This is a genomic window from Pedobacter terrae (assembly GCF_900100705.1).
GTDB lineage: Bacteria > Bacteroidota > Bacteroidia > Sphingobacteriales > Sphingobacteriaceae > Pedobacter > Pedobacter terrae.
Window position 1 is genome coordinate 57,672 of record NZ_FNCH01000013.1, and the last position, 57,671, is coordinate 115,342.

A 57,671-nucleotide genomic window follows, 5' to 3' on the forward strand; every position below is an offset into this window, starting at 1 on the left:
TTTCCGTTCTACCAATAGAGAGTGTACTTATCTTAGTATTCTGTCCGGTTGTGGCATAATATAATGGGGTGTAAATTCTATTTTCTTCTTGTCCAAAATCACCACCAGCACTTGTTTTAAAGGTAAAGTGTTTAGCAAATTTTAGTTCAGCATAAACATTTCCAGTAACCCTGTATTTTGAAGTGATGCTGTTATTAAAATCTATTGTGGCTTGAGGATTTACATTGCTTCCATTACCAAGTTGAAAGTTATTTGGATCTCCATAACTGCCATCTGCATTGAAAACAGGTACAACAGGAGCAGCTGTATATAAAGCACGGTAGATTGATGCCGGAGCATTGTTTGATTTGCTTGAACTTCCGGTAACATTATATCCGACTTTTAAATTTTTTAAAACTTGGAAGTCGTTAGATAGACGGGCGGTATACCTTTTATAATTGTTATTGGTAATAATCCCATCCTGATTAACGTAACCTAATGAAAAATTGTAACTAGATTTTTCGCTGGCCCCATTAACAGAAACCTGATGGTTATTAATCATAGCTGTACGTAAAACCTGATCGTACCAATCTGTTCCTGCTCCTAAATTTGTACTTGCGAACAATGGATTAGCTGCACCATTAATTTTATATGCTTCATTTACAGCTGTAGCATATTCGCTTGCATCTGTCATTTTAACCTGGTTAGTTACGCTTTGTAGACCAACTGTACCATTGTAATTGATAGTCGCATTTCCATTTTTCCCCTTAACAGTAGTAACCAATACTACACCGTTAGCAGCTCTAACTCCATATATAGATTGACTTGAAGCATCTTTAAGTATGTTGATGCTGGCGATATCTGCAGGATTTAAAAAGGTAATGTCATCATACCAAACACCATCAACCACATATAATGGTCCGGTATTACCGTAAATAGTTCCTGTTCCACGAATAGTAATTTGAGGTGCAGAACCTGGAGTGGCATTATTACTTATTGAAACCCCGGCAACTTTACCTTGTAAAGCACTTATTGGATTGGTAGAAGGTTGTTTGTTGATATCTTCTCCTTTTACTGAAGCCACAGCTCCAGTAACATCAATTTTTCTTTGTGTACCGTAACCTACAACCACAACCTGCTCTAATTGTTGTGTTGATGAAGCCAATGATACGTTAATAGTTGTTTGATTGTTTACAGCCTGCTCAAGTGCTGTATAGCCTACGAAGTTAAATACTAGTGTGGCGTTGGCCGGCGCGCTTATGGAGTAGCCACCGTTCACATCTGTTTGCGTACCTGTTTGTGTGCCTTTAACTAATATAGTTACGCCTGGTAATGGGGTTTTATCACCACCATCAATTACCTTACCTTTTACAGTAATGTTTTGCGCTAATGCTACGTTAATTGTTAGCAAACAAAGTGCAGCGAGAACAGAAATTCTTGTAAAGATTCTTTTCATGCTTTATTATAAATTTTAGTTTAATTGTTAGTTAAATGTGAGGTTGTTTTCGTTGATGTGCAAGTGTTTTTACCTCTACATTAATACATCATAATGCTTCACGGTATATCTCACATCATTAAACCAAATGCGATTTTAGCCTAAAAACGCATTTTTTTGGATTTTAACATCATATTAACATCTATACAAGTGTATAAATCACACTAAGTATTTTGTGGGGTTGTAAAAATGATTGTGAGAGGTAATGATGTAGTGCTAATTCTGTAATATCAAATAGAATCAGACAATATTTCCAATTTTGTAGATTTTAATAGCATAACTTTTATTTATTTTTTAGTTAAAAAATGAAAAAAGTTGAGTCTGTATGGACACTTAAAGCTCCATTAAAAATTCTGTAAGATTTTTATCGTGCGGTACTTCGAGTTTTTTGCGTAGGCGGTATCGGCGTATTTCTACCCCTCTCAAACTGATGTTTAACAGTGATGACATTTCCTTACTGCTCATGTTCATCCGCAGGTAAGCACAGAGTTTTAAATCATTCGGAACCAGATCAGGATGCTGCGCCTTTAATTTTTTAAAAAAACTTTCATGCGCTTCGTTAAAACTATTTTCAAACAGGTGCCAGTCACGTTCATCATTCATCCCATCGTTTATTACTTTCTGTATCTTGCGGGTCTGCTCATCTGAAAGTTTCTTGCCATTTTCGTCTTTCAGCTTGGTGATGTCGTCAGCCAGTTTTTGGAGCAACTCATTTTTGTAAACCAAGGTCATTGCTGAATTGGCCAACTCCCTGTTTTTCGATGCCAGTTCTGCCTGCAGTTTCTCTGTTTGTAATTTAATAATCTGCTTTTCGCTGATTTCGGCTTCCTGCCTAAACTTTTCCTGTTGCTCGGCTTTTAAGCGATCTGTAATTTTTTGACTATCGCGCTGTAGTTTCCTTTCATATATCTTTTTACACAGGATTAAAACAACTACAAACAGAATAGTGTATAATAAAATGGCCCAATTGTTCAGGTACCATGGGCGTAGAATGGTAAAGGTATACACGGTTTCGCTACTAACTGTATTGTCGTCGATTTTTGCCCTCACTTTAAAAGTATAGGTGCCTGCGCTTAAATTGGTGAAATCTTTCTCTGTAGCATAAGTCCAGTCAGACCAGGCGTGGGAGTAACCTTCCAGATAAAACTGATATCTAACTTTAGCCTGCCTATAATAAGGTAAGGCGTAAGAAATCCGGATGTTATTTCTGCTGTTATGAATTTCTGTTGCTTCCTCATTATTTCCGGCTTCGCTGATCAGCGAGAATTTATCGGTGATGTCTTCAACACGCCTGATTAAAACAGCGGGTAGTTTTTTCTTTTCCTGATTGAGTTGGGCAGTGGAATTATAGATTACAAAACCATCATCAACACTGATCAGGTAGATCGAATTGCTGATGCGGCTGATATTTTCATAGTATTGTACCATCCGGCCATCTAAAATGCTGAATTGATTGGAATCGATTTCTACCTTTCCTGGCTCGCTAAAGTTAACCAGTGCGGTTTTACCATGATTAATAAACCAATATTTTTTACTGCCTGCAGGGATAATTTTGTTGGAGGTTTCGAAAGAACCCAGGCTTTTATTCAGTACTTCGTATTTGGTAAATTTATTGCTCAGGTCATCATAGGTATAAAAACCCGCATCAGATGAAAAAACAATTTTATTCTCCAGGTTGAAAATGTTAATGTTATAATTACCGGGTAAACCATTCTTCTCATCGAAGTATTTAGTACTGGTTACTCTGGTATAATCATGACTAAGGCTCAGTTTAAATAAGCCTTTATAGGCATGGCCAACCCAGATATCGCCTCTGTTATCTTGTTCAACATATCTTGAAGGCGCTGTAAAACCAGCTATTTTGCCTGAAAACTTCAATCCTGCACTTGGCGACTTGGTAAATAAAGATAAGCCTGTGTAAGTTCCCTGAATAAGGTAATTTGGATTGGAGTTTAATTTTTTGATGGTCCAGCCACCTGCCAACCTTGATATCCATTCTATTTTATCGCCAAAAACTTTAAACGTGCCACTGTTATGGCCGCATATTAGCTCGTTATCGATGATGGTCAGTTCCCAAACCTGACCCTGCGAATTAGGAATTAAACGGAAATTGAAAGGCAGAAGATTATCTGGCGACCACTCGCTGTAAAACAACCCCTGATTGGTGCCGAGGTAAATTTTATTATTGAAAATAATACTGGAATAAACCGTTCCAAACTGACCTGTTTTATCGAAATAAAAATATAAGGGCGAATTAAGTTCTATCCGGTCTATGCCGTTATCAAGCCCCGTCCAAAGGTTTTGCTCGTTATCTGCATATAAGCTTAGAACTGTATTATTTTGTAAACCGCTTGATTTATTGATCCGCTGCACAATTTTACCATTTTCATCTATGATGATCAAACCGTTTAGAATGGTGCCATATGCGAAGTACTTGCCCAACAAACTTACACCGTTGTTGAGCTGGTAGGTTTTTAGGTAATTATTTGCAGGTGTATTTAAAGGTGTAAAATTTCTACCATCGTACGTAAACAACCCCTGTTTACTGGTTCCAATGATCAGGCCGGTATTCTTATAAGGAAGAATAGATAATATACCCTCTTTGCCTAACTTTTCGCTGTTAGGGATGTAAACTAATTTACTGCCACTCAGTTCAAACAATCCTTTTTCCAGTACTTCGATAAAATACCTGTTGTTTACCTTGTGCAAGAAAAGAAATGAAGATGGTGATTTTATCACCTCTATTTTGTTGTTTTTATAAATAAATATTTTGGAAAAAGACTGGAAGATTACTCTGTCAGGATCTACATAGATTTTCCATACCTCATCATCAATTTTTATGTTTTTCGGCAACAAATTGGTAAGAGAATGGTAACTTAATTTATTGTTTTTAATTGCCCAGTAACCAAACTCGCCAAAGCTACCGGTATAAATTTTTCCTTTGTTATCGGTAGCAACAGCTCTAACAATCTGTCGGTTAGGCATCTGGTATTTCTGCCAGTAACGGCCATCAAAAGTTAATAACCCTTCAGCATTGCCAAAGTACATTACACCATTTTTATCTTTAGCTATACTCCAGTTCTGGTTTCCTGAGGAATAAGTAGCTTTTGGGTAATTTTCGATGTACGGAACGCCTATACTTTTAATTTCTGATGCATCGCTGGTTATAGCAAAGCAGGATAATAGTAGTAAAAGCCTGAAGTAGTTTAGCATAAAGTGTTATTGGGTAAACCCGTTATAGCACAAAGTAATGAAAAATTGTTTAAAATGGGCGAGAGGCGATAGATGTTAAGGATTCAAGCATGAAAAAGATCGAAATTTCAATAGCCCCTAAAATTGCCGACATTTCGAGCGGTAATTTATCGCATTAAATCAATATAAGTAATAGAAAATTTAAGGAAGTAGCCGCACCAAGTTTTCTTCATTTCGAGCGGAGTGCAACGAAGTCGAGAAATCTGTCTCAACAGATCTCTCCCCGCCTGTACGGGCAGGCGGGCATTTCACTGCGTTCCAGTCGAGAGGACGACCTTGCTACTAATTTCTTTACGCTTTCACTGCCACCGGCTGCGGTACCTTCACATAATAACCTGTACCATCGTAAGGGCGTTTGCGCGGATTGGTGGTACATGCTACCGAGCAGCAGCCCTGAAGTTGTTCGCCACAGGCATCACATTGGGTAATATGCTCGTTGCATTCTGGATTAGCGCAGTTGATCATTTTCGGCGTAGTTACTCCACAATTGTAGCAAACTGAAACTACCGTTGGGTTAACCTGGTTTACATCTACAGCTATGCGGTTATCAAATACATAACATTTGCCTTCAAAATCTTTTCCGCCAGCTTCCTTACCATATTTAATAATACCACCGTGCAATTGATAAACATCGTTAAAGCCGTGGTGCAACAATAGGGCCGATGCTTTTTCACATTTAATCCCACCCGTGCAATAAGTTAGTATTTTTTTGTCTTTATATTGGGCAAGCTCGTTAATCTGTTCCGGGAAATCACGAAAATTCTCGATATCAAGTGTCAGTGCATTTTTAAATTTACCAAGATTATGTTCGTAATTAGAGCGCACATCAAGAATGATTACATCCTCATCATCTTTCATTTTCATGAAATCGACCGGTTCTAAATGTTTACCCGTTTGTTTGTTAGGATCAATGATTGTAGTATCCCTTAAACCCGAGTGCACAATTTCGGATTTGTAACGGCAATGCATTTTCAGGAACGAAAGCTCTTCTACATCGTCAATCTTAAACTCTGTTTTGGCAAACCTTTCATCAGCATGGATGGCTTTCATATAAGCTTCGCAGGCTTCTGGAGTGCCCGACACGGTGCCGTTTAAACCTTCGTCTGCAACAATAATCCGGCCAACCAGGCCCAGAGATTTACAAAATTTAAGATGATCGGCAGCAAATTGTTCTGCCTCTGCTATGTAGCTATAGCAATAGTAAAGTAGTGTTTGATATTTTTTCATAACGCTGTTGATACCGTCGCAAACGGCGTTTAAAGCGGTGCAAAGATAAGGGAATTATGTAAAATGTAAAAATGGAAAATGTAAGATAGATAATGTGTCAAGCGCCATCATCCATTTTACATCAAACGTATTCCATTCTAGAAGCCATACGAAATCCTAAAACCTTGGGTTAACTTACGCCCACCATCATACGCAAAGCCATAACTGGCACGCAATACCAGGCGTTGGATGCCGAAATAGAATTCTTTGTAATTTCGTTTTTCGGGAGAAGATAAATAACCACCTCCGATAAATTCTTCAAGTTTCGCTTTACGCAACAATGGAATTTTATTCATAAAGAATCCAGCGAAATTATGTTCCAAATGGGCTTCAAAATATTGTTGGTTTGTACTGAACTGATAAAAATCTAAATATTGAAACTTCCTTAAATTGGGAGGAAAAATGGTTGAAATGTTACCAGCGAAATGTTTAAAATCGGGGTAGTACATGTTTTTGTTGTTCAGGAACTTGCCCACGCCAGCCAAAAACGAGGTATATCCCCACAATCCCATTCCAATTCTATCCTGCGATACTTCCAGTTTTACAAAGTCGTAGTCGATATCGCTATTCAGTACACCATTAAAGCCTTTTTTATACAATAACGTAACTTTTGGAAACTTCGATTCGGTATAAAACTTGCCATCCGGACGAGTAATGTACTGCTGTCCGAAAGTATAGGTCAAACTTGCCGTGGCACTGAAAGAATTATAGGTCGGGAAAAGCGGCGTATCCTCTGTTGGATTGAAGGGGTTATTTGAAGTGAATTCGCGGTCTTTCGCATCTATAAATTTAAATGTAGAGTTATTGGTGAGGCTTTTGTTCCTGCTATAATCTACAGCCAGACTTCCCTGCAGCCCCGAGGTCAGTTCGCGGGTGGTATTAATATTTATAAAACTCTTTTCGTAAAACTTGGCAAAGTTTTTCTCGTAAAATAATGAGTTAATGGTATTACCCAGCTGTGTCATAGAGCCCAGATTGTTCAGATCGAATATCCCGTTTCCGAATGACGCACCTATACTGGCGCGTTTAAGCGGGTTGTAATAATAACTTCCAGTTAAACTTCCGGTAAGCTTCTGGTTAGCAAAACCGTACCTCAACTCAGGTCTAATGGAATAAGATCTCCTGTTCTCAAAATCCTTCCGGTAGGTAACACCATATTTTATGGCAAACCCCTCTACTGTATTGTAAAATATAGCTTTTAATACAGGGTCGAAGCTCCAGTATTCCTTATCGTACCGATCATTGATGCTTACTCCCCTAAGCAAAAGCTTGCCTATGCCGAATTTATTGTTCTCTCTTTCAAGAGAATCGAGATATTTCTTCGATTCTTTTAGCTTCGCTATGCTGTCTTTTTTGACATAGTTGATTTTTTCATCTTCCGTTAATGGGATAGGCCTGTTGTTTCTCCAATAAATGGAATCTTTTTTATTTACCATTTCGGTAACCCTTAAGATTTCTCCATTGAAAAAGTTTTTAGGGAATTTAGGATCGAGGTTATAATTGCTATAAATTCCAACATAATATCCGGCTATTTTAAACCCGAGCACATTGCCCCCAAATTTAAAATTAATGGCAGTAGGCATATATACCTCATTAACTTTAGTAAACTGCTGGCTGATGTGTAGCGTATCGATAAAGTTAATTCCAGCGTTTTTAGTGAGATAAACGTCGGTATTATAAATTCTCCAACTATCATCAATAATATAGATAATTCCTCTAAATACAGGATCGTTTTCACGACGGGGAATCACTTCTATTTTATGGATAGTTTCCCCGTTTTCATTGCTTTCGCCTAATAATTTATATTTATAATAAAAAAGGGCATTATCTGCAATTGGTGAAATATATCCTCTCGCACTTAATTTGTTCTCGAGTAGATAATTATCATAAAAATCGATGATCAGATCCGATGCCTTGTTAAAACTGAATGTATTGTTCCTGCCGGCAACTTTTGATGAGATCATTTCTTCATGTACCTCATTAGGCCTTCTGAAATTAAATTTGCTCTGCGATTCCGAAAGGTAAATAATACCTCTCCGGTTGGTGTCCAGTTCTAAGATTTTCTGTATATCCTGCCCGAAGAATTTTTTAGGTGCCCCCTTTAACCGTTGCACGCCTTTAATATATACATCACAGCTAAATGCCTTCACTTCATTCAAGTGTGCTTTTCTTTCCCGAATAGCATTGCGGATAATGGCATAGGCCGGATCTTCCGCATTGGCCGTGATCGTCACATTTTCTAAAGTATAGCTTTCTGATGTTAAGGTAACATTTAGCGATTCATCTGCGGATAAATTGATAATATGATCTTGCTGTTTATAGCCAACAGCCCTAAAACTTAAAGTGTGCTGACCATTTTTTAACTTAAGGGCATATTTTCCATCAATATTTGCCGATGTTCCTTTGGTCGTGTTTTTTAAAGAAATTGTTGCGAAAGGAATAGGTTGTCCGCTGTTATCTTTAACAATTCCGGTAAGGGTAGATTGTTGAGCTAAAATAATATTGGTAATGCTGCAAAAAAACAGGAGCGATAAAATTCTTATCATATGTTGGGTTAGTAAGCTATAAATATCGAATAACTTTAACACTATACATATAGCTTGGTGTTAAAGTTTGTTAAGATCGAAAAAAAATAATCTTGATAAATGGTTTTCAAATATTCATCCCGGTAATGCTGATCTGATCAATTAGATATTTGTGCGTAAAATACAGGGATAAAATTGCCTTTTTAGGTCGGAAAAGACTTTTTTTTATAACTTTGAACTCAAATCAACCATATTAAAAGGGCCATGTATAAAACATTACAACCTGTTCTCCAAAAGGAGCTTGAAGAAATCGAAAACGCTGGATTATTTAAACGCGAACGGATCATCGTTACCCCTCAGGGTGCCGACATTAAAGTAAGCGGCGGTACTGAAGTGGTTAACTTTTGTGCAAATAATTATTTAGGGCTTTCTTCTCATCCTAAAGTGATTGAAGCAGCTAAAAAAGCAATCGATGATCATGGCTATGGAATGTCATCGGTACGTTTTATCTGCGGCACACAAGATGTGCACAAGGAACTTGAAGCAAAAATTTCTAAATTTTTAGGTACTGAGGATACTATTTTATATGCTGCCGCTTTTGATGCAAACGGCGGCGTTTTTGAACCATTATTTAATGCAGAAGATGCTATTATTTCTGATGAGTTAAATCACGCATCAATTATAGATGGGGTTAGATTGTGTAAGGCACAGCGTTTCCGTTATAAAAATGCCGATATGGAAGATTTGGAGAAACAGTTAATTGCGGCCAAAGATTGCAGACACAGGATTATTGTTACTGATGGTGCTTTCTCTATGGACGGATCTGTAGCTCCATTGGATAAGATTGCAGATTTAGCCGATAAATATGAAGCATTGATCATGATTGATGAGTCGCACTGTACTGGTTTTATCGGTAAAAATGGCCGCGGAACACATGAGCATTTTAATGTGATGGACCGGATCGATATTATTACAGGTACTTTGGGTAAAGCTTTAGGCGGTGCGTCTGGTGGATTTACTTCGGGTAAGAAAGAAATTATTGACATGTTACGTCAACGTTCACGTCCTTATCTGTTCTCTAATACTTTGGCGCCGGCAATTGCAGGTGCATCTATTGCGGTACTGGATATGTTGAGCGAAACCACATCGCTAAGAGATCAATTAGAAAAGAATACCAAATATTTCCGCGAAAAAATGACGGAGGCAGGTTTTGACATTAAACCTGGGTTCCATCCAATTGTTCCGGTAATGTTATACGATGCCAAAATTGCACAGCAATTCGCGGCTAAAATGTTAGAAGAAGGAATTTATGTAATCGGGTTCTTTTATCCGGTAGTACCTCAGGGCAAAGCCAGAATCCGCGTGCAGTTATCTGCCGCGCATGAGCAACACCATTTAGATAAGGCCATAGCCGCATTTACTAAAGTAGGAAAAGCACTAGGAGTAATTTAAAACCAGTAATTTTATATAAACAACAAAAGCCGCGCAAAGCGGCTTTTGTTGTTTATGGGTTCATTTTCTTTATAATAGCATTGTAAACAGATTATTTGAACTCATTGGTCCTAAAATTATTGGATAATTTGCTGTATATTTGAAGCCATGTTACAGGACAAAATAACACAATATACCGAGAAAATTAATGCTTTCGTAACTGAAAAAGCAGACGAGTTAGAGCAATTCCGCATTAAATATTTAGGTAGCAAAGGCATCATAAAAGAGATTTTCGACGAATTCAAGTCTGTTTCTGTTGAAGAAAAAAGATCTTTGGGTAAGGTTTTAAACGAGTTTAAACAATTAGCTGAATCAAAATACCTTACGCTAAAAGAGGCAACGGAAAACACCGATATCAAAACTGAAAATTCTCAATTGGATTTAACTTTGCCAGGTGAAGGTTTCGAAATTGGTTCACGCCATCCTTTGGCCCTGGTGCGTAGAGAAATTGTAGAGATTTTTGCCAAACTAGGTTTTACTGTAGCAGAAGGTCCTGAAATTGAAGACGATTGGCATAATTTCTCGGCCCTAAACTTCCCTGAAGAACATCCTGCAAGAGATATGCAGGATACTTTCTTTATTAAAAAAGGAGGCGAGAAAGGCGATATCGCTTTACGTACGCATACTTCTTCGGTACAAGTGCGCATGATGGAGCAAGGCCAGCCGCCATTTAGGGCAATTATGCCAGGCCGCGTTTACCGTAACGAAGCCATTTCTGCCCGTGCACACTGCTTTTTTCATCAGATAGAAGGTTTGTATGTGGATGAAAATGTTTCATTTGCTGATTTAAAGCAGACTTTATTTTATTTTGTGCAGGAATTATATGGAGAAGGTACAAAAGTGCGTTTCCGTCCATCATATTTTCCTTTTACCGAACCATCCGCAGAGATGGATATTTCCTGTACCATTTGTAAAGGTGCTGGTTGCCAGCTCTGTAAATATAGTGGTTGGGTAGAAATTTTAGGTTGTGGTATGGTAGATCCGAATGTTTTGGAAAACTGTGGCATTGATTCAAAAAAATACAGTGGTTTTGCATTTGGAATGGGGATAGAACGTATCGCCAATCTAAAGTATGAAATTAAAGATCTGCGCTTATTTTCAGAGAATGATGCACGTTTCTTAAAGCAATTTAAATCTGCTTTAATTTAATGATGAAATATCTATATAGTATATTGTTTATACTCCTGATGGTCACGGGTTGCGGTAAAGATGGAGGTTACATCCCAGATGTACCTGTAAATTACAATGTAACCATAACGGAATTTAGCCTGAAAGCCATTAATAATACAGTTTTGGTGGTTCCAGATAAGGGAGTCGGTGGATTGCTTATTGTTAAAACTGATTTTGGATATGTTTGTTTTGATCGATGCAGCACCGTAAACCCGGAAAAGATTTGTAGGGTAGCGCCCGATGATAGTGGTGTTACTGCAACCGACCCTTGCTCAGGAGCTAAATTTTTACTGTATGATGGTAGTCCGCAAAAAGCACCCGCACAAAGGAGTTTAAAAGCATACAATGTTTCTCTGCAAGGCAACACACTAATACATGTAAGCAATTAAAATGGAAGCTGAAAAAATAAAAGAAACAGTAAAAAAGGCTGCCAAAGAATTATTTAGAAAATACGGTTATCATAAAACCAGTGTAAATGAAATTGCTAAAAAAGCCCGCATAGCCAAAGCAACCATTTACAAATATTTTGAGAGTAAAGAGCAGGTTCTGGATAGTATTCTGATGGACTACCTGGATCAGAACCTTTATGAGATATTAAATAATAAAGTAAGTTACGCTTCTGAAGAAGAACACTTAAAAGCACTGGTAATGAAAACAAGCCGATTGTCATTTACGGCATGTAATGAATTTATCGGATGGGATTTTGTGCGCGAAAATGCAAACTCTCAGGAGTTTTTAAAACATTTATCAGATCAGTTGGAAGCTTTATTGTTGGCCGCTTACCTGCAATTGGATAACTTTAAAAATAATCCGGCAAGAAGGGAAGGATTGGCATTTTTGCTAAAAGCCAGTAAAAGTATCGTGTTTTCATTCGCATTTACTTCAGTTAGCGATTCTGACGTTCGTAAAAACTTTGTGAGTTTTCAGAAAGAAATATTGCCATTTTTGGTAAAAGCTGCACTGTAAACATGCATCGTCATCTCATGCTGAATTTATTTTACAAGGAAGAAATATTATTTTCAATTGCCTTGTAGCTACTTCGTGGTCAGCATCTTTGATAGAGGATAGACCCTGAAATAAATCCAATAGTTATCGGATCAGGGATATGACAACCAGAAATTCTATTTATCTGTGTGTATCTGTGGTTGAAAATTCGACTTATTGATTATAATAATCTTTCATTTTAAATTTCTGAACCGTTCTTTTCATCTTGCCGTCAACCATTTTTTGAGTAATCACAGTAACCATATCGGCAATGCTCGAATCTTCAATTACCGATGACTCTTCGTACAGTACGTTTTTAGCATCGAATTTATAATTGATGGTTTTATCAAAACAACAGCCATCTTTTTGATGAATAGCAATTTGCTTTGTTTTTTTATCAAAATCAAACATGCCCAGGTTCTCACTGGCCAGTTTGGTAAGTTCCCCGCTCTTTACAAATTTGTTTTCTTTTGAGCTTAAATAAATCTCATATGATGGGCTCGCATAGGCGCCATTATTCCCGTTTCTGATGGCAAGATCTTCCATACCGTCGAAATTAAAATCGCCGAAAATTAAAGGTGTTTGATATTTGCCAAGTTCCAGCCATCCGAGTTTAGCATTTTGAGATTCGGTTAAGCCGAAATCCAGGTCTTCAGAATGAAAAGTGTCTATCTCCCTGTTTGTAATCTTATCGTAAACAATAATCGTGGCTTTCCCGCCACAAGCATTTCCTTCACATTTATCCACAAAAATTTTAGCCTTGTATTGGTCAGAACTGTTGTTTGCCAGGAATTTAAATTGTGCTTCCGAAGTACCGGTAATAAGTAAAATACCACAAAAGATGATTAAACTTTTCATTAAAAATTTTTTAGTAAAATTACGTCAATATCGTCCACCAAAAAGTTAAAAAAGGTTAACGTTTTCTTTTTCGTGTTTTGATATAGCTTTGTACTGCAGATTTTGTGGTAAGCCAATCTCTGCCCTCTTTATAAGCATCAATTTTGCCTTGCCTCGCCAATAAGCTCACATATTCCTGGCCATATGGCACATCAGGTTCTGAAACGATATTGGATATGGGTTCGTAATCTCCATAATGGTTTCCGGGCAATGCATTAATGTAAATATTTAACGAACGCTCTAAAGCCTGCAACATTAATAAACAAAGTTTATGGTAATTGCCTTTGTTGGCCTGATTAAGTGCTTCGTAGTATTTCTTTCTGTCGTTTTTAAGAATGATGGCTGGAGGGAAGCCATTTCGAATGAGCAGTAGATTCATGGCAAGCCTGACAGTACGCCCGTTCCCATCAAAAAAAGGATGTATCCAAACTAATTTATGGTGGAAAATAGTAGACAATACAATATCATTTAATCCCAGTGGGTTATCCTTAATAAAAGTGATCAGCTGATCTAGCAGATCAGAAACCTTATTGGCATTTGAGGGTGTGAAATTTGCGCCTACAATGCGTACACCACCATTTCTTAAACGGCCGGCGTAATCATCTTCAATACTTCTCAGTACCAGGCCATGAAGCGATAAAATGTCAATGCTTCTGAGTGTATAATTTTTATTGACCAAAGTGTACAGGTAATCGATAGCTTTTTCGTGGTTATAAGCTTCGAAATGTTCTCTTAGCGATTTGCCTTTAACCGTCATGCCCTCCTGTAAAACCATCTGGGTTTCTTTCAGGCTTAAAGTGTTTCCCTCTATGCTATTGGAGTTATACGTCCACTCTAGAGTAAGGTCTTCTTTGATGCGGTGCAAGGCGCTATTAGGTAATGGCCTTGAAGTTTCTAACCTGGCCTTTTTTTCGTATAACCTTTCTATTTGAGGTAATAGCTCTTCTAAATCGCTTAAATCAAAATCCCACATACCCAAATATAGTAATATCGGATGATATAAAAAATTAAACTATCCGATATTAAAATTTTTCCTCCAAAAAAAAATGATAACGTTTATGTTATCATTTTAAAATGCTTTTAAGTTACCTTATTCCCACTTAAATACTTTTACCGCTACTGCATAAATGCAAATACCCCAGAGCAGTAAAATCATGATCTGGAATTTAACATCCCATAGGCCTAAACCTTCAAAAGCTACTTTGCGCATGGCATCATTTAAATAGGTAAGTGGTAAGGCCCGGCTAATTGGCTGTAACCAACCTGGGAAAGCCTCGATAGAAAAGAATGTGCCCGATAATAAAAACTGTGGCAGGGTAATAATGTTCGATATCGGAGGTACCATACTTTCGCTTTTGGCAATGCCTGAAATAATAAAGCCAAAACCCATAAACACAATGACACCGAGAGTAGCCAGTATAAGCATGTTGACGACCGTAAGCGCTCCGTGGACGAGCGTAAAGCCAAAAAAGAAATGGCCAATTAAAATGATAAATAAAGCGCCAATTAAAGCAAAGCCTATGCGGGCAATCCCTTCACCGATTACAATGCTCGAACGCCTTACCGGAGTTGCAAAAAAGCGTTTGATAACCAGGGTTTGGCGCAGACTTAAGAATACGAACGCTGTTCCGAAAACGCCGGTGCTTAATAGCGAAAAACCCAATTGACCAGGAAGGATAAAATCAATTGTTTTATACTCGCGCCCTGTAATGGTACTTTCTTTAATTTCTGCAACAGTTGGTTTTAAGGTTTTATCGTAAAAGATGTTATTTAAAACTGATTTTAAAATCCCGCCTTTATCTCTTGATGCCGAAGTATAAACCACATTAACCGAATAAGCGGCAGAATTTATTTTTCTGTGAATATCAATCATCGCATCAACATTCCCTTTTTCCAGTAATTTATCAAATTCAGCTTTTGATTTATCTTTTACCAAACGGATCATACCTGTTTTTTCGAGCATGCCCATTACCGGGTTATTTATATCAGAACCTGGTGTAACCCCAACATCAATACGGGTTCCGCCGCCGCCCAGAAAGCCAAAAACGAGGATAAATATCAGGGGGAAAGCAAGGGTAAAAACCACTGCCGAAGGACTCCGCATAATAGAACGGAAGCTTGCTTTGGCGAGGGCCAGCGTTGCTTTGGTATTACTATAGCCTCCTACCTTTGAAGGGGAGTTTAGATTTTTTTCATGTATATCTTTTTGCATATTGATTCTGCTGGATTTGATTTTAAAACTATATGAAGTACACTATGTTTGTAGGTCCTTCTTCTGAGGGCTCGAGCTTATTCACGCCATTCCTGACCTGTAAGGTTGATGAAAACATCTTCCAGGTTAGCTTTTTTAACCTCTTTCTTACGCTCAAAACCACTGCTTACTAATTGGTCTATTAAGTTGTCGGGCGTATCTAAAGCGATAATTTGTCCGCGTTCCACAAAAGCAACACGATCGCAAAGCTGTTCAGCTTCGTCCATGTAGTGTGTGGTAATGACAACCGTAGTGCCTGCATCGCGGATTTCTGTAATCAGGTCCCAAAGATTTCTGCGTGCCTGTGGATCTAAACCTGTTGTAGGCTCATCCAAAAAAATAATCTTTGGTTGGTTGATCAGGGTTGTCGCTATAGAAAAGCGCTGTTTTTGCCCGCCTGAAAGTGCTTTATATTTAGCTTTGGCCTTATCCTGAAGGTTTACTTTCTCCAGCATCTCCATAGGTTTAATGTTGGCACCGTATAAACCGGCAAAAAGTTCAATCAGTTCAATCAGGTTTAGATTGGGGTAATAGCCAGCAGCCTGTAGCTGCACGCCAATAATCTGTTTAATTTGCTGTGGATTTTTGTCAACAGAAAAACCATCAACAATAATTTCACCCGATGTTTTATCTCTCAACGTTTCGATAATTTCGAGGGTAGTGGTTTTGCCGGCACCGTTAGGGCCAAGCAGGCCAAAAATCTCATGCTCGTAAACTTCAAAACTAAGCCCTTGAACGGCCACAAAGTCATCATATTTTTTTACCAGATCTTTAACGCTGATAATGGCTTTTTTTGTTTCCATGTTGCGAATGTAAGGAGCTTTAAATGAATAGGAAATGAATTTTATCACAGATAACCGAAAATGTCGGTAAAATGATGTTTGGGGTAGGTAAAGCGATCAATTATTATTTTTTCTGGTTAAAATGATAATGTCCCGATCTATTGAATCAATTTTATAACTGTTTTTTGCTTTGTTAAATGCCTGATCAAAAACAATTTTATCTTTTGAAAGAATGAATGTTCCCTTGGTATCGATACTGTCACTTGGAATAACATATGATTCCCTGTAAGTACGGTCATATTCCTTCCTGTATTTCCACGGGTTTTGGAACTCCCGTATCTTTTTCCCTGAGTAAGTGCCATTGGGTTTAAGCGATACGAAATAAGTAGTTTTTAGATTGTATGATTCGGCACTCCAGGCGCTATCTGGTTTCCTGGTTGAATTAAATTTGTAGATTAATCCATCTTGGATCTTTCCGATAAAATTCATGTCGTTGGTTACTTGGTTCCGAAGCCTAAAATTTGCGTTAGTACCGTATAGTGTATCCAGGTTTTTATTTGCGGCAAACTTCCATTTTGTATAGATATAATCTTCTGGCTTTATTACTTCATTTATTTTTTTGAGGTATAGGGTATCTATCGTAATTGACGCACCTTTGCTTTGTCCGCCTCCAAAACGGTTAAATCCTTCTATATTATAGCTTAAATACCCATCTTTTTTAATGTTTTCAGAAAAATGAAGCGGAGGGGCTTCCATCATAAATATTTCAGGAAAGAAAAATTTATTGTACCTGATTTCGTTAAGGTAAAATTTACCATTTGCATCGGTAACGGTTTCGCCAACCCGACAACCCGCAATGGGTTTGTTCTCATAATCTAATATAGTACCAGATATGGCTGGCCGTGATAACCTGGAGATGCATGAGCTAAACAGACAGGTAGAAACAGCTAAAAATATTACGAAGCGTTTTTTGAACATATTCTAATTTAAATAAAAAAACACTGCCAATCGAAATGAGCAGTGTTTTAATGCTTTAATAGAAAAACTAAATTTTACCAGGTTAATTCACCTTTCATTACTTCAACAAAATCATCGAATAAGTAACGAGAATCGTGTGGGCCTGGAGAAGATTCCGGGTGATATTGAACTGAGAATGCTTTTTTGCCTTTAACACGGATTCCCTCAATTGATTTATCATTTAAGTTAACGTGTGTAATTTCTACTTTTTCGGAATTTCTAACCTCATCAGGTACTACACCAAAACCATGGTTCTGTGAGGTAACTTCGCAATGGTTTTTGATAATATTTTTAACCGGGTGGTTTAATCCACGGTGACCGTTAAACATTTTCATGGTACCGATACCGTTAGCTTCTGCCAATAATTGGTGACCTAAGCAAATCCCGAACAATGGTTTATCTTCTGCTAATATCTCTTTAATGGTTTCTACTGCGTAAGGCATCACTGAAGGATCGCCAGGACCGTTTGAAATAAAATAACCATCAGGACTAAATTTTTCCATTTCGGCAAAAGTGGTTTTAGCCGGGAAAACCTGAACGTAGATATCGCGGTTTTCAAAGCTGCGTAAAATGTTTTTCTTGATACCCAGATCGAGTGCTGCCACTTTTAAGCTTGCCTCAGGGTTACCATAAAAATAGGGTTCGCTGGTACTTACTTTAGAAGAAAGCTCTAAACCTTCCATTGATGGTACTTCGGCCAGCTTTTGTTTTAATTCATCCAGATCGGTAATTTCAGAAGAAATGATGGCGTTCATGGCGCCTTTATCTCTGATATGGCGAACTAAAGCGCGTGTATCAATATCTGAAATAGCAACCAGGTTATCGTTCTGGAAATAATCCTGAATAGATTCTGTTGCTTCTTTACGGCTATAAACAATGTTATAATTTTTGCATACCAAACCAGCAATTTTGATTGTACCCGATTCAATTTCATCTTTGTGGATACCATAATTACCAATATGTGCATTCGTGGTAACCATTATCTGTCCAAAATAACTCGGATCTGTGAAAATTTCCTGGTAACCTGTCATCCCGGTATTAAAACAAATTTCGCCGGTAGTAGTGCCAATTTTTCCGGCTGCTTTGCCGTAAAAAACCGTGCCGTCGGCCAGTAATAAAATCGCAGGTAACTTGGTGTAGTTAGTCATGGTAATTACAATATGGATTTTGATTTAAAAAAGAGTTGAAAAGACAATGGCTTTCGGCATTAAAGCCGTATTTGCAGGGTGCAAAAAAAGATGAATATATCCCTTCCATTTCGGGGTACAAAGATAGCGTTTAAGATTTGTAATGTAAAGAGAAAAGTGAAAAAGGCAGAAGCTAAAAGAAGAAAGATTAATGCTGAAAGTGTTAAAGTCACATCAGTATTAAAAATGATTTTAGTTTGAGATTGCTTTGGTCTTTTACCTTTCGTCTTCAGCTTAATTAAAGAAAAAACAATACTTTTGGCAACACAAAACAAAACCCATGTCGGTACATAAAGAAATCAAACGCATCACCACGCACATTTTACAGGAAATGAAACAACGCGGTGAAAAAATATCGATGTTAACCGCCTACGATTATTCCATGGCAACCATTCTCGATGATGCAGGATTAGATGTTTTATTGGTTGGCGATTCTGCTTCGAATGTAATGGCTGGTCATGAAACTACTTTGCCCATCACGTTAGATCAGATGATTTACCATGCGGCATCTGTAATCAGAGCGGTTAAACGCGCATTCGTGGTAGTTGATCTACCTTTCGGTTCTTATCAGGGGAATTCAAAAGAAGCTTTGAACTCGGCGATCAGAATTATGAAGGAATCAGGCGCTCATGGTGTTAAACTCGAGGGCGGAGAAGAAATTATCGAATCTGTTCAACGCATTATCACGGCAGGAATCCCTGTAATGGGACACCTGGGCTTAACCCCTCAGTCTATTTATAAATTTGGAACCTATACCGTTCGGGCCAAGGAAGAAGAAGAGGCAAATAAGTTAAAAACTGATGTTTTGGCTTTACAGGCTGCCGGTTGTTTTGCCATTGTATTGGAAAAAATTCCTGCCGCACTAGGCAAAGAAGTTACAGAAAGCCTGCATATCCCGACTATTGGCATTGGTGCCGGGCCAGACTGTGATGGACAGGTTTTGGTGGTAAATGACATGATTGGTTTAACCAAGGGATTTAAACCGCGTTTTTTACGCCAATATATTAACCTTTACGACGAAATTTTAGGTGCAGCACAATCGTACATCCGCGATGTTAAGGGAAATGATTTCCCGAACGAAAAAGAACAATATTAAGCTTGGAGTTGGGCGTTTTGAGTTTGGCGTTTCTTAAGGCGCTGATAAACTATCCAACTTTAAATAATTAAACAGCTAACTGATTAACCAATAAACTTTCGCATTAGACGATTTGCCTATCAAATAAGCTAATGACGGATGAACCAATGAACTAACCGATGCCAATTACCGATAACGACATCCTTTTTGAAGACAATCATTTAATCGCTATCAATAAAAGAGCAGGTGATATTGTGCAGGTTGATGAAACCGGCGATGAACCATTGGATGAACAGGTTAAAAAGTATATCGCTAAAAAATACAACAAACCCAATGGCGCTTTTTTAGGGGTAGTGCACCGTTTAGACCGCCCGGTGAGTGGCGTAATATTGTTTGCTAAAACCAGTAAGGCTTTAGAACGAATGAATGCTGTATTTAAAAACCGTGAAGTAAAGAAAACCTATTGGGCCGTGGTAAAAAATAAACCCGAAAAGGAATCGGCAACTTTGATCCACTGGTTGGTTAAAAACCCGCAGAAGAATGTGGTTTCTTATTATAATACAGAAGTTACCGGCAGCCAGCGGGCCGAGCTTTCCTATAAAGTAAAAGCCAAGGTAGGCGATTATTATCTTTTGGAAGTTGATCCGTTAACTGGTCGTTCACACCAGATTAGGGTTCAGCTTTCCTCAATGGGTTGCCCAATTATGGGCGATAATAAATATGGTTATCCACGTGGAAGCAGAAAAGGAAGCATCTGCCTGCATGCCCGTAGATTACAGTTTATGCACCCGGTAAAAAAGGAACCTGTAAATATATTCGCCAAATTACCTGTTGATGGTTTTTGGGAAAGGTTTGAGGATTTATAAATTCAATGCCCGGGAAAGTAAAAAGTCAACACTGCCCGGTATATTTAGGTAATAAATTTCTTGGAGTTGCCCTCATTTCGAGCGAAGTGCAACGAAGTCGGGAAATCTATGATACTAGACTATAGATTTCTCCCCGCCTGTACGGGCAGGCCTGTCCGCACAGGCGGGCACTAAGGTCGAAACGACGAATTTTGGATTGATATGACGAAGTATTATTTACAATCAATTTTTTCAAAAGTCATCGATCCATCAAACTTTAGTTTGCTCTGGTCTTTAAACTTGCTTTCTCCGTTTACTTCCTGCACATCACCAAATCCTTCTGCTAACTGATTGCCCTTTTTCAAAAAGGCTACTTCTCTTATTGATGTTTTGCCTTCTGATTGAAAAATATAGTTAGCAATTATGGTATCACCTTTAACAATACCGGCTATAGTGCCTGCATTTTTATCTTTTTCGTATAAGTTATAGCCCAAGGTACCTGTTAATTTATTATCAATTGTTTTTAACGATAGGGTAGCGGTATCGCGGTTTTTAATGTATTGATAACATTGTGTGGAATCTGATGCGGTTTCAGCGTTGTTTACAATAGTAGAGTCTATTTTGGCCTGTGTCCTTTTAGCTGTACCGCCCTGGCAAGCAGCCATAAATAAAGTGGCAAGGCCTAATACTGGAATTATGTTTTTCATTTTCTTATCGGATTGATTTTGATTATGTAGCAAAGTACCTGCCAAAAAGTATATAAACTAGAAAGCCCCATGTGCGGGGCCAACTAACAATTAAACGATAAGATTTTTACCAAATATAAGTACCTACTGCACCTTTATCTAAGCTGGTGGCTACCGCTTTACCATTGTATTTAATATTAAAAGCGGTTTCGGTGCTGTTATTATTGCAAACAATCAGTACGTTTTTGCCATCAGGTGTTTTAAATGCTACATTCTGAAGGTTGTTTGTGATATTTGATGCAATCCTCACCGAACCTGGTTTTACAAATTTGGATGCATGTGCAATGACATAATAGGCTACGTTTCTGCTTACCGCCGGGGCAATGGTAATAGCGCCTAAGCAAGTGGTACAGCCACCTTTATCGGTATGTGGGTTGTAGTTGGGATCTGCAGCTAAATTCCATTCCAACACATTGCGGCTCCAGTTCCTTGTGGCACCAACAATCAGGGTAGATACATGCCATTTTAAATCTTCGGCAAAATTGCCCGGACCACCAACCCATTGTTCGGTAAAATAAACATTACGGTCGGGGTGTGCGTTGTGCACCTGCGTAAGTGCCGTAATAGGACCGGCATATAAGTGAAATGCAGAACCATCTACGTATTTTTTCGCATCTGCATCATTTAAAATAGTAATCGGATATTCAGGCTTATCAGCATTGTGGTCGTACACAATAATCTTGGTTTTGATTCCGCTGCTTTGAAAAATCGGACCCAATGCTGTTTTAATGAAATTGGCCTGATCTAAAGCCGTCATGTACATACTTGGATTATTACCGGGGTGTAATGGCTCATTTTGCGGCGTGATGGCATCAATTACAATACCCTCTGTTTTCATGGCCTGAATGTATTTCACCAGATATTTTGCATAGGTTTGGTAATATTCTGGCTTTAAACTGCCCCCGATAAAACTTCTATTGGTTTTCATCCAGACAGGGGCCGTCCATGGTGAACCTAAAATTTTAATCGAAGGATTGATGGCTACAATCTTTTTTAGCACCGGAATTAAATCAGCCTGTTCTTTGGCGATAGAGAATTTTGCTAAATTATCATCCGTTTCTCCGTCCGCCAGATCGTTATAGGTAAAAGGGGTAGCGCTTAAGTCTGATGCCCCAATACTTATTCTAAGGTAACTTACAGCAATGGCGGCATCGGTGCCAGCAAACAGCTCGTTTAATAGCTTATCTTGTGCTGCAGCAGGTAAAGCATTAATTAAACTTGCACTACCACCAGTCAGGGTATAACCGAAACCATCAATGCTTTGAAAAGTAGTGGCTGGATCTACCTCAATGGTGGGGTTGTTATTGGTAGTGGTAGAAAAGTTTAAGGCAACATTCTGCTTTTTTAACAATTGAGATTGATCGCCTTTGGTTAGCCAAAATGCAACATCGGTTTTAACCGGTCCGGTAGAAGTTGGTGTCGAAGTATCTTCTTCACTTGTCTTCGGACTTTTGCTACAGGCACAGGCGACAATCAAGATGGCCAGTGCGGTGCCCAGGTTGTAAATGGGTTTCATTATTATGGTTTTGGTTAGAGATTTAAGGGTATTTCGCATAGTATAAAATGGAATGTAATTTAAAAAAATTGCTTTTGCTTCTGGACATAAGCAATGTACATGTATACAGGATTGGTTTAATTGGTGTAATTAAAGTTTATTTTTTGATCACCAATTTGAATTTTGAATTCGCCCGGCTCGGTTACTTTTTTGCCTTCTACATTGACAACGGCAATATCTTCAGGTGTCAAGGTGAACTTTACTGTTTTGCTTTCGCCGGCTTTTAAGTCGATTTTTTCAAAACCTCTTAAACGTTTTACATCTGGAGTAATTACACTTGCCACTAAATCAGAAGTGTAAAGCAGTACACTTTCTTTGCCGGCTCTGTTTCCTGTGTTGCTTACTTCAACAGAAATGCTTAAAGTTTCGCCAGCTTTTAAAGTATTGTGACTGATTTTCAGATTGCTGTATTTGAAAGTGGTATAACTTAAACCCTGGCCAAAAACATATTGCGGGTTATAATCTGAATCATAATTATAAACGCCTTCAACAGTTTCACGCGACTCTGATGGCTTATGGTAATAGGTAAATAGTGCATTAGGAAATTGTGGATAGGTATAAGGCAGTTTTCCTGAGGGATTTACATCGCCAAATAAAATATCGGCCAAAGCATCAGCACCATAGTTCCCGGGCAGGTAAGTTTGAACTACAGCGGTCATACTCTTTTCGAACTTGCTGATAATCCTCGGACGGCCTTCGTTCAATACTAGAATAACAGGTTTTCCGGTTGCCGCAATCTTTTTCGCCAGTTCCGTCTGCAGGTCAGAAAGGTAGAGATCGCTCAGATTACCTGGCGATTCTGTGTAGGTGTTTTCGCCTAAGCACAATACAACTGCATCCACATCTTTGGCAGCAGCAATGGTTTCAACCATTTTGTCGGCAAAATCTTCAAAATATTTACCATCCATTTTATAGCTTACACCAGGCAGGTATTTGATGTTATTGGTGCCGATTTTATGTTGCAGGGCTTCTAAAATCGTATGGTAATCTTTTGCAAATTCTTCTACCTTTTCGCCCTGCCAGCTATACGTCCATGCGCCGTTCAGGGTACGCATCGAGTTTGCATTAGGTCCGGTAACCAATAGCTTCATTCCTTTTTTTAAGGGAAGAATGTTATCTGTGTTTTTTAATAAGGTGATCGATTCTGCTGCGGTATTGTAAGCAGCAGTCTGAAACTCTTTACTGGCAAATTTTGGGTAATCTTTAGGATTAGTAGTCGGTTTTTCAAACAAACCAGTCGCAAATTTTACCAGTAAAATCCTGCGCACAGCATCATCAATTCTTTCCTTTTTTACTTTACCTTCTTTAACTAGTGCAATAAGATTATCGCAGAATACTTCGTAGTTATAAGCAATCATACTCATGTCTATCCCGGCATTAATGGCCAGCATAATGGCTTCCTTATCATCTTTTGCAATGTGGTCTCTTTTAAAAAGATTTTCGATATCTCCCCAATCGGTCACCACCAAACCTTTAAAGCCTAGTTCTTCTTTTAATAATTTAGTAACAAGATTATAATTGGAGTGTACCGGAATACCATTGATGATACCCGAATTGATCATCACTGTGTGTGCACCAGCATCTACAGCAGCTTTAAACTGTGGTAAGTGGTATTCTCTTAAGGCCTGATCGGAAATAAATGAAGGTGTCCTGTCTTTTCCGGTAGTTGGTGTTTGGTAACCTAAAAAGTGTTTTAATGAGGTAGCAACCTTATAAGGATTGGCAACATTATTATCATCTCCTTCGTAACCTTTAACAGCCGCTTTCCCCAATTCGGTAACCACATATGGATCTTCCCCAAAACTTTCCCACTGGCGTGGAAAACGCGGATCGGCACCTAAATCCAAGATAGGGGCGAAGTTCCATGGAATAGAACTGGCGCGGGTTTCATAGGCGGTAATGGAAGCACCGTTTTTAACCAGACTGCGGTTAAAGGTAGCCGCCTGACCGATTTGCTGAGGAAACATGGTTGCGCCAGCTGTATAAGTGGCACCATGAACTTCATCAACACCATAAATTACGGGGATTTTATTTTTACCTTTTTTAATGGCTACATTCTGGATTTCGCTGATAATTTTATACCAGACCTGTGGCGTGCGTGCCCTATTGTTTGAGGTATTTAATACCGAACCCACGTGGTATTGGATTAAAGCTTTATCCATTGCAGCTTTATCCAGTGTAAAAGGCTCGTCACTTTCAAAACGGCTTTTACCCGTTCCGATTACGTCGAGGGTAATCTGCGCCATCTGACCCACTTTTTCTTCTAGCGTCATTTTGCTTAACAAAGCTTCAATTTTCGCCTGGTTTGTATTTTTGATCTGGGCCTGGGCGTGAACAAAACATCCCATAGCGAAAAGTGAGAGCAAGGTTCTTTTAAACATCATAAAATTAAGTTATAAAACAAAGGCGACCATAGCCGCCTCTGTTTTTTGTAAGAAATTAACGTACATTAGGATTTTTGTCTAATTCATCCTGTGGAATCGGGAAATATAGCTTTGAAGCAGTAAGGTTATAGTTCAGGTTAGCTCCTGTACCATCAACCTGTGCATTCATAACTGGAATTACCCGGTTTGTTCTTAATAAATCGAACCAGCGGTGACCTTCGAAAGCGAGTTCCAGACGACGTTCGTTTTCAATTGCCAAACGCATTGAAGCCTGATCTGCAGCAGGTGTGGCGTCTAAATTAACGCGGCTGCGGATCTGATTAACCAATGGAGCAGCTGTTGACCACCCCGAGGTACTTAATTCGTTCACCGCCTCTGCTTTTAATAAAATGATATCTGCTAATCTCAATATGTAGTTGTCAGATTTATCATCTGCACGGTATTTATTGATGTATGGATAACTTGTTTTAGACCAATAAGAATCATTCCAACCCTCTGATACTACATTGTTAAATTTAATGCTGGAAGCTTTACGGATGGCGTCACCCGCATCATCAAATGCTTTTGCCAAACTATTGGTAGGGGTATTAAATCTTTTCCATCCTGTACCAACCAATACACTTGGCATCCAGTTTCCATGTAAACCTCCGTAACCATCGTACTGCATTTCCCATATGGCTTCCGAATTGTTTTTGTGGTTTGAGTCCCACAGGAAATCGTAGTTGGATATTAAAGAATAGCCACCACCGATTACGGCATCACAATACATATTCACTTTGTTCCAATCCGGAGTTGGTTTGCTTGCATATACTTTGGCCAAAAGTGCATTGGCCACTCCTTTGGTCATGATACCTTTGGTAGGGCCGGCAACGCGGGCATTGGCGGCACCATATTCCAGATCGGCAATGATCTGCGCATAAATGGCATCAACACTTGCTTTTGCCGGGTAGAATTCGGCATCTGTTGTCGGTACTTTAACCACCAATGGAACAGAACCCCAGGTTCTTACTAAATTGAAGTACATGTAAGCCCTTAAAATGCTGGCTTCTGCAAGGATCTGTTTACGTCTATCACCTACATCAAGTTTTGGATCTTGTATATTTGAAATATTGGTAATGATAAGATTGCAGTTTTTAATATCGCTATATAAAGCATTCCAATCTCTTCCTACGTTACCGTTTGTAGAGTTTACGGTAAATAAATCCAACTGAATATTGGCCGGGTTATCTCCACCGGCATAAGCGTTATCTGATCTTACATCACCATTGGTCATATAGTCCCAGATGTGAAAGTCGTTATACATCCCGTCGTATGCACCCTGAATCAACTTCTCCGCTGCTGCTGCGTCTGCAAAAGCTACATCAGGACCTACCTGCGTAATGGGAGTTTGATCTAAAAAATCTTTTTTACAGCTGCTCAGTGCCAAAGCAATGGTACCTGCTGCGATTAATGAATATATTTTAAATTTCATTGTTGTCTGAATTAAAAGCCTACGTTAACACCAAATAAGAAAGTTCTGGATTGCGGATAAGTACCATAATCAATACCCATTGCAGGTCCGTTTGCCGAGTTTACGTTAACCTCCGGATCAAAACCTGTGTATTTTGTAAAAGTTAATAAGTTGTATGCCGATGCATATAACATGACTTTACTCATTTTAAGTTTACCTAAAGTAGCGGCACCAAAATTGTAAGATAATGTGGTGGTTTTTAAACGCAGGTAAGCACCATTTTCAACAAAACGACTGGAAGTTAAAGTGTTGCTCGTATTATCTTTTATCGCTCTTGGAATATCCGTGATCTGTCCTGGCGTTGTCCACCTGTTCAATACCACGGCTGATTGATTTTTTGAATCATTCATGCCTTCCAGTTCCATTCTCGATGCGTTGAACATCTGGTTACCCTGAACACCCTGGAAAAGGAAGTTTAAACCGAAATTGCCAAAAGTAAAGGTATTGTTAACACCATAAGTGAATTTAGGTTGTGCCGAGCCAATAAACATTCTGTCATCTGCTGTAATTGTACCATCTCCATTTAAATCCTGATAAACGATATTTCCTGTCTGAGGATCTACGCCGTTTGAAACATAACCGTAAAAGCTACCCAACGGACGACCGGTTACCACTCTGATTGCAGCATCACGCTCATAAATACCACCAAAAGTAATCGAATTTACTTTATCTCCTAAGCTGGTTACTTTATTGCGGTTTAAAGAGAAATTGATGTCGGTTGTCCAGGTAAATTTATCTTTTATAAAGTTTTTGGTAGTTAAAACAAACTCTAAACCTTTGTTCTCCATATTACCAACGTTTGCAGGAATACTACCGAAACCGATTGAGTTAGGCAAAGGCTGGTTAATTAAAAGGTCTTTGGTTTTCTTTAAATAGGCATCAGCAGTAAAAACCACGCGACTGTTGAACATCGATAAATCTAAGCCAATGTTGGTCTGTGTGGTTTCTTCCCATTTCAACCTTGGGTTTCCGATTTGTGCAAGTACGTAGGAACCTTGAGTAGTTGGATTATATAACTGTAAATAAGAATAATCTCCGATACCCTCATCATTACCCACCTTGCCCCAGCTTGCCCTTAATTTTAAATCGTTGATCGATTTTACATCTTTTAAGAAATTCTCGCCGGAAATTCTCCATCCCACTGATGCTGAAGGAAAATAACCGTATCTATTCTCTTTACCAAAGCGTGATGAACCGTCGGCCCTGAAATTAGTGCTGAATAAATATTTGCCATCATAAGCATAAGTTAAGCGGGCTAAATAAGAACGCTTAGACCACTCAGATGCCGTTGGTAATTGTGGCGGAATTGAAGTGCCATGATCTAACAGCTGGCCATTTGCACCAATGAAATTCTGCTCGTTATAAGCCAGGTAATAATATTTAGACTGTTGCAAAGTCATACCGCCAGTAGCCGTGAAAGCATTTTTACCCCAGTTTTTTGTATAGTTTAAAATGTTTTCGTTTAGCCAAACATGGTCGGTACTGAAATTAGAATTAATAATCCCTTTTTGTGTCCTGCCATAATCTGTTGAATATGGATCTAGAAAGTACGAATACCTGTTATCGTTATTGTTGGTACTGATGCTCGATTTGAAAGAAAAATCCTGTGTGAATTTAATTTCAGCAGCAAATGCGCCTAAGAAACGGAAATTTCTGTTTCTATTTCTGGCAGCGTTTGCATTGGCCACAGGGTTTTCAGAGCCACCTTTGTAAGGGTTAAATGCGTAGGTGCCGTTGGCTGCATAAACACCAATGGTAGGAGGGGTAGTTAATGCCGATAAGATGGTTCCACCTCTTGCAACGTTAGCATTGTCGCTTACATCTACCGAGTTATTTTGAGTAATAGCGGCGTTACCGGTTAATTTTAACCATTTGGTAATGTTTTGTGAGCCGTTAAAGTGGATGGTATATTTATCCAGTTTTGCTGGTGATACTACACCTTTATCTTGTTGATAACCTGTTGATAAGGAATATTGCCCACCTTTAACACCTCCGGAAATGGATGCTTGATAACTATTTTGTGTTCCTGTGCCGAAAGTGAGGTCTTGCCAGTCTGTATTTTGATTACCCAATCCATTCGTATCATAACCCAATTCTTTCATCAGGGAGATATATTGATCTCTGTTCAATACATCCTGTTTTTGCCAAAGATTAGAAAAACCTGTAAATGCATTAAAGGTTGCACGGATCTTATCGGATGATCCTTTTTTGGTGGTAATGAGGATAACACCATTAGCACCACTCGATCCGTAAATGGCAGCAGCCGAAGCATCTTTTAAAATGGTCAGACTTTCAATATCGGTCGGGTTTAAGAAACTCGCATCTCGTGAAGTTACTCCATCTATAACATACAACGGACTGTTGGATGCATTGATTGAGGTATTACCCCGTATAGTAACGGTTACACCGGATCCCGGCTTTCCTGATTGTGAAGAAATCTGCACACCGGCGGCCTTACCCTGGATGGCTTGTAGGGGATTGGTTACGGGCTGATTTTCGATATCTTTAGAAGATAAAGATACAACAGCTGTTGTTAAATCTTTTTTAGTTGTAGTACCATAACCAATTACCACAACCTCGTTTAGTTGTTGGTTATCGTCAGATAAGGTAATGTTTATGCTTGTACGGCCGCCTACCGCTTCTTCTATTGTTTTATAACCAATAAAAGTAAATTCTAAAGTTGAGTTTTGAGGAGCGCTGATCGTATATCCTCCATTATCTGAAGTAGAGGCCCCCTGGTTAGTACCTTTTACCTTTACAGATACACCGGGAAGTGGTAATCCTTGCTTGTCTTTTACCAGACCTTTTACGGTAATATTCTGTGCCATACTCAGAGAGATACCACAGAGAATATACACCATAAGCAATGTAAACTTTTTTCTCATAATTTTGCTCTTGATTAAGATTATATGCGGTAAAGTTAACACCAGATTAATGTTAAATACAAGTGTTTTGAATATTAAATTTTACGTAACTAATTGATATATAGGTTTTTGCGTTGATTTCGATACGCTTTAATACCGCTATTGAAAAGGCAGTTTTAATGCTGATAATCAGCCTTTAAGTGATCTGGATAAGTAGTTATGCGGTTGTAGTTTGATACGCTTAAATACCCTTGCCTTTTTATGGAAAAAAGTTTAAAACAAACAAATTTGTGACGGATTAAAGGGCGTATTTACTCAATTACTAGCTGACTCCAGCCGTTTTTGGCTGATTTTTTCAGGGTTTTCTTCCGGTCGTCCATTACTTTTTTTATGCGTGAGCCGAATGTCCAGCAGGTACTTTGCCTAATAGAAAGTAATTCCGATAGTTTATGAGAAGAGATTTTTCCTTTTGAAGAGTAAATCAGAAAGATCATATAAAATGCTTTGTTGATCGGGATACGGGTATTATGAAAAATGGTATAGGTAGTTACTGATTCTTCATAACCGCATTTACTGCAACGGCGGCTGTGCAGAATGTGCCCTGCAAAATAATGATCATTACTGCATTTACGGCAGTGGTAACCATTGCTCCATTTTAATTGGGCCAAAAACTCATAACAGGTTTCTTTGTCAGGATAAATTTTGCTGAACTCTTCAAAATCTACCTCGGTAGACATCACGCGATCTCTGGTTACCTTTTCTACACTGGTTTGCAGCTCTTCATTATCATGCTCCAACAGTACGTTCATTCGAGAAATTTCTTCTGCCTGTTGTTGTAACAGTGCATTGGCTTCCTCCAAAGCCTGGTTTTTGCTCTCGATGATTAATGATTTATGGTAAACCTCGCGGGTGCGCTCTCCCACTTTGCGCTCAAGCTCCTCATTAATGCTGTCTTTCAGTTTGGCATTTACAGCCATCTGCCTGATGATCTTCTGCTGCGCTTTATCCTTTTTCACTTTAAGGATCCGCACTTTATCACCTATGGCAAAAGATAGAAAGATCATTTCGAGTACAAAACAGAAACTCAGACTGTAATAACTGATGGCGCCGAAATTTAGCCAGCCAATGCCCAGCATAATTAAGAACTTTAATGTAAAGCCCGCAAATAAAAAGCTGTAACCCAATACAAAGAAACGGGCAGGTTGATAGCCTTTTTTGTAAATGTAAATGCCGGTAAAAAAGGCAACAGCTAAGGGAACAGCCTCGATAAATTTATAGCTAAATAGCGTCTGATCGAACAGATAACAATAAATAAAAAAGATAATACGGCAAACAATGATGCTGATAATGAACTGATTTAATTTTGGAGCCTTTGCCTTAACATATAAAAGTTCACGGGTAAAAAGCAATGCAAAAACACTGGTGGCACACAGCGCAAAAGCATAAGCAACCTGATTCCAGCCGGGGGCATTGGGCCATAAATACTGATAGGCAATGCCATCTGTGCTCATTTCGAAAAAGCCAACGCTTAAATTATAGAGTACATAATAGAGGTATTGCTTTTGCCTGATGGCAATAAACATAATCAGGTTGTAAAAACTGAAAACCAGAATCATTCCATAAAAAATACCAAAATAGAAATACTCATCTAAAGCGTAAGAAATAAACCACTCAGTGGTTCGCAATACAATAATAATATCTGCAATTTGAGAGGAATTAGTCTTGAAATAATAAGTCTGCGTTTCATTTCCTTCGTTTTGCAAAGGAATTTCGAAGTTTTTATGGTGGATCAGTCGTTTATCAAAATTGTTGCCATCACCCAACTGCGCTATCTTGTAATTGTGGTTGGCCTGCGGAATGTAAGCCGTAATGTGATCAATAGTTTGATCGAAAAATTCCAGTAGAAAAGGTTTATCTGCTTTATCGTTCTGCTTAATTTTAATCCTGAACCAATAGGTTTTGTTAAGCTGTTTGGTCTGTGGCGTACTGGTTAAACTTGCTTTAAATTTTTGATCAAATGCAGGACTCTTAATCTCGTCGAAAGTGTATCGGTCGCCTGCATCTTCCAGCACCTCAATTTCTTTAAAAGTAAAGATATGCTGAGCCACAGAATCCTGCATTTCTACTGTTTTCTGAGCCTTTGAGCTGGAAACAAAAAAGAATAATAAGATTACAGCGAAATAAGGAAAACGCTTTAAATAACTTGGTTCAGGCATGATCTGCAAAGGTACAAATTTGTAATGATGCAGTTTCTATCAGCTTATCAGGTGAATTTCATTTTAAAAAGATAAGGAAATACTAGTTCCCTTGTGCTCTTCAGATTTAATATCAACATCTATTTTATGAAATCTGGCAATACTTTGTACAATAGCCAGGCCCAAACCAAAGCCATTTTCTTCAGAATTACCCCTTTTAAAACGATCGAAAGCATTTTCAACCAATGCGGCGCTCATACCCGTTCCGGTATCGCTAATGGTGAGGATATATTTTTCGTTCTCTGTTTTATCAGTTATGGAAATGGTTCCGTTATCAACATTGTATTTAATTGCATTGTTGATGATGTTGATCAAAAGCGTGTGGATCAGTGCTTTGTTTCCCATAAAGTGGAAGTCTCTTGAAAACTTCGCGCTATAACTGATGTTTTTATCCGCTATTCGATCCTCCAGATCTTCATATATGTCATCTATTTCATGTTTGAGGCTAATTTCTTCTGTTTTTAGATACTGGTTATTTTCAACTTTTGAAATGAGTAACAAACTATTGATAATCAGCTTTAAACGGTTCAGGGTTTTTAATGAGGCATAGATTTTATTTTCATGCTCGACAGGAATGTCTGGTGTATTGAGCATATTTTCAAATCGAGTGCTTAAAATCGAAATAGGGGTAAGTAACTCATGCGAAACATTAGCAATAAACTGCTTTTCTAAAGCGAAAAGTGTATTTATCTTACGCATTAACGAGTTTATGCTATTATCTAGAATTTTAAAATCGCTGGTGCTGGTGGGGATGTTCTGGTAATTATAATGCGTAGGATCATCTACCAGGTTAATCTTTTTATCAATAATGCGGTAAAATGGTCTCAGTAAAAAGTTAGAGAAGGTATAGTCGGCCACCAGGGTAATAAACAGTGCGGCAACAAGTACAATCAGCATGTAAAAGCGGATCGAATTTTTAATAGACTGAAGCGTTGTCATGGTTTCTCCGATCTCCAGGTTGTACCAATTTTTATGATAAGAAAATTTATAGTTTAAAATGCGATATACTTCAATGTCACCCTCAATCTCTCTTTTTTCGGTAAATACCTTTGCAGTAGAATCTTTTTGATGATCAGGAAGGACTGTTAATACAATAAATTCTTCCTTTAAAATATTATAGTCGGTGAAAGATTGTTCTTTATTTAAAAGACTATCAATCTCATTATCATCTAAATGCTTGATAATTTTGTTCTTCTTTTTAATCAAACGGTTATCAAGCTGGTTGTAAGCCAATCTATCTAATGAAAATAGAATGATCGCACCCAATACCAATATGATAGCCACTTTGGTTACGGCATTGTATAAAGAAAACTTAACCTGTAACTTCATTTAGATGGATGATTTGATGTAAGGTGGATGAAGGTTTAGTTATCGTTGGGTTAACTGCTTAATTTACGCTAAGCGCCAAACGCCCAACCCTAAAACTCACTAACAGTTAATCCTGTAACCTATACTTCTTACGGTCTCAAACCAATCTATTGGTGTAACTCCCGCGAGTTTTTTTCGAAGGTTTTTTACGTGTACGTCCACAAAGTTTGAATCAGAATTGACTTCTAAAATATCTCCCCAAACGTGTTCCGTTAAACTCATTCTCGATACCACACGGTTTTTGTTCAACACTAAATAGTTAAATATTTCGAACTCTTTTTTCGTAAGATTTAATCTTTCCTCCCCATAAGAAACAGTTCTATTCTGGATGTTGAGCAAGAAGTTGTGAATGTTGACTTCGTTTTTCTCTAATTTGTGTTTTCTCCGCGTAATGGCATGCATACGCGCTAAAAGTTCATTTAGCGAAAATGGTTTTGGCAAATAATCATCTGCACCTTCGTCAAGACCTTTAATCCGGTCATCGACAGCGCTACGGGCAGTTAAAATAATTACAGCATCATCACGGTTTTTCATGGCCTTCAGCTGCTTCAAAACATCGAAACCATCGCCATCAGGCAAGCCCAGGTCTAATAAAATGAAATCGTAATTATTTACAAATATTTTTTCTTCAGCAGAAGATTTTTTCCAGGCGTGCTCTACAATAAATCCTTCTTTACCCAAGAATTCATCCATTTCAAGCGCCAGGCTTTTTTCATCTTCAACGATTAATACATTCATTTGAGCTAACTTTATTTTAATGTTTTACCGCCATGCGCTTTGCGTTTACCCTGCAACTAAGTTAATGTTTTTTAAGATGGTCTCGCAAGCTTCTTTAATTTCTTCTTTCGTAATAATTAGCGGAGGGGCTATTCGCATAGAATTGCTGCAATGTAAAAACCAGTCAGACAACACGCCATCTAGAATACAGGCATCGATAATTTTTTTATTGACCTCGAAATTTTCAAACTCCACGGCGAGCATCAAACCTTTACCCCTGATTTCTTTAATGGCCGGATGTTTTAAAAGCTGTTTAAACAACTGGCCTTTTTCTTCCACTTCCTCAACAATATGATCATCAACTAAGGTGCGTAAAGTCGCCAATCCGGCTGCACAGCAAACAGGATGACCTCCAAATGTAGTCATATGACCCAAGATTGGTGTATGTGATAATACCGACATGATTTCTAACGAACTGATAAAAGCACCTATTGGCATTCCTCCACCAATTCCTTTTGCCAATAACAGCACATCCGGTACAATCTGATAATGTTCAAAAGCAAACATTTTACCACTGCGACCAAAACCTGATTGTATTTCGTCGAAAATTAATAATGTCCCGGTTTCGCTACATTTTGCCCTTAAGGCCTGCATATAACTTAAATCAGCTACCCTAATTCCGGCTTCGCCTTGTATGGGCTCAATAAAAACAGCAGCAATGTCTGAAGTAATTTTTTCGAGATCAGCAAGGTTGTTATGTTCAATAAAACTCACATGAGGCAGGAATGGACCATAACCAACCGAATAAAAATCACTTTCCATTAAACTCTCTGCACCCTGCGTACTGCCATGGTAAGCATTTTTGCAGGCGATAAAACCTTTGCGGCCAGTATACCTTTTAGCCAGTTTCATGGCGCCTTCTACAGCTTCGGTTCCGGAGTTTAAAAAGTAGGTACAGCTTAAGCTTTGCGGTAAGATTTCGGCAAGCGCTTTCGCAAAATTTACCTGTGGTGTTTGAACATATTCGCCATAAACCATCAGGTGCATATAGGTTTCTGCCTGATTTTGAATGGCTTTCACTACTGCAGGATGGCAATGGCCAACATTACTTACACCGATGCCGGCAATAAGATCGATGTGTTTTTTATCCTGCGCATCGTAAATATAGATTCCTTTTGCCCTTACAAATTCGAGCATAAGTGGTTCAGGGGAGGTTTGTGCATTGTGTTGTAAAAACAACTGACGTTGGGTAAGCATGGCACAAAAGTACGGAAATGAAAGAGTGCTTTAAAACAAAAAAGACCTACATTGCTGTAAGTCGTTTTCTTTATGGCTTTTGGCCGCTTTTAAACCTGTTGAGTAATTCACGTTTGAAACCTTCCTGTGCCCGGTAAAACTTTCCAACAATTTTTATCGGCAATACCGCTTTGAGTTTGTTGTAATATTTTTTATCAAGATTAAGATCTTTTTGCTTGAACTCAAATTCGCTGGTAATTAAACTTTGTACCTGTGCATCGCTTAGATTATCTATTTCAGTCGTTTTTCTGAAAGAGATCATTTTCTGCCTGCGTTCATTACGCAGTGCATTTTGTTCAGCCTGCATGTCGTTATAAATTGGCCAGAAAATCTTAGCCTCTTCTGGCGATAAATCCAGTTTTTGAGTGAAAAAGGCTATTTTAAGCGATTCTATTTCTTCTCCCCTTGATCTTTGTGCCAATAGGGTAGAGGGTAATAAAAACATCAAAGCAACAAAAATTAAATTCTTCATTTCTATATTAATTATTTAGCTCCTGAGCTAAATCGCTTGAAGAGAAATTGCTCAAAATGTAATTTTCCATTTCCGTATCTGACGCGGAAGTTGTTTTTATATTAGATGAGGTCGTGTTTTGTGTTTCTAAATGATCTATGATGGTATTTTCGTCAATATCATACAATAATTGTTCGTTTACTATGGCCTCCGCAGACGATGATGGCTGAGCAACTGAAACCGATCCGTTTTGGTAAAAATAAATGCCATATGAGGCCATTAATAAAAAGCAGGCTGCACTCACATATTTAACAATGTTTCTTCTCCATAAAGGAATAACTTTAGCTTCTTTACGTGGTTCGGATGTGGTTGCAATTTTATCGGCAATTCTACTTTGCAGTGTGTCAAAGTAATTCTCTGGCACAGCGAAAGCCTTTTCTGCCTTAGGCATTTCAGAGAGGACAATCTGGGTTTGTATGCGTTCTGCTAAATTATCAAAATAATGCTGCGGAACTTCAAAATTATCATCACTTGTTTTCTGTTTCAAGCCATCGAGGAATACAGCAGAAAAAATGGCCTCATCACTATTTTCAAAATATCCATCGGGAACGGAGAAAGGATTGCGTTTCTCCAGAGCCGCAAGTGCAGGAGCCTCGTTCATCCAATCGTTATTTTCTATATTTTCGTTCATCACAGATATATGATACAATTAAAGTGAAAAGGTTTAATAGTCTACCTCATCATTTGTAATAAAAGCTTCAATTTTTTTTGCGGCAATATGAAAGGATGCTTTTAACGCACCAACTGAGGTTCCCAATACCTCCGAAATTTCTTCATATTTCATATCATCAAAATATTTCATATTGAAAATAATCCGTTGTTTCTCCGGTAAGGTGAGGATTGCTTTTTGCAGTTTAAGCTCGAGCTTATCGCCATTAAAATAGGATGAAGCTACCAGGTTATCGGCGAGTTCAGATGATACTTCATCTAAAGGGGTATTGTTACGCTGCTTTTGTTTATTTAAGAAAGTAATCGATTCGTTGGTCGCGATGCGGTAAATCCAGGTGTAGAGCTGGGAATCACTTCTAAATTTATCGAGGTTTTTCCAGACCTTAACAAATACTTCTTGCAAAAGATCATCGCAGTCATCGTGGTTTAAAACCAGCCTGCGGATATGCCAGTATATTTTTTGCTGGTATTTTTTTAGCAACAGGTTAAAAGCTTCATTACGTGATTGCTGAACGGCAAACATGGCAAGAATTTCTGAATCTTCAACTTGTTTCATTATATATAGATTTGAGATGTGAGAATGGAGATATGAGACATTAGACATAAGATTAGCTAGGCACAGTGTGTCTCTAATCTCACATCTAATTTCTCATATCTAATTAATCAAATCTATTTCTTTCTGCCCATTACTTTTTGAACTGCTTCAACAATGTTTACGGCATCTAAGCCATATTTAGACATTAATTGATCTGGAGTTCCGCTTTCGCCGAAAGTATCGTTAGTGGCTACAAACTCTTGCGGAGTTGGTAGTTCAGTTGTTAACAAACGTGCTACGCTTTCGCCCAATCCGCCGAATTTGTTATGCTCTTCGCAAGTAACCACACATCCGGTTTTTTTAACCGATTTTAAGATGGCCTCGTCGTCCAGGGGTTTAATGGTATGGATGTTGATGATTTCAGCATCAATACCCAGTTCAGCTAATTTCTCACCAGCCTCAATTGCTTTCCAAACCATGTGGCCTGTAGCAATAATGGTCACATCAGTTCCTTCGTTAACCATCCAGGCTTTACCAATCTCAAATTTTTGATCCGGATCTGTGAATACAGGGATTACCGGACGGCCAAAACGTAAATAAACCGGGCCTTCATACTCGGCAATGGCCATAGTTGCAGCTTTAGTCTGGTTATAATCGCAAGGATTGATGACTACCATCCCTGGTAACATTTTCATTAAGCCGATATCTTCTAAGATCTGGTGTGTCGCACCATCTTCACCTAAGGTTAATCCGGCGTGAGATGCACAGATTTTAACATTTTTGTTAGAATAAGCTACTGATTGACGGATCTGATCGTAAACACGGCCAGTAGAGAAGTTGGCAAAAGTACCGGTAAAAGGAATTTTACCACCAATGGTCATACCTGCAGCAATACCGATCATATTGGCTTCTGCAATACCAACTTGTGTAAAGCGCTCCGGAAAATCTTTAATAAAAGCATCCATTTTAAGCGATCCAACTAAATCAGCACACAAGGCAACCACATTGTCGTTTTTCTTTCCAGCTTCATGTAAGCCAGCTCCAAAACCCGAACGTGTATCTTTTTTTTCTGTATATGTATATTTTTTCATACCCCAAACCCCTAAAGGGGCTTTATTTGTAGTTAAAATTAAAAATTATTTACTCCCCCTTTAGGGGGTAGGGGGCTAGTAATCCCCTAAAGTCTCTGGTAATTGCGCTAAAGCTGTTGCTAATTGCTCATCATTTGGCGCTGTACCGTGCCATTTGTGTGAACCCATCATATAATCTACACCAGCACCCATTTGTGTGCTCATTAAATTTAAGATTGGTTTACCTTTTCCGGTTAGGGTTTTAGCATAATGTAAACCTTCAACGATCGATTGCATGTCATTACCATCAGTATTGATGACATGCCATCCAAAAGCCTCGAATTTCGCTTGTAAGCTATCTAACGCAAGTACTTTCTTGGTAGGGCCATCAATCTGCTGACCGTTATAGTCAACGCTGCAGATTAAGCGGTCTAACTCGTGGAAAGGAGCAAACATTGCCGCTTCCCAGTTTTGGCCCTCCTGTAATTCACCGTCACCATGTAAGGTAAAAACATAAGAATTATCGTTGTTTAACCTTTTGGTTAAAGCAGCACCAATAGCTACCGACATCCCCTGACCTAATGAGCCTGAAGCTACACGGATTCCTGGTAAATGTTCGTGAGTTGTTGGGTGTCCTTGTAATCTTGAATCCAGTTTACGGAAAGTTGCCAATTCACTTTTATCAAAATAACCTGCATGTGCCAGCGTACTGTACCAAACCGGAGAAATGTGTCCATTAGACAAGAAGAATAAATCTTCGCCAATACCGTCCATAGAGAAATCTTTCTTGTGGTTTAAGACTTCAAAATATAAAGCAGTAAAAAAATCGGCACAACCCAACGACCCACCTGGGTGGCCAGATTGACATCCGTGAACCATTCTTACGATATCTCTTCGGATTTGAGAGGCAATATCTTCTAGCTCTTTAATTGTATGTTTCATTAAAATAAGAGGTTGTTGTATAGCAAAGTTAATATTTTACCCGCTATATCATAATTAGTTATTGATTAAATTGAGTACTTGTTGTGTTGAATTTTTGGTGTCAACTTTTTTGATGATATGGATAATTTTTCCTTCGCCATCTATGATAAAGGTGGTGCGAACCGTACCCATATATTTTTTACCGTACATGTTTTTTTCTGCCCAAACGCCATAATCACTTACGATTTTCTGGTCTGTATCTGCCAGCAGGGTGAATGGCAGGCTATGTTTGGTTACAAATTTTTGGTGCGATTTTTCATCATCTACGCTAACGCCTAAAACCACAATACCTTTGGCTTGTAAACCTTGATAGTTGTCTCTAAAATCAACAGCTTCCGCAGTACAGCCCGGGGTATCGTCTTTTGGATAAAAATAAAGTACCACTGTTTTGCCTTTATAATCACTCAACGAAACCTCGTTTCCATTTTGATCTTTTGATGTAATTGCAGGTGCCTGATCACCTTCTTTTAATTCTGCCATATATAAAATGATTGAATTTTTTGTTCTTTGATCTATTAATTAATGCTGCAAAGTAAACAGTTTAAATTACTATCCTGTTCGCAGGAATTTAAAAGATGACATTTTAAAACATTTTTACCACTTATTTGGAAAAATGTATCGGGTATCGTTTTGTGTTTTCTTTCATATCTGTAACGACCAATTCAAAAGAATGTTTGCCCGATGGAGTTCTTTCATCGAAACTGTGCCAAAGTGTTGCAGTTTTGGCATCAAATTCCATTAATATCCATTTGCCATCCATGTAACCGTTAAAGCTTCTAATGCCCGATAAATTATCGCTGATTTTAAAAATCATTTTAGATAAACCAGCCATGTTTTTTCCTTCGGTAATGTTGATGGGGGAAATCCGTGGAGCAATAGTATCAACTGCAATGTGAAAACTACCAAAGTTTTTTGGTGTTGCTTTTATAAAGCCATTATCATAATATCCACCCTGTGATGAGCCATTTGAATTGACAATCAATGCTTTACTCCGGAGATTTTCAGGTAGGTTATCAGCTTTGATTGAGATATCGAATCCGATATGCAATGGCGTATATCTGTTGTGGATTTGATGAACAGCCGACCAGGCATTACCTGCGGGTTTAGGCAATTTTTTATAAGTGAAGTTTAAATCGCTATACAATGTGCCGAGCGGGAAAACTACCTTAATGTCATCGGTATTAAACTCATTTACTTTATTGTATGGATAAATTATTCCGGTAGGAACAACTGGCGCTGTAAGAGTTGCTAACCCTGCATTTACCGTAAAAGGAAGAGTAGAAACGTTTCCTTTCGAATCGGTAACGATATAGCGAAGCTGGTGTGAGGCACCATCGTTGAAATTGATTTTGCCATTATTTACCAAACCACTATAAATTTTTAAAGGGTTGCCAGCTTCAACAAAACTTTTCTGGATACTTCTTTTCGTATTTAAGTAGGTAGGATAATCGATATGCGAATTAATTGCTTTACTGTTTTCGAAAGCAAAACGTTCAAGGGCTGAAGTGTATACTTTTTTGCCGTCAACCTCTAATTGAATAGAATATACGCCGTTAGTGCCTGATAAGCCATTATGTCTATCAGTTACCACGATGCCAAAACCAACCTCCCCGGTTAAGCTGATTGGTGCAATGGTTTTATAACTACCATTTGCTCCACTAATGCCAATGGACTGTTTTGGTGTATTTTCATTAAAAGTTTTACCATTTAAACGATATACATACAATCCGTGGATAACGGGAGGGATATTATCGGGGATAATGATCCCAAAAAACTGCGGATTGATAGTTTCTTCAGTTTTGGTATCCCTGATTTCGAAATGTAGATGTGGACCGCCAGAGCTGCCACGGTTACCAGACCAGGCAATAATTTCGCCTTTATGTACAGGAATTAATGTGGCATCGGGAAATTCATCGATCTCAAATGATTTTTTTTCATATTCAAGATTTTTAACAATTGTGGCAATTTTTGGTGAAAAGCGCTGCAAGTGGCCATAAACCGTGGTAAAACCATTGGGGTGATTGATATATAGCGCCTGTCCAAAACCGCTGTTTTGCACCCTTAACCTCGAAACATACCCGTCAGCAACCGCATAAACAGGATAACCTTCGCGCTGATTGGTTCTGAAATCGATGCCAGAATGAAAGTGATTGCCCCTGATTTCGCCAAAAGAGCCTGCAAGGGCAGGTGGAGTAATATCTAGTGGCTGTCTGAAATCGGTAATCGGATATTTATTGTTACTGAAAATCTGTTGTGCCTGAGCAAAAGTTGAAAGGGTTAAAAGGCAAATTGAAATGGAAAATTTTAACTTGTATTGGATCGGGTTTTTAATCATTCGTTATTTTACATCAAAATTTAAAAGTTGCTTTCCTTCTAACCAGGCCTCCAGTTTGTCGCCTTTATTTATTTTTCCAACACCCTGAGGCGTTCCGGTAAAAATTAAATCGCCTTTTTTTAAAGTGATATATTGAGAAACAAAGCTGATTATCTTTTCGAACGAGAATAACAAATCTTTAGTATGACCAATCTGGCGGCGCTCGCCATTTATCTTTAACTCGAAATTTAAATTGTAAAGATCTTCGTAATCGCTTTTAGGCAAAAAAATACTGATCGGGGCTGAATTGTCGAAAGCCTTGGCAAGCTCCCATGGCAGCCCTTTTTCTTTGTGTTTTGCCTGGATATCACGTGCGGTAAAATCGATACCTAAGCCCACTTCATCATAATAATTAGCTGCAAACTTTTCAGCAATATGTTTACCTTCTTTGCAGATTTTTAGTACTACCTCAAGTTCATAATGCACATCATCAGAAAAATCGGGAAGGTAAAAAGGTTTATTGTCTTTTAATACGGCTGTATCTGGCTTCAGGAAAATTACCGGACTAGTTGGAACCGGGTTATTCAGTTCTTTTGCGTGCTCTGCATAATTTCTGCCAATGGCGATGATTTTCATTCTTAATTATAATATATGAGAAAATAAATGGGAGGATTAACTCCGCATCAATCAAAAATAGAAAAGAAAAGTGGTGTTATAAAACTGAGATCCGTTTTACCTGGCTTTCTGAACCTGCAATAACCCTTAAAAAGTAAATGCCTGGGTTAATTCTATTAGGAACAACAAAGTTTTTGGTAAGCTCACCTGCATTTAAACGTTCGTTTAAAAGTGTTGCTACTTCATTTCCCAATAAATCGATAATTTTAATCGTTGTTTGGGTGCCATCTTTTCCAATAGCTAGAATAATATTTAACTGGTCTTCTACCGGATTAGGATATATTTTGATGATGCTTAACAGTTTATCTTTCGGTACAACTGTTGCAGTTTTAGGAACTGTAGAAGATGTAGAAGAAGTACCGAACATGCCCGAACCGCCTACCGTCATAAAAAGAGGTTTGTAGGGCGTAATATTAGCTTTAATTTCAGGAATTCGACTGGTTTTTTTTGTTCTGCTTTTTAAGCTAATGTGAATGCTATCAGTTTGTTGCGACCAAGAATTTACGCTGCACAACAAAACAATGCACAATGTGCAGGCAAGTTTTGTGAGTAACGTTATCCTAGTGTAGAGTTTCATCAAATTGGTATAGCAAATGTATTAATTTAAAACAAAGAAATTAAACATTTTGTTTAAAACCCATAATTTAACACAATTTAACAATAAAATTTAATTTCGATAGTGTCAAAAATACACAATAATTTGGTTGTTAAATTGTTATAGTTAGTTTACTTTTGCCGCACTAAAATATCAACGAAGTGTCAAATCATAAAAATGTCAACGCGTTAACCGCCGGCGGTGTTCTAATTAGCTTAGGAATTGTGTTCGGTGACATTGGTACATCACCCCTGTATACTCTAAATGCAATTTTTACCACAATTTTAGGTGGAAAACAGGATATCAATCCAACAAATGTTTTGGGTGTTTTATCCTGCATCATTTGGACATTAACCCTACAAACTACTGTTAAGTATGTGATTATTACCCTAAGGGCTGATAATAAAGGTGAGGGTGGTATTTTCTCGTTATTCTCTTTGGTGCGCAAAAAAGCTAAGTGGCTAGTGGTTCCAGCGGTTGTAGGCGGCTGTGCCTTACTTGCTGATGGTATTATTACGCCCAGTATTACGGTAACATCAGCCATTGAAGGACTTACCAGTAAGTTTGAGGTGCCGGTTATTCCAATTGTAATTACTATTTTAACCATTCTATTTATTATTCAGCAGTTTGGTACCAACATGGTAGGCAAACTATTTGGTCCAGTAATGTTTGTTTGGTTTGCGGTACTGGGTGTAGTTGGAGTATCTTTTGTGATCAAAGATTTTAGCATTCTCAAAGCATTTAATCCTTACTATGCCATCCATTTATTGGTGACCAATAAACTGGCGTTTTTAATTCTGGGTGGAGTATTTTTATGTACTACAGGGGCAGAGGCTTTATATTCTGACCTTGGTCACTGTGGAAGAAATAACATTAGAATCAGTTGGATTTTTGTGAAACTTACGCTTATCTTAAACTATTTAGGGCAGGGCGTTTGGATTTTACAGAATCGTGGGGATTATGTTCCCGGGGCAAAAATGAATCCATTTTTCCAGATCGTTCCCGACCAGTTTCAGATCCCGATGGTTATGCTGGCTACAATGGCCGCAGTAATTGCCAGTCAGGCTTTAATTAGTGGCTCTTTTACCTTAATTGCAGAGGCGGTACGTTTGAACCTTTGGCCTAAAATTAAAATTATTTATCCATCTGTTTCAAAAGGCCAATTATATGTTCCTTCAATCAACTGGATGTTATGGATTGGTTGCTGTGGTATTGTATTCTTGTTTCAAAAAGCAGAGCGAATGGATGCAGCTTATGGTTTATCTATCACCATAGCCATGTTAATGACCACCATTCTGGTGAGTTTTTATTTGAGAAGCAGGCGGTTTCCAAAATATCTAATAGCCTTATTCTTTTTTACTTACGTGATTATTGAGGGTACGTTTTTGATTAGTAATTTAACCAAATTTTTGCACGGCGGTTGGGTAACGGTATTGATCGGTTCTTTCTTATTTACGGTGATGTGGAGTTGGTTTGTGGCCCGTAAAATTAAAAACCGTTTTGTTAAATATGTCGAAATTGAAGATTACTACCAGATTTTAACCGAACTGAGCAGTGATGAATCTGTTCCGAAATACTCTTCACAGTTGGTTTATCTAACCAGCGCCAATTTTAAAACGGAAATTGAATCGAAAATTATTTATTCCATTATTCAAAAAGAGCCGAAACGAGCTGACGTGTATTGGTTGGTGCATGTTGACGTAATGGATGAGCCTTACACTCTAGATTATAAAGTTGAATTCCTGATTCCAGGTAAGCTAATCAGGATCGACTTTAGGTTGGGCTTCAGGATTGAGCAACGCGTGAATTTATTATACCGTAAAGTAGTTGAAGAATTGGTAAAAAATGGGGAAATCGATATTACCAGTCAGTATACCTCTTTAAACAAACATAAAATTGCCGGCGATTTTAGGTTTGTACTGTTGGAGAAACATTTATCGAAGTTTACCAAATTGAGTTTCTATGAGAGACAGATTATGGATTACTATTTTATCCTGAAGAAATTAAGTTTATCTGAAGAGCGAAGTTTTGGTTTGGATAGCAGTTATGTTGATGTAGAGAAAGTTCCGTTAATTTTCGTTACACCAGATGATATTGAATTAAATAGGCTACCGGTTTAATTGATGAGGAAAGCGATTATGATACTGGGAATCGGCTTGTTTTTAGCCGGACCCATAGCAAAAATATATCATCTTGATCATGCCAATAATTATATGATTGCATCTGGATTAGGACTCGTGATGATTACTGCGCTGGCTTTTATTAAAAAGAAATAGACATAATCCTCTTTCTGTTAAAGAAAAGGGATTTTTGTTTTCAATGAAACTTATCCTCATTCCACTTACTGGGATTATTTACAATATAGTTCGAGATGTTATTGTGTGTTCTTTCATCACGAATGATGTGTTCGTAATAATTACGCTGCCAGAGCTTTCCCATTGTTTTATTGTGTGATTTGAACAACTGCAGGCATGCATTTGAAACAATTGATTTGTAAGCTCCGACGATTTCAGCAATTGTCGGGGCGACCCTTGCGGTCGTACTGTTTAACTCGCTTTCTTCTTGGGCGACCGCAGGGGTCGCCCCGACAGTAGTTCGATCTGATAAGACGATGATGCCATGCATGTGATTTGGCATAATCTGAAATACATCAAGTTCAAAATTTGGAAATCTATCCGCTAAATTAATCCATTCTTTGTAAGCGATAGTTCCAGACTGATTTAAGATCATCTCGTCAGCTACAACTTTTCCAAATCTATTGATTCTATCTTCACAGCAAATGGTAATAAAATAGGCTCCCGCTTTTGAATAGTCGTAACCCTTTAACCTGATCGATTTTCGATGATGTATTAAAGGGTTATACTTCATAATGCTTAGTATTACTCTGCTTGTGCCAGCTTACTATGCCTGTAACCATAGGCAAAATAAACCACTAAGCCCACTACCAGCCAGATACCGAAACCGATCCAGTTTGAGATGCCAAGTTCACACATCATATATAAACAGCTAATCAAGCCCAAAACCGGAATCAACGATAGATTTTTGGTGATGCAATAGTAGGTAATCACCACACAGATGATCAGGAAAATCCACATAGGGATTTTGTGTTTAAATAAACCCCAGCCACTTTCATATTTCTTTTCTACCGGTACTTTTGAAGCCGAAATAAATTGTTCATAACGGTCAGCAGGTAATGCACTGAGGTAAGATTCTGCATCTACTTTCTCGGTCAATACAATTTGAGGGGCAGCATTTTTAACAATTTCTTCTTTAACAATTTTCAGTTCATCGCCACTTAAAGAGGTAACAAAAGTTACCGTTTGGATGGTTTTAGGTGAATTGAAAAAGAATGCTTTGGTTTCTTTTCCGTACTTTGTAAATGCGAAAATTAAGGCGCCGATTAAAATAACCGGAACAATAAACTTACTGTTTACGTAAGGTATTTTGAATTTTCCACGTTGTACATCAGGCCTGTTCTGTAGTACTAAAACCCCTGCACAAACCAATACGAACGCGAAAAGTGTTCCGATAGAACAAAGATCGGTAACGATGGTCAGGTTCATAAACAGTGATGGTACAGCCACTACAAAACCTACCACAATTGTAGCAAATGAAGGTGTTTTATATTTCGGGTGGATTTTAGAAAAAGATTTTGGTAATAATCCGTCTCTGCTCATGCTCATCCAGATCCGGGGTTGACCCATCTGAAATACTAAAAGTACACTGGCCATTGCAAATACCGCACTTACGGCGATAATACCACTCATTAATTTTAAGTTAATCTGATCAAAAACGAATGCTAACGGATCGCCAACGGCTAAGGTGTCTGATTTAACAATACCGGTTAAAACCAATGCAATAGCTACATAAAGGATGGTACAGATAATTATTGCCCACATCATTCCGCGGGGTAAATCGCGTTGCGGATTTTTACATTCTTCAGCCGTTGTAGAAATGGCATCGAAACCGATATAGGCAAAAAATACAGCAGAAACGCCCTTTAAAACACCAGAAACTCCGTTAGGTGCAAACGGATCCCAGTTTTTTGTATCTACATAAAATATACCTACCGCTAATACCAACAGAATTACTGCAAGCTTAACCACCACCATGGCATTACTGGCATTACGGCTCTCTTTCATGCCGCGGTAGATTAACCAGGTAATTAAAATGATAATGCCTAGGGCAGGAATATCTGCAACAATGTGAAAACTACCAATGGTTGGGGCGGTGAGCCATGCATTATTAGCCAAAGCTGTGGCCGAATCTAAATCTGCAAGGTTTTTGCCAGCCGCTAAAAGGGCTTCAGCATGTTTATGTCCGTTGTAAGCACTTAAATAATCCATTGTCATCCAGTCGGGTACATGGATGCCATCTATGCCGAGGGGAGGTATTTTGATCGTGGAGAGCAATCCGGTAAAATAATCAGACCAGGATATGGCCACCGTAATATTACCAATAGAATATTCCATAATGAGCGACCATCCAATAATCCAGGCCACCAATTCGCCAAAGGCTACATAAGAATAAGTGTAAGCACTACCCGAAACCGGTACCATTGAGGCAAACTCTGCATAAGCAAAGGCTGCAAAACTACAGGCTACCGCTGTAAAAATAAATAAAAAGATTACCGCCGGACCACCATCTGCACTTGCCTTGCCAATCGTACTAAAAATGCCGGCTCCAATAATTGCTGCAATTCCAAAAGCTGTTAAATCGCGTACACCGAGTGTTTTATGTAATGTATTTTCGTGATCGCCATAGCCTTTTGCTGCATCTTGTAATATCTTGGAAATAGATTTCTTTCTGAATAGCTTTTCGAACATCTTTTATTTGCTTGTTTGTTCAAACTTATAAAAAGTTTGGTTAAAAACGTTTAAAGCAAGATATAATTTTCAATACACTATGTCATGAGTAGTAAAATGCCACAAAAAAGAAGCGTGATTATTAGATTAAAGTAAAAATTTAAAATTATTTGGCTTGAATAATCCTTTGTTTGATTGGCATAATTTTTCGGGTTGTGGAAGTCTTAATTTTGTTGCCAGTAACCAATCAGATAAATAATGGGAATAATTAGATGTTTGATTGGAATATTTTTAAAGATAATAGTACCAAGATGAATGCAGATACAGCACAAATAAAATATATTAAAGAACGCCACCAGGGGCTGGCCACTATATTAGCCTTTGCTTTAATTCCGTTATCGGGTTTTGCTACCGATATTTATATTCCCTCCTTGCCAACAATGGCAGGTGAAATGCAGGTAAGCAGTGTTCAGGTCCAACTCACCTTAAGTATCTTTTTAATTAGCTATGGTGTTGCGCAACTTTTTATCGGGAGCGTGCTTGATAGCTTTGGCAGGTATAAGATCTGTTTGTATTCGTTGCTGATTTTTGCAGCGGCAAGTATAGTTATTGCCACAACACATCAAATTTACCTGATTTATTTAATGCGCATTATCCACGGACTTACGGTAGGCGCAATTGTGGTAGCCAAAAGAGCGTACTTTGTTGATCTTTTCGAAGGCAATCAGTTAAAACACTACCTTAGTCTGTTTTCCATCATTTGGTCGACCGGACCAATCGTAGCACCTTTTATTGGTGGTTATCTTCAAACGGTATTTGGTTGGGAATCAAATTTCTATTTTTTGGCAGGTTTTGCGCTTGTTTTTGCGGTGCTGGAGTTGTTATTCAGTGGCGAAACACTAAAACATTTTACCGCTTTTCAACTGAAAAAAATCACCGGTATTTATATCGAAATGATCAAAACAACAAGCTTTACTTTGGGCATCGTGATGTTGGGCTTAGCCTATTGTATGGTGATGGTTTATAATATGACCGGTCCGTTTATTATTGAGCACCACTTTAATTATTCGCCGGTTATTGCAGGATATAGTTCCTTATTTTTAGGCTTTGCGTGGATGGTTGGCGGCTTTATTGGCAAGGCCACCATTAACAAGCCCTTTTTTAAAAGATTAATGATCAATTCGTTGTCTCAGGTCGCTTTTGTCGTCTTGATGATGGTAAGCTTAAATTTTGTTTCTAATATCTGGTCGTTAATTTTCTTTGCCTTTTTGATCCATGTAGGAGCGGGTTTTACCTTTAATAATTACTTTACTTTTTGTCTGAGCAAATTCCCAAAAAATGCGGGCATTGCGGGCGGCTTAACAGGAGGGATTACTTATGTGATTGTTTCTTTTTTGAGTTATGGCATCGTAAATCTGATTCCTGCCAAAGATGAACGTAACCTGAGTTATAGTTATCTAATCATGATCGTGTTATCGGTTTTAGTGATGTTTGTGATTCTGAGGATTAGAAAAAAGGATATGGCAGAGGATTAACTGTTTTTGCCTCAATGTGAAGTTGAATGTTTTTTGGAGCGCAAAACCTGTGATGTATAGGTCAGGTCTGGTCCCGCTGTACATTGCAATCCTTTTGGAAAGTTTTGAATGAAAAGCAAATTTTCTGTTCCAAAAGGGATTTCCATTTCCATCGGGTCTATTTACTTTGGTACGGCGTATAAAACATTTATTTTGACTGCCGAAAAATATGATAGCCATTTATCTTCTGCTTAATTTCCGTGATTTCTGAGTTTCCGTGGCAGAAATTTAAATGAGATACTTGCGCTATCTTAATCAATTAAAATTAGGTTTTAGCGATACCGTAAGATCAGATAAGTGACACGTAGCCTGATCGACGCGGCTATTTATTTTATTTTCAAATAAGTACCTTCTAATGTCGCGTTGAATCCGAATTCGCAATCGTTTAACTGATATGAGCCATCCTGCGAAATGACTAAAAAACCATTGTAGAATTTAACTTTGAATTTACATGATTTGTTTACCTGAATAATCAATTGGTTATTTTTTAAAATAGCCGTTCCAGATGCATCAGCAATGTTTCTTCCCGGATCACGGGTAACCGAACCAATATCATAACTGTAGGTATTACCGCTTACTTTTTTGATGGTGATACTTCCCTGGTAACCTTTTTCACCGTATTGATAAGCATATTCTCCTGCCAGTTGATCTGGTTTCAGCGGTGAAAATATTTCCTGCTTAAGATTTTGATTGGTTTTAAGCGTTAATGTAATCGCATAACTGGTATCCGATTTGGTGGCATACCACTCGCCTTCCAACTTATTGTTTTTAAGCGTAGCATCAATAATCCCGCTAATATTTCCATCTCTTTCGAATTCATGCAGCGAATACTGATTTTGATTTTCTACCCGGCCAATAATTTTAATTGGCTGTTTCGATCTGGTATTTAAATATCTGATTTCTCCTAAAATGAGCTGGTTCGAAACAGAAATGTCTAATTCTACCGGAATTTTTTTATTTATGAAACCGCTTAATTTATATTTCTGTACGGTATTATTTTGCTGTGCGTGGCAAATGCTTTTTGAAAATATTAAAATGATCAATATTGTTTTAAGGAAGCGCATAAGAATACTTTTTTATAAAAATAAAAAAGTCGCGGAGACTAACCCGCGACTTGAATAAATATATCTCATTATCCTAATTTCTCTAACTCATCTTTAACAAAACTTGCCAGCTCTTGTACATATTCGGCACTGAAATCAAATTTAATTCCCGCGGTTTCATAAATCTCGTTCATCGGTTTGGTATAACCCAAAGCAAGTGCAGCTAAATATTGTTCTAAAGCCTTTTCAGGATTTTCTTTATAATTTTTCCAAACCGCAATAGCACCTAATTGTGCAATTGCATATTCGATGTAATAAAATGGAACTTCGAATAAATGCAGTTGTTTTTGCCATACATTTCCAAATTGCTGCTCTAAATCAGTCCAATCAGCAAAACCGGCACCAAAACGGTTATAAATCTGTTTAAAGGTTTCTTCGCGGTCAGCCGCGGTATGGTTAGGGTTGGTATAAATCCAATGTTGAAACTGATCAATTACGGCAACCCAGGGCAATGTTTTCAACACATCAGCCAATTGTTCTTTTTTAGCACGGTTTAAATCTTCTTCATTGTCGAAATAAACGTCCCAATTGTCCATGGAAATTAATTCCATACTCATTGATGCCAGTTCGGCTACTTCAGATGGACAATGTTTAAAATCGTTTAGCTCTAAACTGGCGGTTAAAAAAGTATGGATGGCGTGGCCACCTTCGTGAACCATAGTTGTTAAATCGCGCAACGAATTGGCCGAATTCATAAAGATAAACGGAGCCCCTGTTTCAGCCAGTGGGTAGTTGTAACCGCCGGGCGCTTTACCTTTTCTACTTTCTACATCAAATAGATTATTGGCTTTCATGGTGGCCAATTTTGAGCCCAGTTTTTCATCAATGGCATTAAAGCATGCGATACTTTTATCAATCAGCTCTTCGCCATTGTTAAATGGTTTTAAGGCAGGTTTACCACTCACGCTTACTTCCAAATCCCAAGGCTTTAATACTTCTAAAGCTAAAGCTTCGCGGCGTTTTTCAGCTTGTTCTTTTAAAATAGGAACAATTTCCTTTTCAATCGCATTGGCAAAATCATAACAATCCTGTGGTGTATAATCAAAACGCCCCAAGGCCTGGAACATATAATCTCGATAGTTTTCAAAGCCAGCGTTCAAGGCAACCTGATTACGTAATCTGATTAGCTCATCAAACAAAATGTTTAAATCATCTTTATCAACCAAACGTCGTTGTTGGATTGTCTTCCACGCATTTTCGCGCACTTCACGGTTTAAATCTTTAATAAAAATAGAAGCTTGCTCCAAAGTATACTCCTGGCCATTTAGCTCAACACTCATAGCACCTGTAATGCTCTGATATTTCTGTTGTTTTACCTGAAGTTCGGTAAAAAGTTCAATGTTTTCTTCGCGGTAAAGTTCTAAGGCTTTTTTAATAGCGCGACTATATACAAAGTATTTTTCTTTGTCTAGATCATCCATGAACGGACTTTCGACAAATTTTTTGTTCAATTCATTGGCCAGCGGAGAAATTTTTGGTTCAATTTCGGTCGCAAAATATTGGAAGTTTTTAACCAGCTCATCATTCGCCGTATCACAGCTCATTTTAATGTATCTCCAGGCAAAGTCTTCTTCCAAAGCAGCTTCCAGCTCCGAGCGGTCTTTTAACCATTGCTCTAATTCAACAGTGCTGTTTATTTCGCGGTTTTGCAGTTCAGTAAAAAGTGGTTCTAAATTTTCCCAGGTAATGTTTAGTTCCTGTGGAATATATGTTCTAATTTTCTTGGTTATCATAATAGTTAATTATTGAATTAGAGAATGGTTGAAGGAGTGAATGGTTTATAGTGCAATGTTATATTCTCTCATTCAAAATTCAATCATTTATTCATTTATTTATGTCTCAAATACGCATCTATTAAAAAGCATATTGCAAATACTACAGATGCATAACCATTTAAGGTTTGAAATGCCCTGTTTACTTTGCTAATGTCATTCGGTTTTACAAGCAAATGCTGATAAATCAACATCGAACAGAAAAACACAATACCTACGTAATAAACCCAACTAAAGGATGTAAAAAACACAGGCAAAATAACACAGGTAGCTGAAAGTATATGCAATAGCACCGAAACATTTAAAGCATTTTTAATGCCAAGAGCCGACGGGATGGAATGTAATTTTTCTTCACGATCAAATTCTTCGTCTTGCAAGGCATATATGATATCAAATCCACTTACCCATAATAATACGGTTAAGGAGTAGAGTACCGGTACTAAGGCAAAATGTCCGGTTACAGCGATGTAAGCACCAATAGGAGCGAGTGCCAGACCAAGACCCAATACGAGGTGACACAGCGCAGTAAAACGTTTGGTATAGCTGTAAAATAAAACCACAAATAGGGCAACTGGCGATAAATAGAAACAAAGCGGATTAATGAAATAGGTGGTAACAGCGAAAAGTACACAATTGGCAATAACAAAAATCAATGCTTCATTTGCTGAAACTTTACCTGCAGGGATATCGCGCATTTTGGTGCGCGGGTTCTTTGCATCAATATTCCGGTCGAGATAACGATTAAAAGCCATGGCTGCGTTTCTTGCAAAAACCATACAGAGCAAAACTAAAATGAGTTTATACCACGAAAATGGATTTTCTGTTGTAGTTACGCCTAAAAAGAAGCCGATCATGGCAAATGGCAGCGCAAAAACGGAGTGAGCGAATAATACGAGTGAAAAGTATTTTTTCATTATTGGAAAGGGTTAACTGTATAAAGCGGTTAACTGGTTATTTAATGGTTAAATCGTTTGAATGTAACGGTTAATAGTTCATGGTTAAATGGTTCGTAGCTTAGATGGTTTAAAAAATCATTTGTTAATTCAAGCCCGAGGCATGCTATTAGACATTAAACTTAGGCTATCGGCTATGAACTATCAAACCATTGACCAATAAACTAATGACTAATGAACTATTGATCCAGTTAAAACCTCTTATAATCTGTTGGTACAACAAAATCTTTATTCACCTCATAAATGAAATTTAAAACATCGTCTTTTCCGTTCCCTTTTTCGGCAGAAGTGATAAAGGTTGCCGGAATCTCTTCGAAAAATTCGCCGAGTTTCTTCTTAAAGGCCGCTACATTTTTTTGTGTGGTGGTCATTCCTTGTTTATCTGCTTTGGTAAAAATTAGCGAAAAAGGGATTTGTTTCTCGCCTAACCAATAGCAGAACTCAATATCAATTCCCTGAGGTTCTAAACGGCTGTCTATTAAAACAAAAACGCACTGTAAGCTTTCTCTTTTAGTGATGTAGGCACGGATAAATTTCTCCCACTTCTCTCTGCTGGTTTTAGAAACTTTCGCATATCCATAACCCGGTAAATCTACAATATACCAGGCTTCGTTAATTAAAAAGTGATTAATCAACTGTGTTTTTCCAGGGCGCTGAGAAGTTTTAGCCAATCCATGTTGATTAACGAGCATGTTGATCAGTGAAGATTTGCCCACATTAGAGCGGCCAATAAATGCGTATTCGGGCATAATTGGTGCCGGTAATGCCGAAATCTGTGTGTTGCTGCAAACAAATGTTGCCGTTTTGATAATCATAGTGCAAAGGTAGGGTTTTGAGTCCGAAGTCGGAAGTCCGAAGTCCGAAGTACAAATTCATATTTTTTAAATCTAATTTTTGACACTATGGTGAACACTTTGCCCCAAAGACTTCGGACTCCGGACTAAAGACTCCCGACTTTTCTCTATCTTTGCTCCATATCATGAATCAGAATATTACCCCATACCAAGTAGAAGATGCAACTAAAAAAGAGCAGGTTGCAACCATGTTTAACAACATTTCTGGCACTTACGATTTTTTAAACCATTTTCTTTCTTTAGGGATTGATGTACTATGGCGTAAAAAAGCCATTAAAGAACTGGTTTCCATTCGCCCCCGAACTTTGCTTGATGTAGCTACAGGAACTGGCGATTTTGCCTTTGAAGCCATTAAAAAGCTTCATCCAGAAAGGGTAATTGGGGTTGATATTTCTGAAGGCATGTTGGAAGTGGCCAGGAAGAAAATTAACGCACGTAGTGTAAATGGAGTTTTTACGGTTCAGGTTGGAGATTCTGAGGGCCTGCATTTCGACAATGATACTTTTGATGCCATTACCTGCGCATATGGGGTGCGTAACTTCGAAAACCTCGAAAAGGGTTTAGCTGATATGTACAGGGTATTAAAGCCTAATGGTAAAATGGTCATTCTGGAATTTTCTAAACCAAAGGTTTTCCCGGTAAAACAATTGTATAGCTTTTATTTTAAACAGGTAACGCCGTTTTTTGGAAAACTCTTTTCCAAAGATCATAGAGCCTATACTTATCTGCCAGAATCGGTAGCCGCTTTTCCAGACGGGAAAGATTTTACCAACCTGATGGAAAAAGTTGGATTTAAAAGTACCAAACAAAGAATTTTAACGTTCGGAATAAGTTCGATATATGTAGGGACCAAATGATCAGACAATTAAGCCTCATTCTTTCATTTTTTATTATTTCTGCGACATCTTTTGCTCAAAACTGGGGTGGTGGAATAGACGATGAGGATTGGAGTTTTGGTTTTAATTTTCAATATATCTCCGCAGAATACAAAATTCTAAAAAAGCCAAACTGGCGATCGCCTTTTTATGAAGTGCCAAATACACTGGATCCATCGTACGACCCAAATTCGGGCATTCCGATTACATCAAACTTAAATGCTATTTCTAGCCAACCATCACAGGGTTTTGGATTAGGCTTTGTAATGAACAGGATGATATCTGATAACTTTGATATCAGGGCAACGCCATCGCTTATTTTTAGCGACAGGGTAGTTACTTATGAGTATGAACCCATGGAACCAATTAATGTGGGTAACGGGCAAACCAAAAATTTCCAAACCTTGGTTGACAGGAAAGTGCAGGCCACGATGTTTGAATTTCCATTAGGCATAAAGGTAAAATCGAACCGGCTGAATAATTTTAGGGTATACTGGTTAGGTGGTGCTAAATATTCGATAGATATTGCTTCGAAAAAGAAAACTTTCGATGAAGGAGAAACAGCCGTTAACAAGTTTTTAAAAAATAAAAGGAATTATTTGTCTTACGAAACGGGTATTGGTTTCGATATTTATTTCGAGTATTTTAAAATGTCGCCCGAAATAAAGCTATCCTATTCTGCCAGCGATTTGTTACAACACGACAATACCATTTACGCCAACCCGATAGATAAGTTGAAATTACGTCAATTAACATTCAGTTTAATTTTTCAATAGTCCTGCAATTCAAAAAAACTTACCTTTGTAGACATAGGTAAATCAAAGATGGTATCTTAAAGGATTACCCTGACTTAAAATTCATAAAAATGTCTAAAATCGCATTAATTACAGGCGCAACTTCTGGTATTGGCGAAGCTTGTGCACATATATTCGCTCAACAAGGTTATAACCTGGTATTGTTGGCCCGCAGAGAAGATCGCCTGGCTAAAATTGCACACCATTTAGAAGACAAATATGCCATTACGATTAAACAGGTTTTGGCAGATGTTCGCAATAAAGAAAGTCTTACCACTGCTTTAGAAGTTTTGCCGGCAGAATGGAAAAAGGTTGACGTTTTAATCAACAACGCTGGTTTAAGTCAGGGTTTAGATCCTATTGATAAAGGTGATACAAACGATTGGGATACTATGATCGATACCAATGTAAAAGGTCTGCTTTATGTGACTAAGATTGTTTCCAACTGGATGATCCCAAATCAATCTGGCCATATTATCAACATAGGTTCTATTGCCGGTAAAGAAGTTTATCCAAACGGAAACGTATATTGTGCCAGTAAACATGCCGTAGATGCTTTGAGTAAAGGCATGCGTATCGATTTATTGCCTCACGGCATAAAGGTGACCGAAATTAATCCGGGCATGGTAGAAACCGAATTTTCGGTAGTACGCTTTAAAGGTGATGAAGACCGGGCGAAAAAGGTATACGAAAACCTGGAACCGCTCATTGCAGATGATATTGCAGATGCCATCTGGTATGTTGTAAGCAGGCCAAAACATGTTAACATCAATGATATGCTGATTATGCCAACCGCACAGGCTACCGCAACGATAGTAAATAGAGGTTAGTAGGTTAACTGTATAAACTGTTTAAATTGGTTAACTGCTCAGGAGACTAACCTTTGAACTGTTTAAATTGATAAACTGTACAATTAACCGATTTGAAAATTAACCAACTAAAAAAAACAAATTAGGTTTTGGGACTATGAGTTTCTGCGATTAACCGATTTGGACAATTAACCGATTAACCATTTATAAGAAAATGATATCAAATACAATAGATCAGGAAATTAAAAAAGCCATGTTGGCTAAAAATAATGCACAGTTAAGAGGTTTAAGAGCAATAAAGGCAGCTTTACTTTTGGCAAAAACGGAGAAAGGATCTTCAGAAGAAATTACAGAAGAAACCGAAATTAAAATTCTTCAGAAACTGATTAAGCAACGCCGCGAATCTGCTGATATTTATAAGCAACAAAATCGCGAAGATTTATATCAGGTAGAAAACGAAGAAATTGAAGTCATTAATCAATTTTTACCAAAACAGTTAGACAGGGAAGAAGTTGCATCAATTATTGAGGGGGTAATCAAACAATCTGGCGCTACATCGGTTAAAGATATGGGTAAGGTAATGGGCATGGCGAATGCAGCACTTGCCGGTAAAGCTGATGGTAAATTAATTGCAGAGATAGTTAAAGAAAAACTAGCTTAATCAAGGTAAAAAGGTAGAGTGCTAAAAGGTTTGAGGCCAATTTATCGCCAGTCGCTAACCGCTCTACGCGTTGCAAACAAAGTTTTTATACCGTTTTCGATTTTATTTCAGAAAAATGGCGCATAAATGCATAAATTTAATTTTACTCTACTAACTTAGTACCACAATACCATCTAAAATAGATATGACTTACCCGATAATAGAAGAAGACGGATTTAAATACATTGAAGCCGGAACAGGCGAGACACTGGTATTGCTGCACGGCCTAATGGGCGAATTAAGCAATTGGGAGCAGGTTATAGAACAGTTTAAAGATCGCTACAGGGTAATTATTCCAATTTTACCAATTTACGATCTGCCTATTTTAACGTTAGGCGTTAAAGCATTGTCGAGGTATCTCCACCGCTTTTTAAAATATAAAAATTTAAACCAGGTCGTGCTTATAGGTAATTCGCTTGGCGGCCACGTAGGCTTGGTATTTACGGTTGCTCATCAGGAATTTGTTAAAGCGCTGGTACTTACAGGCAGTTCAGGTTTATATGAAAATGCTTTTGGAGGTTCTTTCCCGCGTAGAGAGAGTTACGATTATATTAAGGAAAAAGTAGAATTTACATTTTACGATCCGGCAACGGCAACCAAAGAACTGGTGGATGATGTTTTTAAAACAGTTAACGACAGATCGAGGGTTATTCGGATTTTAACCATGGCGAAATCGGCAATACGCCATAACATGGCTAAAGACCTTTCTAAAATTACCATTCCGGTTTCACTGATCTGGGGTAAAAATGATAAGGTTACACCGCCGGAAGTGGCAAAAGAATTTCACCAATTGTTGCCTAATTCCGAATTAAATTGGGTTGATAAATGCGGACATGCACCTATGATGGAGCATCCAGAGACATTTAATGCATTTTTAGAGAAGTTTTTAGATAGAATATTGTTAAAATAAATGTTTGCAGCAGAAATCATATCAGATGCAATTCCATCACTAAGAACCGATGACACGGTGCAGAAAGCTTTAGATCGTATGCACGATTTTAAATTAAAGCATTTGCCTGTTGTTAACGAGGTAACTTTATTGGGTTTGGTATCTGAAGATGATTTATTAAATATTGCTGATCATGATACACCTTTAAGCGATAATGCAGTAAACATGCTTAACGTTTTCGTATTGGATAATGTACATGCTTACGATGTTCTCAGGTTATTC

General features: G+C 38.1%; 48 protein-coding genes (2 of these 48 cut by a window edge). 14 read left to right on the plus strand and 34 right to left on the minus strand.

Annotation, left to right across the window (positions count from 1 at the left end):
* The 4 genes from BLR60_RS16395 to BLR60_RS16410 all read right to left on the minus strand — a co-directional run.
* Nucleotides 1-1,435, minus strand: partial view of a SusC/RagA family TonB-linked outer membrane protein gene (locus BLR60_RS16395; protein ID WP_090501743.1) — the 5' portion only. It extends 1,580 nt beyond the left edge of the window; the window shows 1,435 of its 3,015 coding nt (coding positions 1-1,435); it begins with the start codon at nt 1,433-1,435; the stop codon falls past the left edge of the window.
* Nucleotides 1,436-1,807: 372 nt separating this feature from the next.
* Entirely contained in the window at nt 1,808-4,687 is a 2,880-nt protein-coding gene (locus BLR60_RS16400) for a triple tyrosine motif-containing protein (RefSeq protein WP_090501745.1), read from the minus strand.
* A gap of 330 nt (nt 4,688-5,017) precedes the next feature.
* The gene (gene trhO, locus BLR60_RS16405; protein WP_090501747.1) at nt 5,018-5,953 is read right to left on the minus strand and encodes an oxygen-dependent tRNA uridine(34) hydroxylase TrhO; all 936 of its coding nucleotides are present in this window, start codon (nt 5,951-5,953) and stop codon (nt 5,018-5,020) included.
* Nucleotides 5,954-6,090: 137 nt separating this feature from the next.
* The gene (locus BLR60_RS16410; protein ID WP_090501749.1) at nt 6,091-8,538 is read right to left on the minus strand and encodes a DUF5686 and carboxypeptidase regulatory-like domain-containing protein; all 2,448 of its coding nucleotides are present in this window, start codon (nt 8,536-8,538) and stop codon (nt 6,091-6,093) included.
* A gap of 243 nt (nt 8,539-8,781) precedes the next feature.
* On the opposite strand from BLR60_RS16410, the gene kbl reads away from it, so the two are divergent.
* The 4 genes from kbl to BLR60_RS16430 all read left to right on the plus strand — a co-directional run bounded on the left by kbl (nt 8,782) and on the right by BLR60_RS16430 (nt 12,144).
* Nucleotides 8,782-9,969 carry a glycine C-acetyltransferase gene (gene kbl / locus BLR60_RS16415; protein WP_090501751.1) on the plus strand — a complete coding sequence of 396 codons (1,188 nt, stop codon included), beginning with the start codon at nt 8,782-8,784 and terminating at the stop codon, nt 9,967-9,969.
* A 147-nt stretch (nt 9,970-10,116) separates the two neighbouring features.
* Entirely contained in the window at nt 10,117-11,157 is a 1,041-nt protein-coding gene (gene pheS, locus BLR60_RS16420) for a phenylalanine--tRNA ligase subunit alpha (protein ID WP_090501753.1), read from the plus strand.
* Complete coding sequence (locus tag BLR60_RS16425; protein ID WP_090501756.1) at nt 11,157-11,567, plus strand: Rieske (2Fe-2S) protein; 411 nt, start codon at nt 11,157-11,159, stop codon at nt 11,565-11,567. Before pheS ends, BLR60_RS16425 begins: the two co-directional genes overlap by 1 nt.
* A gap of 1 nt (nt 11,568) precedes the next feature.
* Complete coding sequence (locus tag BLR60_RS16430; protein ID WP_090501759.1) at nt 11,569-12,144, plus strand: TetR/AcrR family transcriptional regulator; 576 nt, start codon at nt 11,569-11,571, stop codon at nt 12,142-12,144.
* A 192-nt stretch (nt 12,145-12,336) separates the two neighbouring features.
* Here BLR60_RS16430 and BLR60_RS16435 read toward each other — a convergent pair whose 3' ends face one another.
* From BLR60_RS16435 to carA, 6 genes are all read right to left on the minus strand, one after another.
* A complete protein-coding gene (locus tag BLR60_RS16435) occupies nt 12,337-13,020 on the minus strand; it encodes an XAC2610-related protein (protein WP_090501761.1) in 684 nt (227 codons plus the stop codon).
* 55 nt (nt 13,021-13,075) lie between these two features.
* Nucleotides 13,076-14,032 (minus strand): Fic family protein, encoded by a 957-nt coding sequence (locus BLR60_RS16440; protein WP_090501764.1) that lies wholly within the window; start codon nt 14,030-14,032, stop codon nt 13,076-13,078.
* 117 nt (nt 14,033-14,149) lie between these two features.
* Nucleotides 14,150-15,271 carry an ABC transporter permease gene (locus tag BLR60_RS16445; protein ID WP_167354767.1) on the minus strand — a complete coding sequence of 374 codons (1,122 nt, stop codon included), beginning with the start codon at nt 15,269-15,271 and terminating at the stop codon, nt 14,150-14,152.
* Between the two features lie 77 nt (nt 15,272-15,348).
* On the minus strand, nt 15,349-16,113 hold the full coding sequence (locus BLR60_RS16450; RefSeq protein ID WP_090501767.1) for an ABC transporter ATP-binding protein: 765 nt from the start codon (nt 16,111-16,113) through the stop codon (nt 15,349-15,351).
* Between the two features lie 96 nt (nt 16,114-16,209).
* Entirely contained in the window at nt 16,210-17,070 is an 861-nt protein-coding gene (locus tag BLR60_RS25100) for a transthyretin-like family protein (RefSeq protein ID WP_208600658.1), read from the minus strand.
* A gap of 74 nt (nt 17,071-17,144) precedes the next feature.
* Nucleotides 17,145-18,257, minus strand: a complete 1,113-nt coding sequence (gene carA / locus BLR60_RS16460) for a glutamine-hydrolyzing carbamoyl-phosphate synthase small subunit (protein WP_090501770.1) — start codon at nt 18,255-18,257, stop codon at nt 17,145-17,147.
* A gap of 319 nt (nt 18,258-18,576) precedes the next feature.
* Between carA and panB the strand changes: the two genes are divergently transcribed.
* The gene (gene panB, locus BLR60_RS16465; protein WP_090501772.1) at nt 18,577-19,392 is read left to right on the plus strand and encodes a 3-methyl-2-oxobutanoate hydroxymethyltransferase; all 816 of its coding nucleotides are present in this window, start codon (nt 18,577-18,579) and stop codon (nt 19,390-19,392) included.
* A 158-nt stretch (nt 19,393-19,550) separates the two neighbouring features.
* The gene (locus tag BLR60_RS16470; RefSeq protein WP_090501775.1) at nt 19,551-20,237 is read left to right on the plus strand and encodes an RluA family pseudouridine synthase; all 687 of its coding nucleotides are present in this window, start codon (nt 19,551-19,553) and stop codon (nt 20,235-20,237) included.
* Between the two features lie 212 nt (nt 20,238-20,449).
* Here BLR60_RS16470 and BLR60_RS16475 read toward each other — a convergent pair whose 3' ends face one another.
* From BLR60_RS16475 to BLR60_RS16560, 18 genes are all read right to left on the minus strand, one after another.
* Nucleotides 20,450-20,923: a hypothetical protein gene (locus tag BLR60_RS16475; RefSeq protein ID WP_090501777.1), complete on the minus strand. Its 474-nt coding sequence runs from the start codon at nt 20,921-20,923 to the stop codon at nt 20,450-20,452.
* Nucleotides 20,924-21,029: 106 nt separating this feature from the next.
* On the minus strand, nt 21,030-22,478 hold the full coding sequence (locus tag BLR60_RS16480; protein WP_090501880.1) for a glycoside hydrolase family 30 protein: 1,449 nt from the start codon (nt 22,476-22,478) through the stop codon (nt 21,030-21,032).
* Nucleotides 22,479-22,594: 116 nt separating this feature from the next.
* Entirely contained in the window at nt 22,595-24,901 is a 2,307-nt protein-coding gene (locus BLR60_RS16485) for a glycoside hydrolase family 3 N-terminal domain-containing protein (RefSeq protein ID WP_090501780.1), read from the minus strand.
* Nucleotides 24,902-24,956: 55 nt separating this feature from the next.
* Nucleotides 24,957-26,372, minus strand: coding sequence for a RagB/SusD family nutrient uptake outer membrane protein (locus BLR60_RS16490; RefSeq protein WP_090501782.1), 1,416 nt, complete (start codon nt 26,370-26,372; stop codon nt 24,957-24,959).
* 11 nt (nt 26,373-26,383) lie between these two features.
* Nucleotides 26,384-29,296, minus strand: coding sequence for a SusC/RagA family TonB-linked outer membrane protein (locus tag BLR60_RS16495; protein ID WP_090501784.1), 2,913 nt, complete (start codon nt 29,294-29,296; stop codon nt 26,384-26,386).
* A gap of 290 nt (nt 29,297-29,586) precedes the next feature.
* Complete coding sequence (locus BLR60_RS16500) at nt 29,587-31,491, minus strand: 7TM diverse intracellular signaling domain-containing protein (RefSeq protein WP_090501786.1); 1,905 nt, start codon at nt 31,489-31,491, stop codon at nt 29,587-29,589.
* 63 nt (nt 31,492-31,554) lie between these two features.
* Nucleotides 31,555-32,859, minus strand: a complete 1,305-nt coding sequence (locus BLR60_RS16505) for a sensor histidine kinase (protein WP_090501788.1) — start codon at nt 32,857-32,859, stop codon at nt 31,555-31,557.
* A 99-nt stretch (nt 32,860-32,958) separates the two neighbouring features.
* Entirely contained in the window at nt 32,959-33,636 is a 678-nt protein-coding gene (locus BLR60_RS16510; RefSeq protein WP_090501790.1) for a response regulator transcription factor, read from the minus strand.
* 45 nt (nt 33,637-33,681) lie between these two features.
* A complete protein-coding gene (locus tag BLR60_RS16515) occupies nt 33,682-34,872 on the minus strand; it encodes an aspartate aminotransferase family protein (RefSeq protein WP_167354768.1) in 1,191 nt (396 codons plus the stop codon).
* A gap of 70 nt (nt 34,873-34,942) precedes the next feature.
* Nucleotides 34,943-35,383 carry a hypothetical protein gene (locus tag BLR60_RS16520; protein ID WP_090501792.1) on the minus strand — a complete coding sequence of 147 codons (441 nt, stop codon included), beginning with the start codon at nt 35,381-35,383 and terminating at the stop codon, nt 34,943-34,945.
* Nucleotides 35,384-35,390: 7 nt separating this feature from the next.
* Nucleotides 35,391-36,053, minus strand: coding sequence for a hypothetical protein (locus BLR60_RS16525; protein ID WP_090501793.1), 663 nt, complete (start codon nt 36,051-36,053; stop codon nt 35,391-35,393).
* A 33-nt stretch (nt 36,054-36,086) separates the two neighbouring features.
* On the minus strand, nt 36,087-36,647 hold the full coding sequence (locus BLR60_RS16530; RefSeq protein WP_090501795.1) for an RNA polymerase sigma factor: 561 nt from the start codon (nt 36,645-36,647) through the stop codon (nt 36,087-36,089).
* A 113-nt stretch (nt 36,648-36,760) separates the two neighbouring features.
* Entirely contained in the window at nt 36,761-37,717 is a 957-nt protein-coding gene (locus BLR60_RS16535) for a transketolase family protein (protein ID WP_090501797.1), read from the minus strand.
* A gap of 75 nt (nt 37,718-37,792) precedes the next feature.
* The gene (locus tag BLR60_RS16540) at nt 37,793-38,638 is read right to left on the minus strand and encodes a transketolase (RefSeq protein WP_090501799.1); all 846 of its coding nucleotides are present in this window, start codon (nt 38,636-38,638) and stop codon (nt 37,793-37,795) included.
* A gap of 54 nt (nt 38,639-38,692) precedes the next feature.
* Nucleotides 38,693-39,157 (minus strand): thioredoxin-dependent thiol peroxidase, encoded by a 465-nt coding sequence (gene bcp, locus BLR60_RS16545; protein WP_090501801.1) that lies wholly within the window; start codon nt 39,155-39,157, stop codon nt 38,693-38,695.
* A gap of 121 nt (nt 39,158-39,278) precedes the next feature.
* The gene (locus tag BLR60_RS16550) at nt 39,279-41,012 is read right to left on the minus strand and encodes a M23 family metallopeptidase (RefSeq protein WP_090501803.1); all 1,734 of its coding nucleotides are present in this window, start codon (nt 41,010-41,012) and stop codon (nt 39,279-39,281) included.
* A gap of 3 nt (nt 41,013-41,015) precedes the next feature.
* On the minus strand, nt 41,016-41,627 hold the full coding sequence (locus BLR60_RS16555; RefSeq protein ID WP_090501805.1) for a fumarylacetoacetate hydrolase family protein: 612 nt from the start codon (nt 41,625-41,627) through the stop codon (nt 41,016-41,018).
* A 76-nt stretch (nt 41,628-41,703) separates the two neighbouring features.
* On the minus strand, nt 41,704-42,243 hold the full coding sequence (locus BLR60_RS16560; protein WP_090501807.1) for a T9SS type A sorting domain-containing protein: 540 nt from the start codon (nt 42,241-42,243) through the stop codon (nt 41,704-41,706).
* Nucleotides 42,244-42,422: 179 nt separating this feature from the next.
* Between BLR60_RS16560 and BLR60_RS16565 the strand changes: the two genes are divergently transcribed.
* Nucleotides 42,423-44,381 (plus strand): KUP/HAK/KT family potassium transporter, encoded by a 1,959-nt coding sequence (locus BLR60_RS16565; RefSeq protein WP_090501809.1) that lies wholly within the window; start codon nt 42,423-42,425, stop codon nt 44,379-44,381.
* 196 nt (nt 44,382-44,577) lie between these two features.
* Here BLR60_RS16565 and BLR60_RS16570 read toward each other — a convergent pair whose 3' ends face one another.
* Nucleotides 44,578-45,129: a transposase gene (locus tag BLR60_RS16570; protein WP_090501811.1), complete on the minus strand. Its 552-nt coding sequence runs from the start codon at nt 45,127-45,129 to the stop codon at nt 44,578-44,580.
* 11 nt (nt 45,130-45,140) lie between these two features.
* A complete protein-coding gene (locus BLR60_RS16575) occupies nt 45,141-47,087 on the minus strand; it encodes an amino acid permease (protein ID WP_090501813.1) in 1,947 nt (648 codons plus the stop codon).
* Between the two features lie 290 nt (nt 47,088-47,377).
* Here BLR60_RS16575 and BLR60_RS16580 point away from each other — a divergent pair, with 290 nt between their 5' ends.
* A complete protein-coding gene (locus BLR60_RS16580; protein WP_244155684.1) occupies nt 47,378-48,601 on the plus strand; it encodes an MFS transporter in 1,224 nt (407 codons plus the stop codon).
* Nucleotides 48,602-48,966: 365 nt separating this feature from the next.
* On the opposite strand, the gene BLR60_RS16585 is transcribed toward BLR60_RS16580, so the two are convergent.
* From BLR60_RS16585 to yihA, 4 genes are all read right to left on the minus strand, one after another.
* Nucleotides 48,967-49,704, minus strand: a complete 738-nt coding sequence (locus tag BLR60_RS16585) for a hypothetical protein (protein WP_090501816.1) — start codon at nt 49,702-49,704, stop codon at nt 48,967-48,969.
* Between the two features lie 68 nt (nt 49,705-49,772).
* Nucleotides 49,773-51,476, minus strand: coding sequence for a M3 family oligoendopeptidase (locus BLR60_RS16590; RefSeq protein ID WP_090501819.1), 1,704 nt, complete (start codon nt 51,474-51,476; stop codon nt 49,773-49,775).
* Between the two features lie 95 nt (nt 51,477-51,571).
* Nucleotides 51,572-52,429: a UbiA-like polyprenyltransferase gene (locus tag BLR60_RS16595; RefSeq protein WP_090501821.1), complete on the minus strand. Its 858-nt coding sequence runs from the start codon at nt 52,427-52,429 to the stop codon at nt 51,572-51,574.
* A 230-nt stretch (nt 52,430-52,659) separates the two neighbouring features.
* Nucleotides 52,660-53,283 carry a ribosome biogenesis GTP-binding protein YihA/YsxC gene (gene yihA, locus BLR60_RS16600; RefSeq protein WP_090501824.1) on the minus strand — a complete coding sequence of 208 codons (624 nt, stop codon included), beginning with the start codon at nt 53,281-53,283 and terminating at the stop codon, nt 52,660-52,662.
* A 164-nt stretch (nt 53,284-53,447) separates the two neighbouring features.
* On the opposite strand from yihA, the gene ubiE reads away from it, so the two are divergent.
* The 6 genes from ubiE to BLR60_RS16630 form a co-directional block, all read left to right on the plus strand.
* Entirely contained in the window at nt 53,448-54,179 is a 732-nt protein-coding gene (gene ubiE / locus BLR60_RS16605; RefSeq protein WP_208600659.1) for a bifunctional demethylmenaquinone methyltransferase/2-methoxy-6-polyprenyl-1,4-benzoquinol methylase UbiE, read from the plus strand.
* Complete coding sequence (gene porT, locus BLR60_RS16610) at nt 54,176-54,973, plus strand: type IX secretion/gliding motility protein PorT/SprT (protein WP_090501826.1); 798 nt, start codon at nt 54,176-54,178, stop codon at nt 54,971-54,973. The genes ubiE and porT overlap by 4 nt, the downstream gene beginning before the upstream one ends.
* An 89-nt stretch (nt 54,974-55,062) precedes the next feature.
* Nucleotides 55,063-55,821: an SDR family oxidoreductase gene (locus tag BLR60_RS16615; RefSeq protein ID WP_090501828.1), complete on the plus strand. Its 759-nt coding sequence runs from the start codon at nt 55,063-55,065 to the stop codon at nt 55,819-55,821.
* A 193-nt stretch (nt 55,822-56,014) separates the two neighbouring features.
* Nucleotides 56,015-56,461 (plus strand): GatB/YqeY domain-containing protein, encoded by a 447-nt coding sequence (locus tag BLR60_RS16620; RefSeq protein WP_090501830.1) that lies wholly within the window; start codon nt 56,015-56,017, stop codon nt 56,459-56,461.
* A 184-nt stretch (nt 56,462-56,645) separates the two neighbouring features.
* Nucleotides 56,646-57,410, plus strand: coding sequence for an alpha/beta fold hydrolase (locus tag BLR60_RS16625; RefSeq protein ID WP_090501832.1), 765 nt, complete (start codon nt 56,646-56,648; stop codon nt 57,408-57,410).
* A protein-coding gene (locus tag BLR60_RS16630) for a CBS domain-containing protein (RefSeq protein ID WP_090501834.1) crosses the window boundary here: on the plus strand, nt 57,411-57,671 show its 5' end (the start). It continues 402 nt past the right edge of the window; the window shows 261 of its 663 coding nt (coding positions 1-261); it begins with the start codon at nt 57,411-57,413; its stop codon lies beyond the right edge, outside the window.

Coding starts and splice junctions, on each gene's coding strand:
- BLR60_RS16400 (WP_090501745.1), bottom strand. CDS start 4,687: ATGCTAAACTACTTCAGGCTTTTACTACTATTATCCTGCTTTGCTATA.
- trhO (WP_090501747.1), bottom strand. CDS start 5,953: ATGAAAAAATATCAAACACTACTTTACTATTGCTATAGCTACATAGCA.
- BLR60_RS16410 (WP_090501749.1), bottom strand. CDS start 8,538: ATGATAAGAATTTTATCGCTCCTGTTTTTTTGCAGCATTACCAATATT.
- kbl (WP_090501751.1), top strand. CDS start 8,782: ATGTATAAAACATTACAACCTGTTCTCCAAAAGGAGCTTGAAGAAATC.
- pheS (WP_090501753.1), top strand. CDS start 10,117: ATGTTACAGGACAAAATAACACAATATACCGAGAAAATTAATGCTTTC.
- BLR60_RS16425 (WP_090501756.1), top strand. CDS start 11,157: ATGATGAAATATCTATATAGTATATTGTTTATACTCCTGATGGTCACG.
- BLR60_RS16430 (WP_090501759.1), top strand. CDS start 11,569: ATGGAAGCTGAAAAAATAAAAGAAACAGTAAAAAAGGCTGCCAAAGAA.
- BLR60_RS16435 (WP_090501761.1), bottom strand. CDS start 13,020: ATGAAAAGTTTAATCATCTTTTGTGGTATTTTACTTATTACCGGTACT.
- BLR60_RS16440 (WP_090501764.1), bottom strand. CDS start 14,032: ATGTGGGATTTTGATTTAAGCGATTTAGAAGAGCTATTACCTCAAATA.
- BLR60_RS16445 (WP_167354767.1), bottom strand. CDS start 15,271: ATGCAAAAAGATATACATGAAAAAAATCTAAACTCCCCTTCAAAGGTA.
- BLR60_RS16450 (WP_090501767.1), bottom strand. CDS start 16,113: ATGGAAACAAAAAAAGCCATTATCAGCGTTAAAGATCTGGTAAAAAAA.
- BLR60_RS25100 (WP_208600658.1), bottom strand. CDS start 17,070: ATGTTCAAAAAACGCTTCGTAATATTTTTAGCTGTTTCTACCTGTCTG.
- carA (WP_090501770.1), bottom strand. CDS start 18,257: ATGACTAACTACACCAAGTTACCTGCGATTTTATTACTGGCCGACGGC.
- panB (WP_090501772.1), top strand. CDS start 18,577: ATGTCGGTACATAAAGAAATCAAACGCATCACCACGCACATTTTACAG.
- BLR60_RS16470 (WP_090501775.1), top strand. CDS start 19,551: ATGCCAATTACCGATAACGACATCCTTTTTGAAGACAATCATTTAATC.
- BLR60_RS16475 (WP_090501777.1), bottom strand. CDS start 20,923: ATGAAAAACATAATTCCAGTATTAGGCCTTGCCACTTTATTTATGGCT.
- BLR60_RS16480 (WP_090501880.1), bottom strand. CDS start 22,478: ATGAAACCCATTTACAACCTGGGCACCGCACTGGCCATCTTGATTGTC.
- BLR60_RS16485 (WP_090501780.1), bottom strand. CDS start 24,901: ATGATGTTTAAAAGAACCTTGCTCTCACTTTTCGCTATGGGATGTTTT.
- BLR60_RS16490 (WP_090501782.1), bottom strand. CDS start 26,372: ATGAAATTTAAAATATATTCATTAATCGCAGCAGGTACCATTGCTTTG.
- BLR60_RS16495 (WP_090501784.1), bottom strand. CDS start 29,296: ATGAGAAAAAAGTTTACATTGCTTATGGTGTATATTCTCTGTGGTATC.
- BLR60_RS16500 (WP_090501786.1), bottom strand. CDS start 31,491: ATGCCTGAACCAAGTTATTTAAAGCGTTTTCCTTATTTCGCTGTAATC.
- BLR60_RS16505 (WP_090501788.1), bottom strand. CDS start 32,859: ATGAAGTTACAGGTTAAGTTTTCTTTATACAATGCCGTAACCAAAGTG.
- BLR60_RS16510 (WP_090501790.1), bottom strand. CDS start 33,636: ATGAATGTATTAATCGTTGAAGATGAAAAAAGCCTGGCGCTTGAAATG.
- BLR60_RS16515 (WP_167354768.1), bottom strand. CDS start 34,872: ATGCTTACCCAACGTCAGTTGTTTTTACAACACAATGCACAAACCTCC.
- BLR60_RS16520 (WP_090501792.1), bottom strand. CDS start 35,383: ATGAAGAATTTAATTTTTGTTGCTTTGATGTTTTTATTACCCTCTACC.
- BLR60_RS16525 (WP_090501793.1), bottom strand. CDS start 36,053: ATGAACGAAAATATAGAAAATAACGATTGGATGAACGAGGCTCCTGCA.
- BLR60_RS16530 (WP_090501795.1), bottom strand. CDS start 36,647: ATGAAACAAGTTGAAGATTCAGAAATTCTTGCCATGTTTGCCGTTCAG.
- BLR60_RS16535 (WP_090501797.1), bottom strand. CDS start 37,717: ATGAAAAAATATACATATACAGAAAAAAAAGATACACGTTCGGGTTTT.
- BLR60_RS16540 (WP_090501799.1), bottom strand. CDS start 38,638: ATGAAACATACAATTAAAGAGCTAGAAGATATTGCCTCTCAAATCCGA.
- bcp (WP_090501801.1), bottom strand. CDS start 39,157: ATGGCAGAATTAAAAGAAGGTGATCAGGCACCTGCAATTACATCAAAA.
- BLR60_RS16550 (WP_090501803.1), bottom strand. CDS start 41,012: ATGATTAAAAACCCGATCCAATACAAGTTAAAATTTTCCATTTCAATT.
- BLR60_RS16555 (WP_090501805.1), bottom strand. CDS start 41,627: ATGAAAATCATCGCCATTGGCAGAAATTATGCAGAGCACGCAAAAGAA.
- BLR60_RS16560 (WP_090501807.1), bottom strand. CDS start 42,243: ATGAAACTCTACACTAGGATAACGTTACTCACAAAACTTGCCTGCACA.
- BLR60_RS16570 (WP_090501811.1), bottom strand. CDS start 45,129: ATGAAGTATAACCCTTTAATACATCATCGAAAATCGATCAGGTTAAAG.
- BLR60_RS16575 (WP_090501813.1), bottom strand. CDS start 47,087: ATGTTCGAAAAGCTATTCAGAAAGAAATCTATTTCCAAGATATTACAA.
- BLR60_RS16580 (WP_244155684.1), top strand. CDS start 47,378: ATGAATGCAGATACAGCACAAATAAAATATATTAAAGAACGCCACCAG.
- BLR60_RS16585 (WP_090501816.1), bottom strand. CDS start 49,704: ATGCGCTTCCTTAAAACAATATTGATCATTTTAATATTTTCAAAAAGC.
- BLR60_RS16590 (WP_090501819.1), bottom strand. CDS start 51,476: ATGATAACCAAGAAAATTAGAACATATATTCCACAGGAACTAAACATT.
- BLR60_RS16595 (WP_090501821.1), bottom strand. CDS start 52,429: ATGAAAAAATACTTTTCACTCGTATTATTCGCTCACTCCGTTTTTGCG.
- yihA (WP_090501824.1), bottom strand. CDS start 53,283: ATGATTATCAAAACGGCAACATTTGTTTGCAGCAACACACAGATTTCG.
- ubiE (WP_208600659.1), top strand. CDS start 53,448: ATGAATCAGAATATTACCCCATACCAAGTAGAAGATGCAACTAAAAAA.
- porT (WP_090501826.1), top strand. CDS start 54,176: ATGATCAGACAATTAAGCCTCATTCTTTCATTTTTTATTATTTCTGCG.
- BLR60_RS16615 (WP_090501828.1), top strand. CDS start 55,063: ATGTCTAAAATCGCATTAATTACAGGCGCAACTTCTGGTATTGGCGAA.
- BLR60_RS16620 (WP_090501830.1), top strand. CDS start 56,015: ATGATATCAAATACAATAGATCAGGAAATTAAAAAAGCCATGTTGGCT.
- BLR60_RS16625 (WP_090501832.1), top strand. CDS start 56,646: ATGACTTACCCGATAATAGAAGAAGACGGATTTAAATACATTGAAGCC.